The following is a 54,825-nucleotide window of genomic DNA, read 5'->3' on the forward strand; positions in this document are numbered from 1 at the left end:
GTGCTGGCCAGTATGCCTGTACCTGACGGCGAACGGATACACCAGCCGGGAAACGCTGGCCAAAAACCAGGTGCCGTTCGAGCGGATCGCGAGCGCGGCGGCACCGGCCCGGCCGGACGCGCCGGATGTCCCTGCGGTCCCGGACGCCCCGGGGGCTGCCCCTGGTACGCGGGCTGTCCCGGGCGCCCCGCCACCCCGCCCCGGTCCGCGGCCGCCACCCCGGCGGCCCCGGCCTGGCCGCGTGCGGTGCCGCGCCCGCGGCCGAACGGTCCGCCGGAGCCCTGGCCCGCCCCGCCGCGCGCTGCCAGTTCGCTGAGCCGCTCGTGCAGTGCGGCCGCGCCGGGCCGCTCGGCGGGCTCCTTGGCCAGGCAGGCCCGGATCAGCGGCGCCAGCTGCGGCGGCACCGCCGAGAGGTCGGGCTCCTCGTGGACGACGCGGTAGAGCATGACCTCGGAGGAGGCCCCGGAGCCGAACGGGCTGTCCCCGGTGAGCGCGTACGCGAGGGTCGCGCCGAAGGCGAAGACGTCGGTCGCGGGCGTGACGGCCGCCCCCCGGACCTGCTCGGGGGCGAGGAAGCCGGGCGAGCCGACGGCGGTGCCGACGTGGGTGAGCGTGCTGGCGCCGCGCGACCAGGCGATGCCGAAGTCGATGATGCGCGGCCCGCGCGGGGAGAGCAGGATGTTGGACGGCTTGAGGTCGCGGTGGACGACGCCGGCCTCGTGGACCTTGACCAGTCCGTCGGCGAGCGCGGCCCCGATCCGGGCGACCTCGGGCCAGCCGAGCGCCCCCTCGTCGCCGACCCGCTTGTACAGCGAGGGCCCGGGGACGTACGCGGTGGCCAGCCAGGGCCGGTCGGCCTCGATGTCGGAGCCCATGACGCGGGCGGTGCAGCCGCCGCGGATCCGGGAGGCGGCGGCGATCTCGCGGGCGAAGCGGGTGCGGAACTCGACGTCCTCGGCCAGCTCGGAGCGGATCAGCTTGAGCGCGACGCGCTGCCCCCGGCGGTCCGACCCCAGGTAGACCACGCCCATGCCGCCGGCTCCCAGCCGACGGTGCAGGCGGTACGGCCCGACGATGCGGGGGTCCTCACGCCGCAGCCGCATCATCGCCATTCTCGTTTCCCCGTCAGACTGTGGGTGAGGCCCCGTCGGATGGGGCGTCGTCAGTTCCTGTCGGGCACAGCTTACGGACTGCCCGCTGCGGTGTGCTGATACGCAACACCTCAAGCCACCGTCCGATTGTCGGATCTTGGACCGGCCATCGGGTGGTGGGCTGCCGAACCGTTTCTCGGGGTTCCCCCTCAGGGTTCCCCTGGGACCGTGGTGCGGGCGTCTCCCCCTGCGGTAGTAGGCCCCAGGTCTGATCATCATCCTCCTGGAGGCCAGGAGAACAGTACGACGGCATGACGCCCGCCAACCCCCTCCCGCCATACCGTTGTTCTCAGCGGTGGACGGGGAGCTCGTCCCCCGAGGTAAGCCGTCCACCGCGTCCACGTGCACCACCGTCCATCCACCGGCCGAGCTCACGAAACAGGAGTCAAGGGCATGGCACCGCAGCCCACGGGATCGACCTCCCGGCGACGTCGGCCGGCCTTCACCCAGCCCGGGGCCACCGAGCCCACCCGGCACCCCGCGGTGGCGGTGGCCATGGCACTGCCCTGCGCGGTGCTGCTGGCGGTCCTGTTCGGCGGGTGGGAGCAGATGGCCAACCAGGCGCAGGCGGTGGCCGAGTTGATCGGCCACTGACCGGCCGGGCACCGAGGGTGCCCACGGAGCGGGCACTGATCCCCTGGGGACGGGGAACCAGTGCCGCCGGGGAGGCCGCGCCCGCGATGACCGCGGACGGGCGAGAGCGGCGCGCAGAGCGCCCCGGCAGGCGGAGACGCCGCGTACGGACGTCGGTGAGGGCGACCGTACGCGGCTCTTCTGCGTTCCCTGCGGGCCGCCGGCCCCTCCCGAATCCCGGAGCATGCCGAAACGGCCGGGGCCGCGACTCGTGGTGAGTCGCGGCCCCGGCCGTCACTGTGCGCGATACTGGGATTGAACCAGTGACCCCTACCGTGTCAAGGTAGTGCTCTCCCGCTGAGCTAATCGCGCCTGGTCAGGCGGTTGTGCAGCAGGCCCCGGAGGACCCGACGTGCGCGATACTGGGATTGAACCAGTGACCCCTACCGTGTCAAGGTAGTGCTCTCCCGCTGAGCTAATCGCGCTGGTGCGGTGCTACCGCAGCGAACCCCAGGATCCGAGGATCCGGAAGGTCCGACGTGCGCGATACTGGGATTGAACCAGTGACCCCCACCGTGTCAAGGTGGTGCTCTCCCGCTGAGCTAATCGCGCCTGGGAAGGTGTCCGGCAGGGCCGGGCATGGTGCGCGATACTGGGATTGAACCAGTGACCCCTACCGTGTCAAGGTAGTGCTCTCCCGCTGAGCTAATCGCGCGGGGAGGCCACCCGGCAGAGCCGGGCGAGCCTCTTGGAGGTGGAGACGGGATTTGAACCCGTGTAGACGGCTTTGCAGGCCGTTGCCTCGCCTCTCGGCCACTCCACCAGGCAACACTCGAAGGACGATCTTACACTGTCCTTCTCCGAGCGGACGACGAGATTCGAACTCGCGACCCTCACCTTGGCAAGGTGATGCTCTACCAACTGAGCCACGTCCGCCTGTCTCCCCGGGATCTTCACCGGTTTTCCCGGCTGCGCTCCCTGGCGACGTGTTGAACTCTAGCGGATTCCCGGGCCAGCTAAAAATCCGTTCCCGCAGCATGCCTGGCCGGTCGGCGCCGGACACCCTCCGCGCGCCCCGGCGCCGACCGGCCCGGACGGCCCTGGCGCGGGCGGACCGGCACCCTGAGTGACACCCGCAGGTCACCCGGCGTACGCCCGCGCGACCCCCGGATCTGCTCACGCCCCCCGACCTACACTTCAGGCACCGCCACCCGAGCAGAGCCCCGCGCAGGAGAACCGTGTCCGGCCACCCCGACCCCCAGCACCCCCTCGCCCGCTTCGGCGGCCGCCTCGCCACCGGGCTGCGCGACGTCACCTCCGACCCCGCCGCCCTGGACTCCACCGGCTGGTGGGCCGTCGCCTACGACTTCGAGGGCCGGCTCACCTGCGCCCGCTTCGACGACGTCCGCCCGGCCCCCGCCCCGCCCTCCGGCGCCGGCTGGCTCGGCCCGGCCGCCGGGGACTGGCGCAGCTCGCTCGACCGCGCCGCCTACGTCGCGGGCGTGCGCCGCGTCCGCGAGCACATCGCGGCCGGCGAGGTCTACCAGGCCAACCTCTGCCGGGTGCTCCGCGCACCGTTGCCCGACCCCGCCCGCACCGACGTCGACGCCCTCACCGGACTGCTCGCCCACGGCAACCCGGCCCCCTACGCGGGAACGATCCGGCTGCCCGGCCACGGCGTGGAGATCGCCACCGCCTCCCCCGAGCTCTACCTGCGCCGCACCGGCCGCACCGTCTCCTCCGGCCCGATCAAGGGCACCGGGCGCACCGAGCACGACCTGCTCGACAAGGACCACGCCGAGAACGTGATGATCGTCGACCTGGTCCGCAACGACCTCGGCCGGGTCTGCGCCACCGGCACCGTCACCGTGCCCGACCTGTGCGCGGTCGAGAAGCACCCCGGCCTGGTCCACCTGGTCTCCACCGTCGAGGGCACCCTGCGCCCCGACGCCGGCTGGCCCGAACTGCTCGCCGCCACCTTCCCGCCCGGCTCCGTCACCGGCGCCCCCAAGTCCAGCGCCCTGCGGATCATCGAATCCCTGGAGACCGCCCCGCGCGGCCCCTACTGCGGCGCCGTCGGCTGGGTCGACGCCGACCGCGGCGAGGGCGAACTCGCGGTCGGCATCCGCACCTTCTGGATCGACCGGACCGACCCCCGGGCGCCCGAGCTGCGCTTCGGGACCGGAGCCGGGATCACCTGGGGCTCCGACCCCGACCGCGAATGGGCGGAAACCGAGCTGAAGGCCGCCCGCCTGGTCGCGATAGCGTCGGGCACCGACACCCCGCCCCACACCGACTGAACCCGCCCCGGATCGAACCCGACCCGACACGGACCGGACCCGCCGCCACCCGCAGCCGGCCGGCCCGCGCCCGTCCCGCGAGGAGCACCCCGCGATGCAGCACCCCACCACCAGCTGGGTCAACGGCACCCTCGTCGACTCCGCCGACCCGGCCCTGTCCGTCCTCGACCACGGACTCACCACCGGCGACGGCGTCTTCGAGACCATGAAGGCCGTCGACGGCCGGGCCTTCGCCGTCACCCGCCACCTGGAGCGCCTCACCCGCTCCGCCCGCGGCCTCGGCCTGCCCGACCCCGACCACGACCTGGTCCGCGAGGCCTGCGCCGCCGTCCTCGCCGCCAACCCGATGCCGCTCGGCCGCCTGCGCATCACCTGCACCGGCGGCACCGCGCCGCTCGGCTCCGAGCGCGGCGACGGCGGCCCCACCCTGGTCGCCTCCCTCGGCACCGCCACCCGCCGCCCCGACACCACCGCCGTCACGGTCGTCCCCTGGCGCCGCAACGAGCACAGCGCCGTCGCCGGCCTCAAGACCACCTCCTACGCCGAGAACGTCGTCGCCCTCGCCGCCGCCCACCGCGCCGGCGCCTCCGAGGCCCTGCTCGCCAACACCGCCGGCCGGCTCTGCGAGGGCACCGGCTCCAACGTCTTCGTCGTCCTCGGCGGCCGCCTGCTCACCCCGCCGCTCGCCTCCGGCTGCCTGGCCGGCATCACCCGGCAGCTCGTCGTCGAGTGGTGCGGCGCCGAGGAGGCCGACCTCCCGCTCGACGCCCTCCAGGAGGCCGAGGAGATCTTCCTGACCTCCTCCCTGCGCGACGTCCAGGCCGTCACCCGCGTCGACGACCGCGAACTGCCCGGCCCCGGCCCGGTCACCGCCAAGGCGATGGCCCTCTTCGCCCAGCGCAGCGGCGACGACCTCGACCCCTGAGCACCCCGCCCGCCGTCCCCGCCGGAGAACCCCTCCGGCGGAACGGCGGAGTCCCGGAGCGGCTCCGACCGGTAGAAGACCCGGGCAGCGGGGAAGGGACCCCGACATGACCACCACGCTGCGCCCCGAGAGCCCGGAGACCCCCACCCCCGCCGGCGGCCGCACCCGGCGCTGGCAGATCTGCGTCAACGGCCGCCCGGTCGGCGGCCTGCGCACCACCGCCGTCCCGCGTGGCGACCAACTCTGGGGCGAGATAGCGGAGTTGGAGGTTCGCAGCGGGCGCGGCCGGGGGCGCGGGACGATCGGTGCGCTGGCCGCCGAGGAGGTGCTGCGCGGCTGGGGCTGCACCCGGGTGGACGCCGACATCCCCGAGGGCGCGCAGGTCGCCCGCTCCCTCGCGGTCACCCTCGGCTACACCGAGCGGATGCGGAACATGGTCAAACGGCTGGAAACGGCCCCCGCCCTGCCGCCGGGCACCGCCGCGCGCCCGCTCGGCGCCGACGAGTTCCCCGCCTGGCTGGCCGAGGCCAAGGCCGGCTACCTGCACGACCTGCGCGCCTCCGGCCTCGGCGAGGACGAGGCCCGCGCCAAGTCCGACGCCGACCACGCGAGACTCCTGCCGCAGGGCGCGGACACCCCGGGGGTCGCGCTGCGCCGGCTGTACGGGGCGGGGGAGGAGCCGCTGGGCTCGCTCTGGCTGGCGCTGCGGCTGCGCGAGCTGCCCGAGGGCGCCCCGCTGGCGTGGGTCATGGTGGTCGAGGTGGCGGACGCCCACCGGGGCCGCGGCCACGGCCGGACGCTGATGCGCCTGGCCGAGCGCGAGTGCCTGTCGGCGGGCGTCCGTGACCTCGGGCTGAACGTCTTCAGCGGCAACGAGGTCGCGCTCCGCCTCTACGAGTCGCTCGGCTACCGGGTCACCAACCGGGTCTACGGCAAACCGCTGCTGTGAGCGGCGGGACGCGGGTGGCGGAGGGTGAGCAGTGACGCGTGGGGTCAGGAGGCCTTGCCGGCCTCCACGGCGGCGATGACGCGCTCCAGCAGGCCGTCCTGGCTCTGCCCGCCGTCCAGACGCTGCCCGGCGACCACGTACGTCGGCGTGCCGCTCACGCCGATCGCCCGGCCCTCGGCCTGGTCGGCGTCCACGGTCAGCATGTGCCGTCCGTCCACCAGCGCGGTGTCCACCTCCTCGGCGTCCACCCCGACCTCCCGGGCCACCTCCAGCAGGACCTCGGTGCCGCGCGCCTCCAGGTCCGCCACCCGCTCCAGCAGCGCCTCGACGAACGGCCAGCCGAGCCCCTGGGCGAAGGCCTCCTCGGCCGCCTCGGCGGCGGGGTAGGCGTACTTGTGCTTCTCCAGCGGGAAGTGCCGCAGCTCGACCGGCAGCGCGTCGCCGTAGCGGGCGCGCAGCGCGCGGACGTCGGCGAGGGCGGTGCGGCAGTCCGGGCACTGGAGCTCGCACCAGAACTCAAGACGGGGGAGGGAACCTTCGATCATGCCCCCAGTGTTCCACCAGTGGGGCCTGTGCCGTTCCGGCGGCCGGGTCCGCGCAGTCCACCAGACCGGAGCGATGGGAGGTCCGACGAGATGACCAGTCCGACGGCCGGAGTGACGGCGTTCGGGAGGCGGCCGTGCTGACGGCGGCGGCGGCCTTCGCCCTGACGGCGGCGGGCGTGGCCGTGGCGGGCCTGCGGGCCTACCGCCGGCGCTTCCTGTCCGCGACCCGCTGGTTCGCCGTCGCGCTGCTGCCCGCCGGTCTCTATCTGACCGGCCTGTTCCCGGTGGCCCGCACGATCGGCGACGAGATCGCCGACTGGGCGGTCAAGCTGGTCTTCGACCCCCGGGTGTGGACCGGCATCGTGCTGCTGGCGGTCTCCGTGGGGCTGCTCGTCACCACCCGCTGGGTGGGGCGGCGCGGCGCCGTGACCGAGGGCCGTGAGGCCGCGACGCCGGCCGCCGGGCCCGCCCCGGCCCGTCCGGCCGTGGCCCCCGCCACCGGCGCCCCGGCCGCCGCCGCGGCGCCCGGGCACGCGGAGAAGGCCGCCCGTGCGGAGAAGGCCGGGCGCGCCGAGAAGAAGGGCAAGGGCGGCGACGGCCTCGACGAGTTCGCCGACATCGAGGAGATCCTGCGCCGCCGCGGCATCTGAGCGCCGCGGCCCCGTGGCCGGTTCAGGCCGGGCTGACGGTGTCCGCCGAGCGCTGGCGGGCCCGGTAGGCGGCCACGTGCAGCCGGTTCCCGCAGGTCCGGCTGTCGCAGTAGCGGCGCGAGCGGTTGCGCGAGAGGTCCACGAAGACCCGTGCGCAGTCCGGCGCCTCGCAGCGGCGCAGCCGTTCGCGCTCGCCCGCGGTGAGGATGAACGCCAGCGCCATGCCGAGTTCGGCGGCCAGGTGGTCGCCGAGGGCGGCGTGCGGCGCGAAGTAGTGGATGTGCCAGCCGTGGTGGTCGTGGTTGGTCAGCCGGGGCGTGGTGCCGGCGGCCGCGACCAGGGCGTTGACCAGCTCGGCGGCCTCCTCGGTGGACTCCGTGCCGTAGACCTCGCGCAGCCGGGTGCGCAGCCGGTGCACCTGGCGCAGGTCGTCCTCGGTCAGCGAGTCGATCTCGCTGATCTCCTGCCGGACCACGAAGGCGTCGAGGGCGGCCACGTCGGGCATCAGCTCGGTGCCGCACACCTCGGGGGCCGTGTTGAGCAGCTCGACGAGGATGCTCAGCGCGCACTCGGTGTCATGGGTGATCAGCACGTGGAGGCTCCTCGTGCGGAGGGGGCCGTGGGCACCCCGCGACTACGGGTCATTCCCAGACCTTACCGGGGCGGTGCGACGAGCGGCGGCGGCTTGCGTCGAAGATGCGTACGGATTCCGTCAGTCTGTACGGGGTTTTCCGTGGGGTCCGTGCCCGGCGGGTGTCCGCCCGGCCAGGCGTCCGGGCAGCCGCCCGGCCGGGCGGGAGCGCCGGGGAGCGCCGGGGAGCGGTGGCGACGGGCCGGCGGGAGGGCGGGAAAACGGCCGCGCCCGGCAGCGAGGCCGGCCATCCACGGGATGACCGGCTCCGATGCCGGGCGCCTTCGGTGCCGCGGGCCCGCTCCGAGTGGGAGAGAACCGTTTCGTCACCGGCCCCGAGACCGCGTCGTGCGCGGCTGAGTCTGCTGCCGTGCCCCCGAGTAGGACGGCTGCGGTTGACGGCAGGGGCTACGACCCCGCCGACAGCGGGGTGTGACCGCCTCCGGTCGGGGTCAGCTTTCGGCGAGGATGTGGGACAGCTCCCGGTCGAGGTCGAAGTGACGGTGTTCGGTGCCGGGCGGCACGGCGGCGTCCGTCCGCTTGAGGAACGACTCAAGCGCCCGGGCCGGGGCCTCCAGCAGGGCTTCTCCTTCCGGAGAGCTCAGGGCGATGCAGACCACCCCTTGCCCGTGGCTGCGCGACGGCCACACCCGGACGTCGCCCGTACCGGTGGGTCGGTGCAGCCCCTCCGCAAGGAGATCTCGGGCGAACACCCACTCCACGGTCTCGTCGGCACCGGTGTGGAAGGTGGCGTGCACGGCATAGGGGTCGGCGGTGTCGTAGCGAAGGCCCGCGGGGACGGGCAGTGAGGACTCGCTGGACACGATGAGGCGCAGGTGCAGCTCGCAGCTGACCGTGGTGTTCATAAGCGCCATGGCCTTTCGCTCAGTGTGCGCTCGGGGAATCGCACGTCGGCGAACGGACCATCCCACCTCCACGACCGATGTAAACCCCTCTGTCCCGATTCGGGCGCGAGTCGTACCCCTTACGGCGCATTGCGGAATCGCCACAGAGTGCCCGGCCGGCGATTACCGGGCCCCTTCTCGGTTAGTTTCCTGGCATGACTGTGCGAAGCGACGAGGCACGCGGCGACGCGGGCGGGAACACCGGAACGGGGGACGCGATCGTGCCGGACGACACGGGGGCGACGGGGGCGGGCGGCGGGGGAGCGACGCCCGGCGGCGAGGGGGGTACGGAGGGTGACAAGCCGCTGGGCTCACGCGCCCCGCGGTTCATCCGCCGCTCCCGCCCGCTGCACCTGAGCTGGCAGGTGGCCGTCTTCCTGGTCGGCCTCGCCGTGGTGGTGCTCGGAGTGATCATGCTCCCGCTGCCCGGCCCCGGCTGGGTGGTCATCTTCCTCGGCATGGGCATCTGGGCGACCGAGTTCGTCTGGGCCCAGCTGGCGCTGCGCTGGACCCGCCGCAAGGTGGCCGAGGCCGCGCAGAAGGCCCTGGACCCGAAGGTCCGGCGCCGCAACCTCACGCTCACCGCGATCGGCCTGACGCTGATCGCCGCGCTCGGCGGCTGGTACCTGTGGAAGTACGGGCTGGTCATGCCCTGGAAGATCCACGAGGACTGAGCCGGTCCGTCCGTCTCCGCCCGCCGCCCGCCGGGGGTCCGGGCGGGGCCGCCGGGGCGGGGCGGCGTGTTCGGACCACCCCCCGGGATGCGGTAATGTTTTCCCTGCACCCGGGCGATTAGCTCAGCGGGAGAGCACTTCGTTCACACCGAAGGGGTCACTGGTTCGATCCCAGTATCGCCCACCGGAATGCATTGTGATATGTGAGGCCCAGTCGATTATCGGCTGGGCCTCACATGTATTTCCGCAATCCGGCGAACGGTGCCGGGAATGTGCTGAGGCGCAGTCACCTTCCGCGTGACGCAGGAGTTCTGCGGAGGCGTCGGACGCACTCCCCGAACGAGTTGTACGGCACCCCCCGAATGGTGCTACAGTTCTTCTCGTTGCCCGGGCGATTAGCTCAGCGGGAGAGCACTTCGTTCACACCGAAGGGGTCACTGGTTCGATCCCAGTATCGCCCACCGGACAGCATGCAGGCCCTGATCGGAAGACCGGTCGGGGCCTGCGGCGTTCCCGGCCCCGGGTGCTACGCCGCCACCTCGCACTCGTGCTCCGGCGACAGCCGCCGGCCGCACCCGCACCGGGCCGGCCGCAGCGGCCAGGACAGGTCCACCCGCTCGTCCGCCCCCGACCGGTCGAACCACGCCTGCAGCCCCCGGGCCTGCGCCGCGTGCCAGACCGCCTGCCGCAGGTGCAGCTCCGCCGCCGTCAGCCCGCCCAGCGCCCCCGGGTAGCGCGCGCCGATCGTCCGCACCACCTCCAGCGCCGCCGTCGCGTCCGCCGCCGCGTCGTGCGCACCGGTCAGCTCCACCCCGTAGTGCGCGCACAGGTCGGTCAGGGTCCGGCGGCCCCGGCGGTAGCGGTCCACGTACTTGTCCAACACCCGCGGATCCAGCACCAGCAGGGCCGCCGGAGCGATCGTCTCGGCCAGCGACACCCCCCGGTGCCGGCGCAACTCCCGGTCCAGCAGCGTCAGGTCGTACGGCGCGTTCATCACCACCACCGGCCGCCCGGCCCGCGCCTGCTCGGCCAGCGCGGCGGCCACCTCCGCCACCACCACCGGCGCCGGCCGCCCGTGCGCCCGCACCGTCTCGTCGCTGATCCCGTGCACCGCGCGGGCGCCGTCGGGTATCGGGACGCCGGGATCGGCGAGCCAGCCGGTGGCCACCGGGGCGGCGCCCGGGGCGGACTGGACGACCAGGGCGGCCGAGACGACGCGGTCGCTCTCGACGTCCACGCCGGTGGTCTCGGTGTCGAAGGAGGCGAGCGGGCCGGTGAACCAGTGCTGCTGCATGACTGCCCCTCGGAGAACGGCGCGATCCCGCTCCGGTGATACCCGCCCCTGACGCACCCTCAACCGTTTGGCGCGGCACCGGCCGGGCACCCTGCCCACAGGTGCCCTGTTCGAATCCGGACGGGCCCGGGGGGACGGGGGAGGACGGACGGTCATGGCGCTGACGCAGCCGCAGCCCGAGGAGACGGCGGCCGTCCTGCGGGGCGACCTGGCGGTGACCGCCTGCATGGAGACCCTGCAAGTCGGCTATCTGCACGCGGTCGCCGCCGCGGCCGGTTGCTCGCTCTCCCAGCCGTTCCCCGACAACGGCATCGACTGGCAGGTCAGCCACGGCTCGCGCAGCCACGAGGTCGACGACGAGGTCACCGTCAAGATCCAGCTGAAGGCCACCCAGCAGATCGCCCCCGACCCGCGCGGCGCGTTCTTCTCCTTCACCCTGGACAACGACCACCTGCGCAAGCTCGCCCGGCCCCGGGTCGCCGTGCCCCGGATCCTCGTCGTCATGCTGCTGCCCCGCCGCGTCGACCGCTGGCTCGCCGCCCGCCCCGACGCCCTCGAACTGCGGCACTGCTGCTACTGGGTCAACCTGGCCGGCCACCCCGTCACCGGGCAGCGCCGCACCAACGTCCGCGTCCCCACCGCGAAGGTCTTCGACGACCGCGCCCTGTGCGCCATCATGGCCCGGGTCGGAGCGGGCGGCAGCCCGTGACGGCCCGGCCCCGGCCGGGAGGAGCCGCCCCATGACACTGCCCCACGGGCCGATGCGCGCCAAGGCCGGCGGACCGCCGCAGACCGCGCCGCTGCCCGATCCGTCCGCCGTCGACCCCGCGGTGCTCGCCACCCTGCTCGCCCGGCACGGCTGGGTGCGGCGCGGCGGACCCACCGCCCGCTACGGCCGCTGGACACCGCCCGAGGGCACCGACCCCGGCGTCAGCCTGCTCGTCCCCGCCGGTGACGGCTTCGACGACGCGGTCGACCTGCTCACCGACGCCGTCACCGCGCTCTCCCGCTCCGCCAGCCCCTCCGCCCGCGCCATCCTGCTCGCCCTGGCCGTCCCCGGCGACGAGCTCCAGTGGCACCGCGACCTCGCCGCACCCCCCGCCGCCGTCCCCGGCGCGGCGCCCTGGGACGACACCGAACGGCTGCGGCGCGCCGCCCGCGCCATGCTCGCCGCCGGCGCCAAGGCCGGCCGCACCCGCGCCGCCTACTTCGGTGCCCGCCTGGACGCCTGGGCCGGCGACTTCCTCGACCGCGTCCTGGTCGTCGCCGCCGGCCCCGGCCTGACCGCCTACACCCCCGCCCCCGAGGGCCGGGCCGCCGTCACCACCCTGGTCCGCGCCCTGGAGGCGCTGCGCGACGCCGTCGACTACCGGCGGGTCAGCGGCGGCGGCGAGGCCTTCGAGAACGCCGTCCAGTCCGGCGTCAGCCGCGAGCTGGTCGAATCCGTCCAGGACCTGGTGCGCGGCGCCACCGCCGGCCGGTTCACCGTCGCCTGGTCCGCCGCCGCCGGCACCCCCGGCGGCTTCGGCGACCGCCGGATCGCCGTCGAGTTCTCGCCCGGCGACCTGCCCGCCCTCGACGAGGCCGCCGAACTCCTCGAACGCATCGAGCCCGCCGTCGCCGTCACCGTCGTCGGCCTCGTCGTCCGCCTCAAGCGCGCCGACCCCGCGGGGCCCGGCAGCGTACGCCTGCGGGTGCTCGGCGGCGCCGAGGTCGACGAGGTCAAGATCCGCCTCGCCGACCCCGCCTACCGGCTCGCCGCCGAGGCCCACCTGGCCGGCACCCCGGTGCGGATCAGCGGCCGCCTGGAGCGGCGCGGCGGCTTCCGGCGGCTGACCCGGCCCACCGGCCCGGAACCGTGCGGGTTGGAGGACGTCGAGCGGGAGCGGCTGCTCAAGACGCTGGGGGAGGGGCGGGGCGGGTAGGAAGGGTACGGAGGTGACGGTGGGGTCACCGCTCTCGGTACCATCGTCAGGCGCAGCGCTGTGCTGCGTCCTCTGAATCCAGCACGTCAGGAGAGACCGGTGACGGACGTCCGGGTAATCATCAACCGCGAACCCGATCGGGAAGAGCGCGTGGTGACCACGGGCACTACGGCCGCCGAGCTCTTCGCCGACGACCGCTCGATCATCGCCGCCCGCGTCGGCGGTCAGCTCAAGGACCTCGCCCACGCCCTCCAGGACGGCGACGAGGTCGAGCCGGTCGCGATCTCCAGCCCGGACGGCCTCGACATCCTGCGCCACTCCACCGCGCACGTCATGGCCCAGGCCGTGCAGCAGCTCTTCCCGGAGGCCAAGCTCGGCATCGGCCCGCCGGTCAAGGACGGCTTCTACTACGACTTCGACGTCGCGACGCCGTTCCACCCCGATGACCTCAAGGCCATCGAGAAGAAGATGCAGGAGATCATCAAGCGCGGGCAGAAGTTCGCCCGCCGGGTGGTCACCGACGAGGCCGCCCGCGAGGAGCTGGCCCACGAGCCGTACAAGCTGGAGCTGATCGGCCTCAAGGGCTCCGCCGCCACCGCCGGCGAGGGCGCCGACGTCGAGGTCGGCGCCGGTGAGCTCACCATCTACGACAACCTGGACGCCAAGAGCGGCGAGCTGTGCTGGGGCGACCTCTGCCGAGGCCCGCACCTGCCGTCGACCCGGATGATCCCGGCGTTCAAGATCATGCGCTCGGCCGCCGCCTACTGGCGCGGCAGCGAGAAGAACCCCATGCTCCAGCGCCTGTACGGGACCGCCTGGCCGAGCAAGGACGAGCTCAAGGCGCACCTGGAGTTCCTGGAGGAGGCCGCCAAGCGCGACCACCGCAAGCTCGGCAACGAGCTCGACCTCTTCTCCATCCCCGAGGAGATCGGCTCCGGCCTCGCCGTCTTCCACCCCAAGGGCGGCATCATCCGCCGCGCCATGGAGGACTACTCGCGCCGCCGGCACGAGGAGGAGGGCTACGAGTTCGTCTACACCCCGCACGCCACCAAGGGGAAGCTCTTCGAGAAGAGCGGCCACCTCGACTGGTACGCGGACGGCATGTACCCGCCCATGCAGCTCGACGAGGGCGTGGACTACTACCTCAAGCCGATGAACTGCCCGATGCACAACCTGATTTTCGACGCGCGTGGCCGCTCCTACCGTGAGCTGCCGCTGCGCCTGTTCGAGTTCGGCACGGTGTACCGGTACGAGAAGTCCGGCGTGGTGCACGGTCTGACCCGCGCCCGCGGCTTCACCCAGGACGACGCGCACATCTACTGCACCCGTGAGCAGATGGCGGAGGAGCTCGACTCCACCCTCACCTTCGTGCTCAACCTGCTGCGCGACTACGGTCTGACCGACTTCTACCTGGAGCTGTCCACCAAGGACCCGGAGAAGTTCGTCGGCACCGACGACGCGTGGGAGGAGGCCACCGCCGTTCTGGCGAGCGTGGCCGAGAAGCAGGGGCTGCCGCTGGTCCCGGACCCGGGCGGCGCGGCCTTCTACGGCCCGAAGATCTCGGTGCAGGCGCGCGACGCCATCGGCCGCACCTGGCAGATGTCGACCATCCAGCTCGACTTCAACCTGCCCGAGCGCTTCGACCTGGAGTACACGGCGGCGGACGGCTCGCGCCAGCGGCCGGTCATGATCCACCGGGCGCTGTTCGGCAGCATCGAGCGGTTCTTCGCGGTGCTCCTGGAGCACTACGCCGGCGCCATGCCGCCGTGGCTGGCCCCGGTCACCGTGACCGGCATCCCGATCACCGACGAGCACGTGCCGTACCTGCTGGAGGTCGCGGCCGAGCTGAAGAAGCGCGGGATCCGGGTCGAGGTGGACACCTCGGACGACCGGATGCAGAAGAAGATCCGCAACGCGCAGCGCAGCAAGGTGCCGTTCATGCTGATCGCCGGCAACGACGACGTCGAGGCGGGCGCGGTCTCCTTCCGCTACCGCAACGGCGAGCAGAAGAACGGCGTGCCGGTCGCCGACGCCGTCGCCGAGATCGTGGACGCGGTGGAGCGCCGGATCCAGGTCTGACGCCGTCGGGTGTGCGCGGGCGCGGGGCGGGCTCCTTCAGGAGTCCGCCCCGCGCGGCTTTGCAAGCACGGTTGGGCGAATATGCTGATCAGCATGACGACTGAGCCGGAACTGCAGCAGGGCGTCGGGGAGCCGGACGGCTTCCGCCGCCTCTGGACCCCCCATCGGATGGCCTACATCCAGGGCGAGAACAAGCCCACCGGCCCGGCTCCGGACGACGGCTGCCCGTTCTGCTCGATCCCGTCGCTGAGCGACGAGAACGGGCTGGTCGTCGCGCGCGGCAACACCGTGTACGCGGTGCTCAACCTGTACCCGTACAACGGCGGGCACCTCATGGTGGTCCCGTTCCGGCACGCGGCGGACTACACCGAGCTGGACGGGGCGGAGACGGCCGAGCTGGCGGTGTTCACCAAGAAGGCGATGACGGCGCTGCGCGCGGCCTCGGGTGCGCACGGCTTCAACATCGGCATGAACCAGGGCGCGGCCGCCGGGGCCGGCATCGCGGCCCACCTGCACCAGCACGTGGTGCCGCGCTGGGGCGGGGACACCAACTTCATGCCGGTGGTCGGCCACACCAAGGTGCTGCCGCAGCTGCTGGCGGACACCCGGAAGATGCTGGCCGACGCCTGGCCGCAGGACTGACCCGTACAGCGAGCAGGGCCCCCGGCGACCACCAGGTCGCCGGGGGCCCTGCGTCGTGTCCGGTCAGGCGTCGTACTGGTCGACCTTGAACGGGCGGCTGCCCTGGGCCTCGGCCTTGAGGCCGGCCGCGCGGCCCTTGAAGGCGCGCTCGGTGTCGAGGTCGTGCTCGGCGAGGAACTCCAGGGTGGCGGTGTGCACGGCACCGAGCACCGGGTGGGAGGCGTTGAGCGCGTTGTCCGCCATGGTGCGGGTGCCCCAGGGCGCTCCGGCCCAGGTGTGCCGGAAGCCGAAGGGCTCGGGCAGGCCGAGGCCGCCGCCGAGCCAGGAGAGCAGGCCGGGCATCCGGTGGAAGGGGGCGCGGACGGCCTGCCGGACGACCTCGTCGTTGTCGATCAGCCGGAGCTTGACCGTGCGCTCCTCCCAGAACCGGAAGGTCTTGGCGACGGACTTCTCCTTGTCCTTGGGCTTGTCGCCGAAGAAGCCGTCGATGGGGCCGAGGGCGTAGCCGGCGACGGTGATGTTGAGGGTGTTCGCGAGCAGCACCACGGTGACGGTGAAGGTCAGGACGAGCTTCCCGTCGTGGGTGATGAACTGGGTGGCGAGGTAGTGCCGGGGCCCGCCGGAGAAGGTCTGCTTGTCGGCGATGGCCTGGACGGCGAAGTCGCGCATGTGGTCGCCGTCCATGTCGGCGTTGCCGGGGCGGCTGATCTCGTCGGCGCTCTCGCCGACCTCCAGGACGACCCACTGCTTGACCTGGACGCCGGGCATGCCGCTGTTGGCGACCTCGCTGATGCCGAGCGACTTGAGGTGGCCGGAGATCTTGCGGACGAGGTCCCAGGGGTGGAACTGGCGGAAATCGATCTGGCCCTCGGCGGGGCGCAGGGTGTCGATGAGCTTCCACTCGCCCCAGCGGCGGCCGGCGCCGAGGATGCCCTTGGCCCCGGCGTAGTGCTGGACGTTGGTCTCCTGCTCGGAGTCCAGCCGGCCGAGCTTGGCGCGCAGGTCGGCGGCCTTCTTGTCGAGGTCGTCGCGGGGGACGGCCATCGGGACGGTGGCGGCGACGGCGTTGCCCTCGGCCAGCGAGAGCCAGCGGGCGCGCAGGTCGGCGGCGGTGCGCTCGACGATGCGCCGGGCCAGGAACCAGCCGATGACCGGCGCGAGCAGCACGATCCGCAGGTAGAGGCCGAGGATGCCGCCGGCCGGGGGCTTGATGGCGAGCAGCGCGGCGAGGCCGACGACGAGGGCGAGCACGACGGCGCCGTACGCGGTGGCGTTCTTGGGGTTGTCGCGCCGCAGCCAGGCGCGCAGCTGGAACGCGCCGAGCCACACCAGCGTGCCGGGCAGGCAGAGCAGCCCGGTGACGACGGAGACGGTGGACAGCTGCCGGTCGCGGGTGCGGCGGATCTCCTCGGCGGCCAGGCAGTGCTCGACGATCTGACGGGTGTCGAGGCCGAAGGAGGGGACCAGCGGCTTGCGGTCGCCACCGAGGGTGCGGGAGATGAGCGCCTTGCTCCAGGCCTCGCCGAAGTTGGGCGCGAAGAGGGCGAAGCGGCCCTTCTTGGCGGTGATCCCGGCGAGTTTGGCGGCGCCGTCCTCCAGCGTGATGTCGCGGTACGCCACCGAGGAGATCGCCTGGGTGCCGGCGGTCTGCGGGCCGGCGTCGGTCCGGGGTATCTGCGCACCCGGGGTCATGTCGAGTGTGGTCACGGTGGCGGTCCCCTCCTCCCCTTCGTCCTGCGGCAGGTTACCGTGCCGGGGCACCGGCGCGGGCATGATCGTCTGAAGTGCCGTCACGAACGGGCCACGGTGGGCCTGTGGGGCATGATGCCCACGTTCCGGCTGTTCGACGCGCCCCGGTGCGGCCGTCGGGGCGCGATGGTGCACGATGGCGGCATGACGAGCGGTGGGCTGACGGATCCGGTGCTGGTGTTCGACGGGGACTGCGGGTTCTGCACCACGTGTGCGACCTGGGCGGAGCGCTATCCGCGGCAGACGCTGGCGTCGGGGGGCTGGGAGGCGGTGCCGTTCCAGTTCGCGGACCTGGCGGAGCTGGACGCGGTGGCCGGGGGGCGCGGTGAGGTGACCCGGGAGCGCGCGGAGCGCGAGGTGCTGTGGGTGACGCCGGGCGGCCGGGTGTACGGCGGGGCGCAGGCGGTGGCGCGGCTGCTGATGCGTTCGGGCGGGGCGTGGGCGTACCTGGGCGGGGTGCTGGCGACGGCGCCGGTGCGGCCGGTGGCGGCGGTGGTGTACCGGTGGGTGGCGCACAACCGGCACCGGATGCCGGGCGGGACGCCGGCCTGCGCGCTGCCGCGGCGGTGAACGGCCGGCCCTCCGGAGGGTGGAGCGGCCGGGGAGGGCGTCAGTCCTGGCGGGTGAAGCGGTCGGCGAGGGCGGCGGGCATGGGTTCGTGGCGCAGGTGGGCGCGGCTGAACTCGGCGGTGCCGTGGGTGAGGGAGCGCAGGTCGAGGGGGTAGCGGGCGAGTTCGAGCTCGGGGACCTCGGCGCGCAGCAGGGTGAGGCCGGGGCCGCCGGTCTCGGTGCCGAGGACGCGCCCGCGGCGGGCGGAGAGGTCGCCGAGGACGGCGCCGAGGTAGTCGTCGGGCAGCAGGACGCCGACGGCGGCGACGGGTTCGAGCAGCCGGATGACGGCGTGTTCGGCGGCGTCGCGCAGGGCGAGGGCGGCGGCGGTCTGGAAGGCGGAGTCGGAGGAGTCGACGGAGTGCGCCTTGCCGTCGGTGAGGGTGACGCGGATGTCGACCAGCGGGTGGCCGGTGGCGACGCCCTTGGCGAGTTGGGCGCGGACGCCCTTCTCGACGGAGGGGATGAAGTGCTTGGGGACGGAGCCGCCGACGACGTGTTCCTGGAACTCGAAGCCGGAGCCGGCGGGGAGGGGTTCGACCTCAAGGTCGCAGATGGCGTACTGGCCGTGGCCGCCGGACTGCTTGACGAGGCGCCCGTGGCCGGCGGCGGCGGTGCCGAAGGTCTCGCGCAGGGCGACCCGGTGCTCGACGGTGTCGACGTGGACGCCGTGGCGGTTGCGGAGCCGGTCGAGGACGGCTTCGGCGTGGGCCTCGCCGGTGCACCAGAGGACGAGCTGGTGGGTGTCGGGGTTCTGTTCGAGGCGTAGGGCGGGGTCCTCGGCGGCGAGCCGGGACAGGGCCTGGGAGAGCTTGTCGTCGTCGGCCTTGCTGTGCGCCTCGACGGCGACGGGCAGCAGGGGTTCGGGCAGGGTCCAGGTGTCGAGTTCGGCGGTGTGGCCGGGCTCCTGGACGGTGTCGCCGGCGCGGGCGGTGGTGAGCTTGGCGGCGCAGACGAGGTCGCCGGCGACGGCGTGCGGAACGGGTCGCTGGAGCTTGCCGAAGGGGCTGGTGAGGCCGGTGACGCGTTCCTCGGCGTCCTGGTCGGCGGGGTGGCCGGGGCCGGTGAGGCGGATGCGGGTGTCGGGGCGCAGGGTGCCGGCGTAGAGGCGCAGCAGGCTGACGCGCCCGACGTAGGCGTCGCCGGTGACCCGGACGACCTGGGCGGCGAGGGGGGCGTCGGGGTCGCAGTCGGGGGCGGGGCGGGTGCGTTCGGCGGGGGTGGGGAAGGTGGTGGTGATGAGGTCGAGGAGTTCGGTGGCGCCGAGGCCGTGTTCGCTGGTGGGGACGGCGGGGTGCAGGGTGCAGGCGAGGACCTCGCGGCGCATGCCGGCTTCGAGGGAGTCGGTGTCGGGGGTCTCGCCGGTGAGGTACTGCTCCATGAGGGTGTCGTCCTGCCCGGAGATGGCTTCGACGAGGCTCTCGCGGGCGGGGGCGGTGTCGGGCAGGGGGTCGGCCTCGCCGTAGGTGTGGCCGGTGAGGAGGTCGACGCTGCCGTCGGGCCGGCCGTCGTGGTGGACGGGCAGGAAGAGCGGCCGCAGGGTGTCGGGGCCGAGGCCGAAGGCGTCGTGGCAGGCGGTGAGGATGTCGTCGAGGCTGCCGCGGGCGATGTCGAGCTTGGCGACGGCGATGGCGCGGGGGATGTTCTCGGCGGCGCACTCGCGCCACAGGGCACGGGTGGGGGCGGTGACCGGGTCGGTGGCGGAGACGACGAAGACGGCGGCGTCGGCGGCGTGCAGGGCGGCGCGCAGCTCGGCGGCGAAGTCGGGGTGGCCGGGCGGGTCGATCAGGTTGATCTTGGTGCCGCGCCATTCGAGCGGGAGCACGGAGAGCTGGACGGAGCGTTGCTGCTGGTGCTCGATGGGCTCGTGGTCGGAGACGGTGGTGCCGTCGGTGACCCGGCCGGGGCGGCCGACGGCGCCGGCGGCGTGGGCGAGGGACTCGGCGAGGGTGGTCTTGCCCACGCCGGCGCAGCCGATGAGGACGACGTTGCGCAGGTCGCCCGGTCCGGCGACGGCGGGGGCCTGGCCGGCTCTGGCGGTGCTGCGGTCGGGCATCGGGGTCTCCTCCCGTCGCGCCGAGGCTGTCGGTGAAAGTCTAGGGGCGGGGGCTGCGGGGGGCGCGCGAGCGGCATGCGGGGGTGGTGCGCGCGCGGGGGAGGTCGGCGGGCGTGGCTACGATGGGTGGGCCGGATGGGCTGATCCATCGGGTCGTCTGCCGCGCACTCCGGCCGCAGGCGGGTACCAGGCAGATCGGAGCGGTCGGGAAGGCCATGCTCAACAAATACGCGCGTGCCTTCTTCACACGTGTCCTGACCCCGTTCGCCGCGTTCCTCATCCGTCTGGGTGTGAGTCCGGACACCGTGACGCTGGTCGGTACGGCCGGTTCGGTGGCCGGTGCGCTGGTGTTCTTCCCGCGCGGGGAGTTCTTCTGGGGCACCATCACGATCACGCTGTTCATCTTCTCGGACCTGGTGGACGGGAACATGGCGCGGCAGCTGGGGCGGTCCACGAAGTGGGGAGCGTTCCTGGACTCGACGCTGGACCGGGTCGCGGACGCGGCGATCTTCGGCGGCATCGCCCTGTGGTACGCCGGCAAGGGCGACAACGACCTGCTGTGCGCGGTGGCGGTGTTCTGCCTGGCGAGCGGGCTGGTGGTGTCGTACACCAAGGCGCGGGCGGAGAGCCAGGGGCTGCCGTGCGACGTGTCGGGGCTGGTGGAGCGGGCCGAGCGGCTGGTGATCAGCCTGGTGGCGGCCGGTGTGGCGGGTCTGCACACGTTCGGGGTGCCGTACGTGGAGTGGCTGCTGCCGGTGGCGCTGTGGCTGGTGGCGGCCGGCAGCCTGGTGACGGTGTTCCAGCGGATGCTGCAGGTGCGCCGTGAGGCGTTCGAGGCGGACCGCATGGCGGCCGGGAGTTGAGAGGGGGCGGTCCCGCGGTGAAGGACCGAGTGGTGGACCGGCTGGTGTACACGGCGTACGCGGCGGGCTGGGGGGCGCTCAAGCACCTGCCCGAGCCGGCGGCGCGGGCGCTGTTCGACCGGCTGGCGGATTCGGCGTGGCGGCGGCGCGGCAAGCGGGTGCTCCAGCTGGAGGCGAACCTGCTGCGGGTGTGCCCGGAGGCGGACGAGGCCCGGCTGCGGGAGCTGTCCCGGGCGGGGATGCGCTCGTACATGCGGTACTGGCAGGAGTCGTTCCGGCTGCCCGTGTGGGGCCGCGGGCGGGTGCTGCGGGACGTGCAGGTGGACGGCTTCGAGCACGTGCAGGCGGCGATGGAGGCCGGGCGGGGTGCGGTGGTCGCACTGCCGCACATGGGCAACTGGGACCTGGCGGGCGCCTGGGTGGCGACCCGGGGGTACCCGTTCACGACGGTGGCGGAGCGGTTGGAGCCGGAGCGGCTGTTCGACCGGTTCGTGGCGTTCCGGGAGAGCCTGGGCATGGAGGTGCTGGCGCTGACCGGCGGCTCGGTGAGCGTCGTCGGCACGCTGGCGCGGCGGCTGCGGGCGGGCAGGCTGGTCTGCCTGGTGGGGGACCGGGACCTCTCGGAGGCGGGCATCGAGGTGTCGTTCTTCGGTGAGGCGACGCGGATGCCGGCCGGTCCGGCGGCGCTGTGCCAGCGGACCGGGGCGGCGCTGCTGCCGGTGTCCCTCTGGTACGAGGGGCGGACCATGCGCGGGCGGGTGCACCCGGAGGTCGTGGTGCCGGCGGAGGGCGACCGGGCGGAGAAGACCCGGGCGATGACGCAGGCGATGGCCGCGGTGTGGGAGGCGGCGATCCGGGAGCACCCGGAGGACTGGCACATGCTGCAGCGCTTCTGGCTGGCCGACCTCCCGGTCCGTGAGACGGTGGAGCCGGGGGCGGACCGGGCCGCGGCAACCGCCCGTCCGGCCGTCCGGGAGCCCGCCGTCCGGCCGGCGGCGGAGGCGGCCGGGGAGCCGGCGGCCGAGGCCTCGGGGGCCTGAGCGCCGACGGACCCCGGGACCTCCCGGGAGCGCCGTCGTACCCGCACCGCACCGCACCGCCCGCAGGATTTCGAGGAGACCCGTGAAGATCGGCATCGTCTGCCCCTACGACTGGGACGTCCCCGGCGGCGTGCAGTTCCACATCCGGGACCTCGCCGAGCACCTGATCGGCCTGGGCCACGAGGTGTCGGTGCTGGCGCCGGCCGAGGACGACGAGGCGCTGCCGCCGTACGTGGTGTCGGCCGGGCGGGCGGTGGCGGTGCCGTACAACGGCTCGGTGGCGCGGCTGAGCTTCGGGATCCTGTCGGCGGCCCGGGTGCGGCGGTGGCTGCACGAGGGGCGGTTCGACATCCTGCACGTGCACGAGCCGGCCTCGCCGAGCCTGTCGATGCTGGCGGCGTGGTCGGCGTCGGGCCCGATGGTGGGCACCTTCCACACCTCGAACCCGCGCTCGCGGGCGATGATCGCGGCCTCGCCGATCCTGCAGCCGGGGCTGGAGAAGATGCGGGCGCGGATCGCGGTGAGCGAGTACGCGCGGCGCACCCTGGTGGAGCACCTGGGCGGGGACGCGGTGGTGATCCCCAACGGCGTGGACGTGGGGTTCTTCGCGCAGGCCGAGCCGGACGAGCGGTGGACCGGCGGGGCGGCCGAGGGGCGGCCGGGGACGATCGGCTTCATCGGCCGGATCAACGAGCCGCGCAAGGGCCTGCCGACGCTGCTGGCGGCGCTGCCGCGGATCCTCGCGCAGCGGCCGGGGGTGCGGCTGCTGGTGGCGGGCAAGGGCGACGAGGAGGAGGCGGTCGCCGGGCTCGCGCCGGAGGTCCGCGCGCAGGTGGAGTTCCTCGGCATGGTGAGCGACCGGGACAAGGCCCGGTTGCTGCGCAGCGTGGACCTCTACGTGGCGCCGAACACCGGCGGCGAGAGCTTCGGGATCATCCTGGTCGAGGCGATGTCGGCGGGCGCGCCGGTGCTGGCGAGCGACCTGGACGCGTTCAAGCAGGTGCTGGACGGCGGGGACGCGGGCGAGCTGTTCCCGGTGGAGGACGCGGACGCGCTGGCGCGGGCGGCGCTGCGCCTGCTGGGCGACCCGGCGCGGCTGGAGGAGCTGCGCAAGGCGGCGTCGCGGCACGTGCGGCGGTTCGACTGGTCGACGGTGGGCGCGGACATCCTGGCCGTGTACGAGACGGTGACGGCCGGGGAGGCCGCGGTGGTGGAGGACGAGCGCAGCGGGCGGCGCGGCCGGTTCGGGCTGGCCCGGGACTGACCGGGGCGGGGCACCGAGGTTAGGGTTCGGACGGTTTCCCGTCCGCAGTTCCCGTTCCCGTCCCTGGAGGGCCCGATGCCGCAGATCTCCGTCGACTACTCCCCGAGCCTGGCCGGCTCCTTCGACCGCCGCGAGCTGGGCGCGGCGATCAACCGGCTGGCGGTGGAGACCGTCGCCGCCGCGCCCGAGGGCTGCAAGACGGTCTTCCGGGCGACCGACCCGGAGGTCGTGGTGGGCTTCGGGGAGCGCGCCGAGGCGCAGCTGTTCGTGCAGTTCCAGATCTTCCCGGGCCGCAGTCCGGAGGCGAAGGCGGCGCTCACCGAGGGGGTGCTGGCGCTGCTGGCGGAGCGGGTGAAGCCGGCGCCGGGGGAGCGGCTGCACCTGGCCGTGGACGTGCGCGACATCGACCGCGAGGCCTACCGGAACACCGCGATCGAGGGATGAACCGGGGGCACCCGGTAGCGTAGCGCCCCGTGACTACCTGGATCTGGGCCGGCGTGGCCGTGGTGCTGTTCGGCATGTACCTGAGCTGGACGGCCGGAAGGCTGGACCGGCTGCATGCCCGGATCGACGCCGCCCGTGCGGCGCTGGACGCGCAGCTGGTCCGCCGGGCGTCGGTGGCGATGGAGCTGGCGACGTCCTCGTTGCTGGACCCGGCGGCGTCGCTGCTGCTGCTGGACGCGGCGCACGCGGCGCGGCAGGCGGAGGACGAGCAGCGCGAGGTGGCGGAGAGCCAGCTGAGCCTCGCGCTGCGGGCGGTGTTCGCCGAGCCGGAGCAGGTGGCGGCGCTGGTGGCGGAGCCGGGCGGCGAGGACGCGGTGCGCGACCTGACGGCGGCGGTGCGGCGGGTGCCGATGGCGCGGCGGTTCCACAACGACGCGGTGCGGGCGGCGCGGGCGGTGCGCGAGCACCGGCTGGTGCGCTACTTCCGGCTGGCGGGCAAGGCGCCGTTCCCGATGGCCTTCGAGATGGACGACGCGCCGCCGCCGGCGCTCACCCCGCAGGGCGCTCCGGCGTAGCCCGACCGGTCGCGGCCCGGTCCCACCTGGGCCGATGGGGGTCCGGATACGGCCTCTTTGTCGTATCCCGCCGGACCGGCTGGACTTGGTGGCGCATGGAGGGGCGGTACCTTCCGCCTACCATAGGGCGATAGCACTGGTTCATTCTTCGAGTGAGGTCTCACGTGTCCACCACCCCCACCACCGCAGACCAGCCGCAGATCGGCACCGCCCGGGTGAAGCGCGGCATGGCCGAGCAGCTCAAGGGCGGTGTGATCATGGACGTGGTCAACGCCGAGCAGGCCAAGATCGCCGAGGACGCCGGCGCTGTGGCCGTCATGGCCCTGGAGCGGGTGCCGGCCGACATCCGCAAGGACGGCGGCGTGGCGCGCATGTCGGACCCGAACATGATCGAGGAGATCATCGGCGCGGTCTCGATCCCGGTCATGGCGAAGTCCCGGATCGGCCACTTCGTCGAGGCCCAGGTCCTGCAGTCGCTGGGTGTCGACTACATCGACGAGTCCGAGGTCCTGACCCCGGCCGACGAGGTCAACCACTCCGACAAGTGGGCGTTCACCACCCCCTTCGTCTGCGGTGCCACCAACCTGGGCGAGGCGCTGCGCCGCATCGCCGAGGGTGCGGCCATGATCCGTTCCAAGGGCGAGGCCGGCACCGGCAACGTCGTCGAGGCGGTCCGCCACCTGCGCCAGATCAAGAACGAGATCGGCCACCTGCGCGCCCTGGACCACAACGAGCTGTTCGCCGCCGCCAAGGAGCTGCGCGCCCCGTACGAGCTGGTCAAGGAGGTCGCCGAGCTCGGCAAGCTGCCGGTCGTGCTGTTCTCCGCCGGTGGCGTGGCCACCCCGGCCGACGCCGCGCTGATGCGCCAGCTGGGTGCCGAGGGCGTCTTCGTCGGCTCGGGCATCTTCAAGTCGGGCGACCCGGCCAAGCGTGCCGCCGCGATCGTCAAGGCCACCACCTTCTTCGACGACCCGAAGATCATCGCCGACGCCTCCCGCAACCTGGGCGAGGCCATGGTCGGCATCAACTGCGACACCCTGCCGGAGAGCGAGCGGTACGCCAACCGCGGCTGGTAATGCGCCCCGGACGGCCCGCCGCGCGGTGATCACCGGCGCGGCGGGCCGCCGCGCGTCGTCCGTTCGAGAGTCAAGAGGTACGAGAAGTGTCCACTCCAGTCATCGGCGTCCTCGCCCTGCAGGGTGACGTCCGCGAGCACCTGATCGCGCTGGCCGAGGCCGACGCGCTGGCCCGCCCGGTCCGCCGCGCGGAGGAGCTGGCCGAGGTCGACGCGCTGGTGATCCCCGGCGGGGAGTCCACCACGATGTCCAAGCTGGCGCTGCTGTTCGGCGTGATGGACCCGCTGCGCGAGCGGGTCGCCGCCGGCATGCCGGTGTACGGGACCTGCGCCGGCATGATCATGCTGGCGGACAAGATCCTGGACGGGCGCGAGGACCAGGAGACGGTCGGCGGCATCGACATGACGGTGCGCCGCAACGCCTTCGGCCGCCAGAACGAGTCCTTCGAGTCCGGGATCGCCTTCCGCGGCCTGGACGACGCCCCGGTGCACGGCGTGTTCATCCGCGCGCCCTGGGTGGAGTCGGTCGGCGCGGGCGTCGAGGTGCTGGCCGAGCTGCCGGCCGCCGACGGCCCGGAGAGCCGGATCGTGGCCGTCCGTCAGGGCAACCTGCTGGCCACCTCGTTCCACCCGGAGCTCACCGGTGACCACCGGGTGCACGGCCACTTCGTGCGCATGGTCGAGGAGCACCTCGCCGCCGCGTGACCGCGCGTGCATGACCGTGTGCGGTGGGGCGGCGGCCGCACCGGTAAGATCTCATCTGTTCATTTCCCTTTGGCGACGTAAAGGAGCTGGCGATGTCCGGCCACTCTAAGTGGGCTACCACCAAGCACAAGAAGGCCGTGATCGACGCCAAGCGCGGCAAGCTCTTCGCCAAGATGATCAAGAACATCGAGGTGGCGGCGCGCACCGGCGGCCCCGACCCGGCCGGCAACCCGACGCTCTACGACGCCATCCAGAAGGCGAAGAAGAGCTCGGTCCCGATCGACAACATCAACCGCGCCGTCAAGCGCGGTGGCGGTCTGGAGGCCGGCGGTGCCGACTACCAGACGATCATGTACGAGGGCTACGGCCCGAACGGTGTCGCGGTGCTCATCGAGTGCCTCACCGACAACCGCAACCGCGCGGCCTCGGACGTGCGCGTGGCGATGACCCGCAACGGCGGCTCGATGGCCGACCCGGGCTCGGTGTCCTACCTGTTCACCCGCAAGGGCGTCGTCATCGTCCCCAAGGCGGACGGCGTGGACGAGGACAAGCTCTTCGAGGTCGTCCTCGACCAGGAGCCCGAGGAGATCAACGACCTCGGCGACTCCTTCGAGATCGTCTCCGAGGCCTCCAAGATGGTCGCCGTGCGCACCGCCCTGGTGGACGCCGGCGTCGACTACGACTCGGCGGAGGCCAACTTCCTGCCGAGCATGCAGGTCGAGCTGGACGTCGACGGCGCCCGCAAGATCCTGAAGCTGATCGACGCCCTGGAGGACAGCGACGACGTGCAGAACGTCTTCGCCAACTTCGACATCAGCGACGAGGTCGGTGCGCAGCTCGACGCCGAGTGATCGTGCCCCCTCCCGGCCCGGCGGTCCCCAGGACCGCCGGGCCGGTGTCGTTCGGGGCGCTGTCGGTGGCGGGGGGTAGCCTTCCCCTGCAGGTCTCGCGCCGCAGGTCGAAGGGCGCGCCGGTGCCGGAAGCGATGAGCGCCGGCGCCGGGTCGGAGCGCCCGGAGACGAGTGGCGAGCAACAGAGGGGGAGCCTTGGTACGGGTGCTGGGTGTCGACCCCGGGCTGACCAGGTGCGGGGTCGGCGTGGTCGAGGGCGCGCCGGGCCGGCCGCTGCGGATGGCCGGGGTCGGTGTGGTCCGCACCCCCGCCGAGGCGGAGATCGGGCAGCGGCTGCTGCTGGTCGAGCAGGGCCTGGAGGCCTGGCTGGACGAGCACCGGCCCGACCTGGTGGCCGTCGAGCGGGTCTTCGCCCAGCACAACGTCCGCACCGTGATGGGGACGGCGCAGGCCAGCGCGGTGGCGATGCTCTGCGCGACCCGGCGCGGCATACCGGTCACCCTGCACACCCCGAGCGAGGTCAAGGCCGCCGTCACCGGCTCCGGCCGGGCCGACAAGGCCCAGGTCACCGCCATGGTGCAGCGGCTGCTGCGGCTGGACGCCCCGCCGAAGCCGGCCGACGCCGCCGACGCGCTGGCGCTGGCCATCTGCCACATCTGGCGCGGCGGCGCCGCCAACCGCCTGGAGGCCGCGATCCGGGCGGCCCGCACCACCACCTCCCCGCAGGGCCCGAAAGGAACCGTCCGATGATCGCCTTCGTGCAAGGACCCGTGGCCGCGCTGTCCGGCGGCATCGCGGTGGTCGAGGTCGGCGGGGTCGGCATGGCCGTGCAGTGCACGCCGAACACGCTGGCCGGCCTGCGACTGGGGGAGCCGGCCCGGCTGGCGACCTCGCTGGTGGTCCGCGAGGACTCGCTGACCCTGTTCGGCTTCGCGGACGACGACGAGCGGGCGGTCTTCGAGATCCTCCAGGCGGCGCCCGGCGTCGGCCCGAAGCTGGCGCAGGCGATCCTCGGCGTGCACAGCCCCGACGCGCTGCGCGTCGCGATCGCCAACGGCGACGAGAAGGCGCTGGTCGCGGTGCCCGGCATCGGGAAGGCCAAGGCCGCCAAGCTGCTGCTGGAGTACAAGGACAAGCTCGGCGCCCCGCACGGCGGGGTCCCCGCGCAGAAGCCGGTCGCCACCGGTCCGGCGCCGTGGAGCGAGCAGCTGCACTCCGCGCTGGTCGGCCTCGGCTACGCGCCCCGCGAGGCGGACGACGCGGTCACGGCGGTCACGCCGGAGGCCGAGGCGCAGCCGGTGCCGGACGTGGGAGCGCTGCTGCGCCTGGCGCTGCGCGGGCTCAACCGTTCTCGCTGAAGCCATCTGACGACCTGTCCTCTTGTCGACACCGATCTGGGAGCCGCCCGCGATGAGCCCCTACGACTCCGAGCCCGCCGACCGGCTGGTGACCGCCGCCGCCGACGGCGAGGACCAGGCCGTCGAGGCGGCGCTGCGCCCGCGGCTGCTGGACGAGTTCATCGGCCAGGAGCGGGTGCGCGAGCAGTTGTCGCTGGTGCTCCAGGCGGCCCGCCAGCGCGGGGCGGCCCCGGACCACGTGCTGCTCAGCGGCCCGCCCGGGCTCGGCAAGACCACGCTCTCGATGATCATCGCGGCCGAGCTGGGCGCCCCGATCCGGATCACCTCCGGCCCGGCGATCCAGCACGCGGGCGACCTCGCGGCGATACTCTCCTCGCTCAGCGAGGGCGAGGTGCTGTTCCTCGACGAGATCCACCGGATGTCGCGGCCCGCCGAGGAGATGCTCTACATGGCGATGGAGGACTTCCGGGTCGACGTGATCGTCGGCAAGGGGCCCGGGGCGACCGCCATCCCGCTGGAGCTGCCGCCGTTCACCCTGGTGGGTGCGACCACCCGGGCGGGTCTGCTGCCTCCGCCGCTGCGCGACCGGTTCGGCTTCACCGGGCACATGGAGTTCTACGCGCCGGCCGAGCTGCAACGGGTGGTGCACCGTTCGGCCGCGCTGCTGGACGTGGAGATCGACCCGGCCGGCGCCGCCGAGATCGCCGGCCGCTCCCGGGGCACGCCGCGGATCGCCAACCGGCTGCTGCGCCGGGTGCGCGACTACGCGCAGGTGCGCCACGACGGCGTGGTCACCCCGGAGATCGCCGGCCAGGCGCTGGACGTCTACGAGGTGGACGCCCGTGGTCTGGACCGGTTGGACCGGGCGGTGCTGGACGCGCTGCTGCGGCTGTTCGGCGGCGGCCCGGTCGGGCTGTCGACGCTGGCCGTCGCGGTGGGGGAGGAGGCCGAGACGGTCGAGGAGGTCGCCGAGCCGTTCCTGGTGCGGGAGGGGCTGCTGGCCCGCACCCCGCGCGGGCGGATCGCCACCGCCGCGGCCTGGCAGCACCTGGGTCTGACCCCGCCGGCGCAGCCCGGGCGCGGCGGTGCGGTGCCGGCCCAGCCCGAGCTCTTCGCCCCGGACGGGGGTCGCGCCGGGGACCAGGGGTGAACGACGCGCCGTCGCGCTGAGCCGAACGGGTGAGGGCGGAGCGTGTGCGGATCATGCGCGCCCGCCGTCGGGGCGCCTGCGGAAGCCGGGGAAGAAGTCCGGGGAAACTGTGCAGGCGGAGGGTCGCCACTTTCGGCGGCAGGATGCGATGCTTGGCGTTGTCCGATCAGTTCGGGGTCGCCTAGACTCCGCCGGACCGCCCCTCTCACCCGACGGGACGACCAATACCACACAGGCCGCCGGCCGGCGGCCCGTAAAGGACCCTGGCTGCAGTGAACCTCATCATCCTCCTCCTCCCGATCCTCGCCATCGTGCTCATGTTCCGGGCGCAGAAGAAGCGCCAGGCGCAGATGACCCAGATGCAGACGGCTCTTGAGCCGGGGGCGGGCGTGCGGACCATCGGCGGCCTGTACGCGCAGGTGAAGGCGGTCAACGAGGAGACCGTCGAGCTGGAGATCGCGCCGGGCGTGGTCACCCACTTCACCAAGAGCGCGATCGCGGCGGTCCTGGATCCCGCCGAGTACGACGCGATCATCAACGGCCGTCCGGGCGAGGACGAGGGGGTCGGCGCCTCGGACGAGGACGCCGAGGTCGAGGCCGCGCCGGCCGACGCGAAGCCGCTGTCGTTCAGCAAGGACGACGACGCCGACAAGGGCGACGCGAAGGCCGAGGCCGAGGGCGGGGCTCCCGCGAGCAAGTAGTACGGTCGGGCACCCGCCCGGCCGCGCGGCGTTGTGCCGCGAGCCCACAGGACTCAGGGCCGCAGTTCCGCCACTTCCCGCCCGGCCGCGTGCCGGGCGGGGGTCGGTGGGGGGAAGTGGCATGGACAGGGAGAAACGAGCAAGGTGGCAACACCCAAGTCGCGCCCGCGCGACGGTTACCCAGGGCGGGCGCTGGCCCTCATCCTGGTCGTCACCGTCGGACTGGTCGCCCTCATGTTCGGGACGGGCAACACCAAGCCCCGCCTCGGGATCGACCTCGCCGGCGGCACCAGCATCACGCTGAGCGCGAAGTCGACCGACCCCAAGGCGATCAACAAGTCCAACATGGACATCGCCACCGGGATCATCGAGCAGCGGGTCAACGGGATGGGCGTCTCCGAAGCGGAGGTCCAGACCCAGGGCGACCGCAACATCATCGTGAACATCCCCAAGGGCGGTGACAAGCAGAGCGCGGCCGACCAGGTCGGCACCACCGCGAAGCTGTACTTCCGCCCGGTCCTCGCCCTCGCCCCCAGCGGCATCCAGGCCCCGGCCCCGACCGCGACCCCGTCGGCGGGCGCGAGCGGCACCCCGGCCGCCGCCACCCCGAGCGCGAGCGGCACCCCGGCCGCCGCCGGCACGCCGAGCGCCGCCGCCGCGACCGGCACCCCGAGCGCGAGCGCCACCAAGCAGGGCCGTCCGGCCGGTGAGGCCCTCGCGGCCGACAACCCGACCACGCCCGCCGCCACCGGCGCCGCCGCGACTCCCCCCGCCGCCACCGGCGCCCCGACCCCCGCCGCCACCGACCCGGCGGCCACGCCGGACCTGTCCTCGGCGATGACCTCGGGCACCGTTCCGCCGGAGCTGGCCGCCCAGTTCGGCGCGCTGGACTGCACCAAGCCGGACCAGCGGAACAAGAACTACCAGAGCGGCGAGGGCGCGCCGACCGTCGCCTGCACCCAGAAGGACGAGAACGGGCTCTACTACAAGCTCGCCCTCGGCCCGGTCGCGGTCTTCGGCTCGGACGTCTCCAAGGCGCAGGCCACCATCGACACCCAGCAGGGCGGCGGCTGGCAGGTCCAGCTGCAGTTCAACGGCAAGGGCACCGACGCCTTCACCGCCGTCACCGGCCAGCTGGCCAGCCAGCCCGAGCCGGGCAACCAGTTCGCCATCGTGCTGGACGGCCAGGTCGTCTCCCACCCGTACGTGCGCAGCGCCATCCCCGGCGGCTCGGCCGTGATCTCCGGCAGCTTCACCCAGACCGAGGCGCAGAACCTCGCCAACGTGCTGAGCTTCGGCGCCCTGCCGCTGGAGTTCCAGACCAGCGACGTCACCACCGTCTCCCCGCAGCTCGGCGGCGACCAGCTGAAGGCCGGTCTGATCGCCGGTCTGATCGGCATGATCCTGGTGGTCGCCTACTCGCTGGTCTACTACCGGGGCCTGGGCCTGATCTCGATCGCCGGTCTGCTCGTCTCGGCGGCGCTGACCTACTCGATCATGAGCCTGCTCGGCGCCGGGATCGGCTTCGCGCTGAACCTGCCGGCGGTCTGCGGTGCCATCGTCGCGATCGGTATCACCGCCGACTCCTTCATCGTCTACTTCGAGCGCATCCGCGACGAGGTCCGCGAGGGCGCCCCGCTGCGCCCGGCGGTCCAGCGGGCCTGGCCGCGCGCCCGGCGCACCATCCTGGTGTCGGACTTCGTGTCCTTCCTCTGTGCCGCCGTGCTCTACCTGGTCTCGGTCGGCAAGGTCCAGGGCTTCGCGTTCACGCTGGGCCTGACCACGGCGCTCGACGTCGTCGTCATCTTCCTGTTCACCAAGCCGCTGATCACGCTGCTGGCCCGCCGGAAGTTCTTCTACGAAGGCCACCCGTGGTCCGGTCTGGACCCGAAGCGGCTGGGCGCCCGCCCGCCGCTGCGCAGCACCCGCCGTCGCACCCCGTCGTCCTCCGCCGCCGTGAAGGGGGCCTGACACCGTGTCGCGCTTCTCCAATCTGGGCCACAAGCTCTACCAGGGCGAGGTCAGCTTCGACTTCGTCGGCCGCCGCAAGCTCTGGTACAGCATCTCCGCGGTGATCGTCCTGATCGCCGGGATCGGCCTGGCGATGGGCCTGCACCTGGGTATCGAGTTCAAGGGCGGCTCGGTCTACACCGTGGCCAAGCCGGGGCTCTCGGTGTCGCAGGCGCAGGACGCGGTCGACAAGATCGTCTCCTCGCACCCGCTGGTGCAGTCGACCGACAACGGCAAGATCCGGATCCAGATCTCCTCGGAGGACAAGACCACCTCCTCGGAGTTCACCGGCAAGCTGTCGCAGGAGATCGGCGTCCCGGTCGCGGAGATCGACACCCAGGTGATCGGTCCCAGCTGGGGTGAGCAGATCTCCAACAAGGCGCTCACCGGCCTGATCATCTTCATGATCCTGGTGACGATCTACCTGGCGATCGCCTTCGAGTGGCGGATGGCGGTGGCCGCCCTGGTCGCCCTCATCCACGACCTCCTGATCACCATCGGCGTCTACGCCCTGGTGGGCTTCGAGGTCACCCCCGGTACGGTGATCGGCTTCCTGACCATCCTCGGTTACTCCCTCTACGACACGGTCGTCGTCTTCGACACCGTGAAGGAGAACACCAAGGACCTCACCAAGCAGAACAAGCTCACCTACAGCGATGCGGCCAACGCGGGCCTCAACCAGACCCTGGTCCGCTCGCTCAACACCACCGTGGTCGCCCTGCTCCCGGTGGCGGCGCTGCTGTTCATCGGTGGCGGTCTGCTCGGGGCCGGCACCCTGAACGACATCTCGCTGGCGCTGTTCATCGGTCTCGCCGCCGGTGCCTACTCCTCGATCTGCGTCGCCACCCCGCTGCTCGCGCAGCTGAAGGAGGAGGCGCCGGAGATGAAGGCCCTGGCCAAGCGGGTGGCCCAGCGCCGTGCCGCCGATGCCAAGGCCGCCGCGGCCAAGGAGGCCGGGGAGGCCGCCGGGGCCGGGGACGCCGAGGAGATCGCCGACGAGGACCTTCCGGCGGGTATGGTCGGTCAGCGCGGCCGGGCGGCCGGCACCACGCGTGCCAAGGGCCGTCCGTCCACCAAGCGCTGATCCCCGCCGACCCTAAGGACCCTTCGTGACCACCGCCGACACCGCACTGGCCGAGCTGCTCACCAGCCGGATCCGGGACGTCCAGGACTACCCGAAGCCGGGCGTGCTGTTCAAGGACATCGCGCCGCTGCTCGCCGACGCCGAGGCCTTCGCCGCGCTCACCCGGGCGCTGGCGCAGCGGGCCGCGGAGCTCGGGGCCACCAAGGTGGTCGGCCTGGAGGCGCGCGGCTTCGTGCTGGCCGCCCCGGCGGCCTTCGCGGCCGGGGTCGGTTTCGTGCCGATCCGCAAGCAGGGCAAGCTGCCCGGCGAGGTGTTCCGCCGCTCGTACGAGCTGGAGTACGGCTCGGCGACGCTGGAGGTGCAGTGCGACGCCTTCGCGCCCGGTGAGCGGGTGCTGGTGGTGGACGACGTGCTGGCCACCGGCGGGACCATCGGTGCCTCGCTGGACCTGGTCCGGGAGGCCGGCGCGGAGCTGGCCGGCGTGGTCGTGCTGATGGAGCTGGGCTTCCTCGACGGCCGCGAGCGGCTGACCCCGCACCTGGGCGGAGCCCCGCTGGAGACGCTGGTCACGGTCTGAGCCCCGCGGGGCCCATCGGACGACGGGCGGCGGCCGGAATGTTCCGGCCGCCGCCCGCTGTTGTGTCGGGCGTGTGTCCGCAGCGTGTGCGGGCCCGGCCGACCGAACGTCCTGGCGCAAGGCTCGGTACCATGAAGATTCATCCCCTCCCGGTTGCGCGAGGCGCGGCCCGAGCCGCCCGGCGCCCGCGGGGGGCAGGCCGAGTGCCCTGAGGAGTGTCCTTGCCCGACGAGGTTGTGCCCACGGCGGCTGCGGCCGCCCCCGAGAACCGGCCCACGCCCTCGGGGGCCACCCCGGCACGTCCGGCGCCGACCCCGTCCCGCCCGTCCGCCCCCGGCGGCCGCAGCCCCTCGGGCGGCGGCGGCATGCGGGCCCGCCTGGCCCGCCTCGGCGGTCAGCGCTCCAGCGTCCTGAACCCCGTCCTGGAGCCGCTCTTCCGCTCCATCCGGGCCAACGACCCCAAGGCCGACCCGGCGCTGCTGCGCGACATCGAGAAGGCGTACGCGGTCGCCGAGAAGTGGCACCGCGGGCAGAAGCGCAAGAGCGGCGACCCGTACATCACCCACCCGCTGGCCGTCGCGACCATCCTGGCCGAGCTGGGCATGGACGCCCCGACGCTGATGGCCGGGCTGCTGCACGACACCGTCGAGGACACCGACTACGGCCTGGAGACCCTGCGCAAGGACTTCGGCGACTCGGTGGCCCTGCTGGTGGACGGCGTCACCAAGCTGGACCGGGTCAAGTTCGGCGAGGCCGCGCAGGCCGAGACGGTCCGCAAGATGGTCGTCGCGATGGCCAAGGACCCCCGGGTCCTGGTGATCAAGCTGGCCGACCGCCTGCACAACATGCGCACCATGCGCTACCTCAAGCGGGAGAAGCAGGAGAAGAAGGCCCGCGAGACGCTGGAGATCTACGCCCCGCTGGCGCACCGGCTGGGCATGAACACCATCAAGTGGGAGCTGGAGGACCTCGCCTTCGCGATCCTCTACCCCAAGATGTACGACGAGATCGTCCGGCTGGTCGCCGAGCGCGCCCCCAAGCGGGACGAGTACCTGGCGACCGTCATCGACCAGGTCCAGGGCGACCTGCGCGGCGCCCGGATCACCGCCTCCGTCACCGGGCGGCCGAAGCACTACTACTCGGTCTACCAGAAGATGATCGTCCGGGGCCGGGACTTCGCCGAGATCTACGACCTGGTGGGCATCCGGGTCCTGGTCGACACCGTCCGCGACTGCTACGCGGCGCTGGGCACCATCCACGCGCGGTGGAACCCGGTGCCGGGGCGGTTCAAGGACTACATCGCCATGCCCAAGTTCAACATGTACCAGTCGCTGCACACCACGGTGATCGGTCCCGGGGGCAAGCCGGTCGAGCTGCAGATCCGCACCTTCGACATGCACCGCCGCGCCGAGTACGGCATCGCCGCGCACTGGAAGTACAAGCAGCGCGCGGTGGCCGGCGCCTCCAAGGTGCGCACCGACACCCCGGCCCAGACCCGCAAGGACGACAAGGCCGGCGCCGTCAACGAGATGGCCTGGCTGCGCCAGCTGCTGGACTGGCAGAAGGAGACCGCCGACCCCAGCGAGTTCCTGGAGTCGCTCCGCTTCGACCTGGCCAGCAACGAGGTCTTCGTCTTCACGCCCAAGGGCGACGTCATAGCCCTGCCGGCCGGGGCCACCCCGGTCGACTTCGCCTTCGCGGTGCACACCGAGGTCGGCTACCGCACCATCGGGGCCCGGGTGAACGGGCGGCTGGTGCCGCTGGAGTCGACCCTGGAGAACGGCGACACCGTCGAGGTGTTCACCTCCAAGGCGGAGAACGCCGGGCCGTCCCGTGACTGGCTGGGCTTCGTCAAGTCCCCGCGCGCCCGCAACAAGATCCGCGCCTGGTTCTCCAAGGAGCGCCGCGAGGAGGCGATCGAGCAGGGCAAGGAGGCCATCGCCCGCGCGATGCGCAAGCAGGGCCTGCCGATCCAGCGGATCCTCACCGGCGACTCGCTGGTCACCCTCGCCCACGAGATGCGCTACCCCGACATCTCCTCGCTGTACGCGGCGATCGGCGAGGGCCACGTCACCGCGCAGAACATCGTCCAGAAGCTGGTGCAGGCCCTCGGCGGCGAGGAGGGTGCCACCGAGGACCTCGCCGAGACGGCCACCCCGACCCACGACAACCGGCGTGCGGTGCGCCGCCGGGCCAAGGGCGACCCGGGCGTGATCGTCAAGGGCGTCGAGGACGTCTGGGTGAAGCTGTCGCGCTGCTGCACCCCCGTGCCGGGCGACGCCATCGTCGGCTTCGTCACCCGCGGCAACGGGGTCTCGGTGCACCGCGCCGACTGCGTCAACGTCGAGGCGCTCAGCCAGCAGCCCGAGCGGATGATCGAGGTGGAGTGGGCGGCCACCCAGTCCTCGGTCTTCCTGGTGGCCATCCAGGTCGAGGCGCTGGACCGCTCCCGGCTGCTCTCGGACGTCACCCGGGTGCTGTCCGACCAGCATGTCAACATCCTGTCGGCGGCGGTGCAGACCTCCCGCGACCGGGTGGCGATGAGCCGCTTCACCTTCGAGATGGGCGACCCCAAGCACCTGGGCCACGTCCTCAAGGCGGTCCGCGGCGTCGAGGGCGTCTACGACGTCTACCGCGTCACCTCGGCCCGCAAGTAGCCAGCCGGACACGGCGAGGGCCCCCGGGGATCGCTCCCCGGGGGCCCTCGCCGTACGGCGCTGCGCGTCGGCGGCGCAGGATCAGCCGCTGAACTCCTCCTGGCTGCGGTGCGCCTGCTCCAGCAGCTCCTGGACGCCGGCCAGCTCGGACTCCAGCTTCGCCGCCCTGGAGGCGTTGCCGGCCGCACGGGCCTTGTCGAGGTCGGTCCGGAGCTTGTCCGCCTTGGCCTGGAAGAGGCCGACCATGCCGGCGGCACGGGCCTTGGCCTCCGGGTTGGAGCGCTTCCACTCGGCGTCCTCGGCCTCGCGGACGGCCCGCTCGATCGCGTTCAGCCGGCCGTCCAGCTTCGGGCGGATGTCGCGCGGGACGTGGCCGATGGCCTCCCAGCGCTCGTTGACCTCGCGCAGGGCCGCCTTCGCCGCCTTGAGGTCGGTGATCGGCAGGATCGCCTCGGCCTCGGACGCGAGCGCCTCCTTGAGCTTCTGGTTGGCGACCTGCTCGGCGTCACGCTCGCTGAACACCGCGGAGCGCGCCTGGAAGAAGACGTCCTGGGCGCCGCGGAACCGCGCCCACAGCTCGTCCTCGATGTCGCGCTGGGCCCGGCCGGCGGCCTTCCAGCGGGCCATCAGGTCGCGGTAGCGGGCCGCGGTGTCGCCCCACTCGGTCGACGAGGAGAGCGCCTCGGCCTCGGAGACCAGCTGCTCCTTGGTGAGCCGGGCCTGCTCGCGCTCGGCGTCCAGCGCCGCGAAGTGCGACTTGCGGTGCTTGGAGAAGACCGAGCGGGCGTGCGAGAAGCGGTGCCACAGCTCGTCGTCGCTCTTGCGGTCCAGGCGGGGCAGGCCCTTCCAGGTGTCCACCAGGGCGCGCAGCCGGTCGCCGGCCTCCCGCCACTGGGTGGACTCGGCGAGCTGCTCGGCCTCGGCGACCAGCGCCTCCTTCGCGGTGCGGGTCTCGTCCTGGGCCTTGGCCCGGGCCGCCTTGCGCTCCTCACGACGGCTCTCGATCTCGCCGGAGAGCACGTCCAGCCGCTGGGCCAGCGCCGCCAGGTCGCCCACCGCGTGCGCCTCGGTGACCTGCTCGCGCAGGTGCTCCAGGGCGGCCTGGGCGTCCTTGGCGGCCAGGTCGGTGGTGCGCACCCGCTTCTCCAGCAGGCCGATCTCCACCTCGATGCCCTGGTACTTGCGCTCGAAGTAGGCGAGCGCCTCCTCGGGCGAGCCGGCCTGCCAGGAACCCACGACGCGTTCGCCGTCGGCCGTCCTGACGTAGACCGTGCCCTGCTCGTCGACACGGCCCCACGGGTCGCTGCTCATAGCGCGTCCTCCACATGACGTCGCGCCCGCGCCGGGGCGGTACGCGTCCGTCGTCCACAGTTGATGTGCGGCGGACCGATGAGTCCGCCGTCCCCGTCCGCCGTGTTCTGCTGCCGAGGGTGACGGCAGGCGGGTCCGGGCACCCTACACAACGCCAACATAGGCGACCGGGACCGGTGCTGTCCGCATCCGGGCCGGGCGATTTCGGTCCGGGGCCGTCCCGGTCACGCCGCGGGGGCGCTCGGGGACGGCCCCGGGGCGGGTCAACCCTTGACGGCGGTCACCGAGTTGAGGGTGACGTCGGCCATCGGGTGGCCGTCCCCGCCGCCCTCCAGGGTGCCCGCGGCGGCGATCTTCTGGAGCACGTCCAGGCCGCCGGTGATCGTGCCGAACGGGGTGTAGTTCGGGGACAGCTGGGTGTCCTTGTAGACCAGGAAGAACTGGCTGCCGTTGGTGCCCGGGCCGGCGTTGGCCATCGCCACGGTGCCGGCCGGGTAGGTGGCGCCGGTGAGGTTCTCGTCGGCGAACTTGTAGCCGGGGCCGCCGGTGCCGCCCGGGGCGGTGGCGCTGGCCGTCGGGTCGCCGCACTGCAGCACGAAGATGCCGTCGGTGGTGAGCCGGTGGCACTTGGTGTGGTCGAAGTACTGCTCGCCGGCCAGGAAGGTGAAGGAGTTCACGGTGTGCGGCGCCTTGGCGGCGTCCAGCGAGAGCGTCACCTTGCCGCAGTTGGTGTCCAGCGTCACCGCGTAGGTGGCCTTGGCGTCGACGGTCATGGCCGGCTCGGCCTGCCACTGCTTGCCGTTCGGCGCGCCCGCCGCCGGCTCCCCGCAGCCCTCGACCGGCTTGCGGGTCGGCACGGTGGGCTCGGTCGGGGTCGGCGCGGCCTGCGCGGCGGGGCTGTCCTTCTTCTTGTCGTCCGAGTCGAAGGCGCCGGTCGCGAAGAGGGTGCCGCCACCGGCCAGCACGACCACGGCGAGTGAGGCACCGAGGATCGTGTTGCGACGCTTGCGCGCGGCCGTCTGGGCGGCCCGGCGCTCCATCTGCCGCTCGTACTTCTCCCGGGCGAGCTGCCGCCGCCGCTGTTCGCTGCTGACCACCGGCTGTGTCTCCTACGGATGTGCTGATCGCGGATGTGGGGGCTTCGTCTGTGTGCGACGCCGATGCGGATCATCGCACCCATCGGCGGCCAAGTGTAGGGACCGCGACCGTAAGAACGGGGTGAACCGTTCAGCTCGAAGTGAACCTGTCACGCCTATCTGGTTCGCAACCGGACCCGGACCGCCGGTAGGCTGCCCCTACATCACAGTTCGTAGCCGCAGCCGAAGCCGCCACGGCGAGGAACGCCGAAGAGCCGAGACCGACACCAGAAGGACGCGCGTGTTCATCGCCGGATTCCCCGCAGGAGCCTGGGGCACCAACTGCTACCTGGTCGCGCCGGGTCCGGGCGAGGAGTGCGTCATCGTCGATCCGGGCCACCGGGCCGCCGCCGGCGTCGACGAACTGGTCCGCGAGCACCGCCTCAAGCCGGTCGCCGTCCTGCTCACCCACGGCCACATCGACCACGTCGCCTCCGTGGTCCCGATCAGCGGTGCCCGGGGCGTGCCGGCCTGGATCCACCCCGAGGACCGCTGGATGATGAGCGACCCGGAGAAGGCGCTCGGCCGCTCGCTGGGCACCCGGCTGATGGGCGAGCTGACCGTCGGCGAGCCGGACGACGTGCGCGAGCTCACCGACGGCAGCGTGCTGGAGCTGGCCGGCCTGTCCCTCACCGTCGACCACGCCCCCGGCCATACCAGGGGGTCGGTGACGTTCCGGACGCCCGGCGCCGAGGACCTTCCCCCGGTGCTCTTCTCGGGCGACCTGCTCTTCGCCGGCTCCATAGGGCGAACCGACCTCCCGGGCGGGGACGGCGAGGCGATCATGCGCTCGCTGGCCCGGGTGTGCCTGCCCCTCGACGACGCCACCGTGGTCCTCTCCGGCCACGGCGGACAGACCACCATCGGCCACGAGCGCGCCACCAACCCCTACCTCCGACAGGCAGCGGGGGCGGCCGGCGCCCCGGCTTTCCCGCGACGAGGAATGTGACGGAAGAGAAGTTGAGCACCTTCACCGCCCCCAAGGGCACCTACGACCTGCTGCCGCCCAGCTCCGCGACCTTCCTGGCGATCCGCGAGGCGATCGCCGCGCCCGCCCGCCGGGCCGGCTACGGCTACGTCGAGACCCCGGTCTTCGAGGACGTCAAGCTGTTCTCCCGCGGCGTCGGCGAGTCGACCGACATCGTCACCAAGGAGATGTACACCCTCACCACCAAGGGCGGCGACGAGCTCGCGCTGCGCCCCGAGGGCACCGCCTCCGTGCTGCGCGCCGCGCTCCAGGCCAACCTGCACAAGCAGGGCAACCTGCCGGTCAAGCTCTGGTACTCCGGCTCGTACTACCGCTACGAGCGCGCCCAGAAGGGCCGCTACCGCCAGTTCTCGCAGGTCGGCGCGGAGGCGATCGGCGCCGAGGACCCGGCGCTGGACGCCGAGCTGATCATCCTCGCCGACGACGCCTTCCGCGCGCTCGGCCTGAGCGACTACCGCCTGCTGCTCAACAGCCTCGGCGACAAGCAGTGCCGCCCGGTCTACCGCGCCGCCCTGATCGAGTTCCTGGCCGGCCTGGACCTCGACGAGGACACCCGCCGCCGCGCCGGGATCAACCCGCTGCGGGTGCTCGACGACAAGCGCGAGTCGGTGCAGGCCCAGCTCGGCGACGCCCCGATGCTGCGCGACTACCTCTGCGAGGACTGCAAGGCCTACGACGAGAAGGTCCGCGAGCTGCTGACCGCCAACGGCGTCGACTTCGTCGACGACCCCAAGCTGGTCCGCGGCCTCGACTACTACACCCGCACCACCTTCGAGTTCGTGCACAACGGCCTCGGCGCCCAGTCCGCCATCGGCGGCGGCGGCCGCTACGACGGCCTGTCCGAGATGATCGGCGGCCCCGCGCTGCCCTCGGTCGGCTGGGCGCTCGGCGTGGACCGCACCTTCCTGGCCCTGGAGGCCGAGGGCGTCGCCCTCGACCTGCCGGCCGCCACCTCCGTCTACGCCGTCGCGCTCGGCGAGGAGGCCAAGAACGTCCTGTTCGCCAAGGTGATCGAGCTGCGCCGGGCCGGCGTCGCCACCGACCTCGCCTTCGGCGTCAAGAGCATCAAGAACGCCATGAAGTCCGCCGACCGTTCCGGCGCCCGCTTCGCCCTCGTCGCCGGTGACCGCGACCTCGCCGAGGGCGTCGTCCAGCTCAAGGACCTCACCACCGGCGAGCAGAACCCCGTCGCCCTCGACGCACTCGTCACCACCCTGAAGGAGAAGCAGCTGTGATCCGCACGCACGACGCGGGCACGCTCCGCCCGGAGCACGCAGGCACCACCGTCACCCTGGCCGGCTGGGTCGCCCGCCGCCGCGACCACGGCGGCGTGGCCTTCATCGACCTGCGCGACGCCTCCGGCACCGTGCAGATCGTGGTCCGCGACCTCGACTCGGTGCACGGCCTGCGCGCCGAGTACTGCGTCAAGGTGGTCGGCGACGTCCGGGTGCGCCCCGAGGGCAACGAGAACCCCGACATCCCGACCGGCGCCGTCGAGGTCGTCGTCAGCGGGATCGAGGTCCTCTCCGAGGCCGCGCCGCTGCCGTTCCCGGTCGCCGAGTACGAGCCCGGCACGGTCAACGAGGAGGTGCGCCTGCGCTACCGCTACCTCGACCTGCGCCGCGAGGGCCCGGCCAAGGGCCTGCGCCTGCGCTCCAAGGTCAACAACATCATCCGCCGGGTGATGGAGGAGAACGACTACCTCGACATCGAGACGCCGTACCTCACCCGCTCCACCCCCGAGGGCGCCCGCGACTTCCTCGTCCCGGTCCGCCTGCAGCCCGGCCACTGGTACGCCCTGCCGCAGTCGCCCCAGCTGTTCAAGCAGCTGCTGATGGTCGCCGGCATGGAGCGCTACTACCAGATCGCCCGCTGCTTCCGCGACGAGGACTTCCGCGCCGACCGCCAGCCGGAGTTCACCCAGCTGGACATCGAGGCCTCCTTCGTCGACCAGGAGGACGTCCTGGCCCTCGGCGAGAAGATCATCGGCGCCATCTGGCGCGAGGTCCACGGCTACGAGATCCCCGACCCGCTGCCGCGGATGACCTACGCCGACGCCATGGGCCGCTACGGCTCCGACAAGCCGGACGTCCGCTTCGGCCAGGAGCTCACCGACCTCACCGAGTACTTCAAGGGCACCGACTTCCGGGTCTTCCAGGCCCCGTACGTCGGCGCCGTGGTCATGCCCGGCGGCGCCTCGCAGCCGCGCAAGCAGCTCGACGCCTGGCAGGACTGGGCCAAGGCGCGCGGCGCCCGCGGCCTCGCCTACGTGCTCATCGACGCCGAGACCGGCGAGCTGCGCGGTCCCGTCGCCAAGAACCTCTCCGAGGAGCACCTGGCCGGCCTGGCCGCCGCCGCCGGCGCCAAGAACGGCGACGCGATCTTCTTCGCGGCCGGCAAGGAGCGCGCCTCCCAGGAGCTGCTCGGCGCCGCCCGCCTGGAGATCGGCCGCCGCTGCGAGCTGATCGACGAGTCCCGGTGGGCCTTCCTGTGGGTCGTCGACTTCCCGATGTTCGAGCCGATCGAGGACGACAAGGGCGTCTTCCAGGGCTGGCACGCCGTGCACCACCCCTTCACCGCCCCCACCGCGGAGTCGCTGGCCACCTTCGACACCGACCCGGGCGCCGCCCTGTCCAACGCCTACGACCTGGTGCTCAACGGCTCGGAGCTGGGTGGCGGTTCGATCCGTATCCACCAGCGGGACGTGCAGAAGCGGGCGTTCGACGCGATCGGCCTCTCCGAGGAGGAGGCCGCCTCGCAGTTCGGCTTCCTGCTGGACGCCTTCAACTACGGCCCGCCGCCGCACGGCGGTGTCGCCTTCGGCCTGGACCGGATCGTCACCCTGCTCGGCGGGTACGACACCATCCGGGACGTCATCGCCTTCCCGAAGACGTCCACCGGCGGCGACCCGCTGACCGGAGCCCCCACCCCGATCACCCCGGCGCAGCGGCGCGAGGCCGGCGTCGACGCCCAGCCGAAGGTTCGCGAGGACGGCAAGTCCGAGGGCCAGCCGAAGGCCTGACACCCCGTCGGCCGACATCGGCTAACCTTTCACGGCCCCGGGCGGCATTTCCGCTGTCCGGGGCCGGTCCACAACGGTGTGCGACAGAGAGAGGTCCCGCTGTGAAGGTCAGTACCAGGATCGAGTGTCCCGAGGACGCCCCGGCCACCAGACGTGTCCACATGGCCGCCTTCCCCGGCCCCGACGAAGCCGACCTGGTCGACGCGCTGCGCCGCGACCCGGCCTGGCTGCCGGACCTGTCGGTGGTCGCGGTCGACGACTCCGGGCTGGTGGTCGGCCACGCGCTGCTCACCCGGCTGCGGGTCGGCGAGGGCAGGGGGCTGGCGCTCGCGCCAGTCGCCGTCGCGCCCGAGTGGCAGCGCAAGGGGGTCGGCGAACTGGTGGTCAGGGCCGCGCTGACGGCCGCCGGGGACGCCGGGGAGAAGCTCGTCGTCGTGCTCGGCGATCCCGACTACTACGGCCGCTTCGGCTTCATCCCGGCCCAACGGCACGAGGTGAGCGGTCCGTTCGAGGTGCCCGAGGGCTACTTCCAGACGCTCGCGCTGCCCGCCTACGACGGCTCCCCACGGGGCCTGTGCCACTACCCGGAACCCTTCGAGGCCGTCTAGCCCCGTCCGACCGACGGGTCCGTCAGATCGACGGAGCCGTCCGGGCCGACCGAGCCGGCTCTCCTCCCAGACCTATCGTGGCGCGACAGCTGCGCACGAACGCGGTCATGGCGGGCGTCGGCTCCCGGTCCTTCGGCCAGTAGAGCCCGACCTGGCTCGGGCTCAACCCTCGCACCGGCCGGTACGCGACATCCTCGCGCGGTGCCAGCCGGCTCATGGTCTCCGGGGCGAAACCGACGCCCTGGCCGCACACCACCGCGGCCAGCCACTCGTCGGTGTTGTGCGCCACCGCGCCGATCCGCACAGGTCGCCCGCCCCGCTCCCGGACCGCCAGCCAGTAGTCGCGCCAGTGCCCGGCCTCGTGCGGGATCGCCACGAAGGGCTCGTCGAGCAGCTCCTCGAAGTCGATCACCGCACGGGCGGCCAGCCGGTGTCCCGCCGGCAGCGCCGCGCAGCGCGCCTCCTCGCCCAGCACGGCCACGTTGTACCGCTCGGAGATCGACGGCGGGGCGTGCCAGAGCGTCAGGTCGATCTCGCCGCCGGCCAGGCCCGAGGTCGGGTCGAACCAGTTGTTCTGCCGCAGCTCCACCTGCCAGCCCGGCATCCGGCGGACGAAGTCCGCGACCGTGCGCCGGCTCATCAGGTTGATGATGCCGCCCTCGAACCCCACCCGCAGCGTCGAGCCCTGGTCCGCCGCGGCCGCCCGGGTGGCGCGCAGCGCCTCCTCCCAGCCCGTCAGCAGCACCCCCGCGTGCGCCGCGAGGGCCCAGCCGGCCCGGGTGGGCGCCATGCCGCGTCGCGAGCGTTCGAACAGCTCCACCCCGAGCAGGCTCTCCAGCTGGCGGATCTGCTTGGTCAGCGTCGGCTGGGAGACGAACAGCCGGGCTGCCGCCGCGGTCAGCTGGCCCTCCTCGCAGACCGCGGCGAAGCTGCGCAGCAGGCGGGTGTCGACATCCATGCCCCAAGGTTATGGAACCGGAAATTGGACCCGTCCGGCAGGTCTGGGTCATGGTTGATCGTTCGGTCTTCGGACCGGTCGACGGGGGAGCCGGGCAGCGGCGGTTCAGGGGGCCGCCGCTGCCCGGCCGGAACCCCCCGGACCTGCGGGAACCCGTTCCAGGACGTACGGTGAAGGGTCATCAGCACCCCACCGAACGGAGGCACCCAGGTGGCAGCGAAGGCCCAGCGCGAGCAGAGCGTCCCGGACCGGCGGACCGCCCCGGGCGAACGTCTGGCGAAGAAGCCCTACGAACAGGAACTGCTGCGGCTCCAGAACGAGTTGGTGAAGCTCCAGGAATGGGTGCGCGCCGAGGGGGCCCGGCTGGTGGTGGTCTTCGAGGGGCGCGACGCGGCCGGCAAGGGCGGCGCGATCAAGCGGGTGACGGAGTACCTGAACCCGCGCATCGCCCGGGTCGCCGCCCTGCCCGCGCCCACCGAGCGGCAGCGCACCCAGTGGTACTTCCAGCGCTACGTCGAGCACCTGCCGGCCGCCGGGGAGATCGTGCTGTTCGACCGCAGCTGGTACAACCGGGCCGGGGTCGAGAAGGTGATGGGCTTCTGCACCGACGAGGAGTACTGGCAGTTCCTGCACCAGTGCCCGACGTTCGAGCGGATGCTCACCGAGTCCGGCCTGCTGCTGCGCAAGTACTGGTTCTCGGTCAGCGACACCGAGCAGGAGCGGCGCTTCCGGGACCGGCTGGAGGACCCGATGAAGCGGTGGAAGCTCTCGCCGATGGACGTCGAGTCGATCACCCACTGGGAGGACTACTCGCGGGCCAAGGACGAGATGTTCCTGCACACCGACACCCCCGAGTCGCCCTGGCACGTGGTGGAGAGCGACGACAAGCGGCGGGCCCGGATCAACATGATCGCCCACCTGCTCTCCACGCTGCCGTACCGCGAGGTGCGGCCGCCGGAGATCGAACTGCCGGAGCGCCCGGCCTCCAGCGGCTACCAGCGGCCCCCGCGCGAGCGGCAGAAGTTCGTCCCGGACCACGCGGCGGGCCTCGGTTCCTAGGGCTCGCCTTCACACCCCCGCCTGCCGGCCGGGCGGACGACGGGGGTGTGAAGACGACCCCTATGACGCGTCCGGTGGGCCCGCGGGACGCGCCCCGGGCTGTCGGCGGGCTCGCATAGGCTTCCGGTGTGGACGAACCGGACCTCTTCACCGCCGCCGCCGAGGAACGCCAGAGCAAGGAGCCCGGCCGGGCGCCGCTCGCCGTGCGGATGCGCCCGCGCACCCTCGACGAGGTGGCCGGCCAGCGGCAGCTGCTCAAGGAGGGTTCCCCGCTGCGCCGGCTGGTCGCGGGGTCGCGCGGCCCGGCGGCGACCAGTTCGGTGATCCTCTGGGGCCCGCCCGGCACGGGGAAGACCACCCTGGCCCACGTCATCAGCCAGGCGGTGGAGGGCCGGTTCGTCGAGCTGTCCGCGATCACCGCCGGGGTCAAGGAGGTCCGCGCGGTCATCGACGGCGCCCGCCGCGCGGTCGGCATGACCGGGCGCGAGACGGTGCTCTTCCTCGACGAGATCCACCGGTTCTCCAAGGCCCAGCAGGACTCCCTGCTGCCGGCCGTGGAGAACCGGTGGGTCACCCTGATCGCGGCGACCACCGAGAACCCGTACTTCTCGGTGATCTCCCCGCTGCTCTCCCGCTCGCTGCTGCTCACCCTGGAGTCGCTGACCGACGACGACGTCCGGGCGCTGCTGCGCCGCGCGGTCGCCGACGAGCGCGGCCTGGAGGGCGCGGTCGAGCTGAGCGCCGAGGCGGAGGACCACCTGGTGCGGCTGGCCGGCGGGGACGCCCGCAAGGCGCTCACCACGCTGGAGGCGGCGGCCGGTGCGGCGCTGGAGAAGGGCGAGGCGAGCATCACGCTGGCCACCACCGAGACCGCCGTCAACCACGCGGCCGTCCGCTACGACCGGGACGGCGACCAGCACTACGACGTGGCCAGCGCGCTGATCAAGTCGATCCGGGGCAGCGACGTGGACGCCACGCTGCACTACCTGGCCCGGATGATCGAGGCGGGGGAGGACCCGCGGTTCATCGCCCGCCGGCTGATGATCTCGGCGAGCGAGGACGTCGGCCTGGCCGATCCGACGGCGCTGCAGACGGCGGTGTCGGCGGCCCAGGCGGTGGCGCTGATCGGCTTCCCCGAGGCGCGGATCATCCTCTCCCAGGCGGCCATCGCGCTCGCCCTGGCGCCCAAGTCGAACGCCGCGTACCTGGCGATCGACGCGGCGCTGGCGGACGTCCGGCAGGGGCTGGCCGGGCCGGTGCCGGCGCACCTGCGGGACGCGCACTACGGCGGCGCGGGCAAGCTGGGGCACGGCCAGGGGTACCGGTACCCGCACGACCTGCCGGAGGGCATCGCGACCCAGCAGTACGCGCCGGACGCGGTGCACGGCAAGGCGTACTACCGGCCGACCCGCCACGGCGGGGAGGCCCGCTACGCGGACGTGGTGGAGTGGACCAGGGCGCGGCTGCGGGGGGAGCCGAGGAACGCCGCCAAGGGGGCGCCGAAGGGGGCGTCCGGGGCCGGTCCCGCGGCGGGGGCCGAGGGCGAGCCGGAGGGCAAGGGGCAGCCCGGGTCGGGGGCCGGGTGATCTGCCGGTATACTCGGTCGGAGTGCCATGTCCCGGGACGGCGGCGGGGGAGACCCCGGCCGACCGGCCGCACCAGCGGGACACCGGCCGTCGGCCTCCTCCGGGAGGTCCGCACCAGGAGCGTCGCGCACCGTCATCGGTGTCGCGGGTGAACCGGTTCCGGTTCGGCCCGTGTGACCAGCACATCTCGTGCCCGGCTCCGGAGAGCGGCTGATCGCACTGCCCTCGGGCGGTGGGGTTTTCTCCGGGTCGCGACATGCGACCTCCGTCAACACCTGGTGAAGCCGTATTCGTGAGCAAGGAAGGTTTGGTTCATGGCGAACCAGAAGCGCCCCAAGGTCAAGATCGCGCGTGCGCTCGGCGTGCCGCTGACCCCGAAGTCCGTCAAGTACTTCGAGGCCCGCCCGTACCCGCCCGGCCAGCACGGCCGTGGCCGCAAGCAGAACTCGGACTACAAGGTCCGTCTGGTCGAGAAGCAGCGTCTGCGCGCTCAGTACGACCTGAGCGAGAAGCAGATGGCCCGTGCGTTCGACCGCGCGAAGAAGGCCGAGGGCAAGACCGGCGAGGCGCTCGTCGCCGAGCTGGAGACCCGCCTCGACGCCCTGGTGCTGCGTTCGGGCATCGCCCGCACCATCTACCAGGCCCGTCAGATGGTCGTCCACGGCCACATCGAGGTCAACGGCGGCAAGGTCAACAAGCCGTCGTACCAGATGAAGCCGGGCTACGTGGTCACCGTCCGCGAGCGCAGCAAGGAGAAGGTCCCGTTCCAGGTCGCCCGTGAGGGTGGCAACGCGGGCGAGGGCCAGACCCCGAAGTACCTTGAGGTCAACCTGAAGGCCCTGGCCTTCCGCCTGGACCGCGCGCCGCAGCGCAAGGAGGTCCCGGTGATCTGCGACGAGCAGCTCGTCGTCGAGTACTACTCGCGCTGACCCGCGAGCGGTATCACCTGCGGTACCCAGCGAGCCCCCGTCGCCCTCGTGGCGACGGGGGCTCGCCCCTGTTCCGGGTGGGTCAGTAGGACTCGCCGGTCATCGCGGAGGCCAGCCGCAGGTGGGGGCGGGCCTCCTCGGCGCGGCCCTGGCGCTCCAGGGTGCGGCCGAGCATCAGGCGGGCGTAGTCCTCGGCGGGGTCGGCGTCCAGGACCCGGCGCAGCTCGGCCTCGGCCTTGCGCAGCTGGGCGGAGTGGAAGTAGCTGCGGGCCAGCAGCAGCCGGACCGACAGGTTGGCCGGCTCCTCGGCGAGCACGCCTTCGAGCATGCGGGCGGCGTCGGTGTACGCCTTGGACTCGAAGTAGAAGTTCGCCATGCGGTACTCGTCGGCGATGTTGGCCACGGGATGCTCCCTCCGTACGGTGGTTCCGCCCGCTCCAGCAATGCACAAGATTCAACTATTCCCGGCCCCCGGGCACCGGCCCCCGGCCCCCGGACGCCGACTCCCGGACGCCGGGACGGCCCGGCGCGCTCCTCACCGCCCGACGGGGGAGGGCCGGGGCGCCGGCGGCGGCAGCGGTCCGGGGCCCGGCCGCGGGCCCGGGTCGTCCGGGTACCCGCCGCCGCCCAGCGCCCGCTGCACGGCGGCGTCCAGGTCCAGCCGGGCGCCGGTGGCGAAGGAGTCGGTGAACTCCTGCTCGGTCAGCCCGGCGACGGCGCGCTCCTCACAGGCCCGGTGCGGGCCGTTGAAGGTGCGCGAGCCGAAGAACGGCCTGCCCACCGCCCGCCAGATCCGGTGCGCCGCGCCCTGCAGCACCCGGGCCTCGTGCAGGTCCCCGTTCTCCCCGGGCCCGGCCGGCTCGGTCTCCAGCAGCGCCAGCAGGTCGATCGCCAGCACGATGCCCAGCAGGTCGTGGAAGAGGTGGTTGAGCCGCACGCTCTCCCGGGCCAGCGTCCGCGCCGGGCGGATCTCGCCCCTCAGCCAGTGCGCGTACGCCAGCGCGTAGAGCGCGTACGCGTACGCCCACTGCTCGCCGTGCTCCTCGCACAGCTCGCGGACCTGGCCGAGCCAGAGCTCGCCGCTCTCCAGGTCGCCCTGGAAGAGGTGGGCGAGGCCCAGCTCGAACATCGCCATCAGCACGTTGCTGTTGAGCTCGCCGATGGTGCGGTAGTGCCAGAGCGACTCCTCGAACAGCTCGACGGCGCGGGCGGGCTCGTCGCCGATCAGCGCGGCGCAGCCCTGCCGGTGCACGGCGTAGGCGAGCGCGCGGTCGTCGCCGGTGGCCAGCGCCTGGCGGCGGCACTCCTCCAGGGCGGGGCGGGCGGCCGCCAGGTCGCCCTGCAGAGTGGCCGTGTAGCCGGTCACCCAGAGGGCCCTGGCGCGGGCCTCGGTGGGTTCCGGGGCGAGCGCCAGCGCCCGGTCCAGCCAGTGCCGCCCCTCGCCGAGGTGGCCGCAGCCGACCCAGTAGAACCAGAGGGTGCCGGCCATCAGCAGGGCGGTCTGCTCCTCGCCGGGCTCGGTCAGGCAGAACTCCAGGGCGGCCCGCAGGTCGGCGTGCACCAGCGCGGTGCGCTCGGCGGTCTCCGCCTGCCGGGGCCCGAACCACTCGACCTCGCCCCAGGTGGCCACGCCCAGGAACCAGTCCCGGTGCCGGCGCAGCAGCCGGTGCTCCTCGCCGGCGGCCCGCAGCCACTGCAGCCCGTACGCGCGGACGGTGTCCAGCAGCCGGAACCGCACGCCGTGGGGGCCCGCCAGGCGCAGCACGACGGACTTGGCGACCAGCTCGGTGAGGTGGTCGAGCAGGTCGTCGGGGTCGACGCCCTCGCCGGTGCAGACGTACTCGGCGGCGTCCAGGTCGAAGCCGCCCGCGAAGACCGCGAGGCGGGCCCAGAGTAAACGTTCCTGCACCGTGCAGAGCTCATGGCTCCAGCCGATCGTGGTGCGCAGCGTGCGGTGCCGGGGGAGGGCCGCCGGATCGCCGCCGGTCAGCAGCCGGAAGCGGTCGTCCAGCCGGGCCTCGATCTGCTCCACCGACAGCGCCCGCAGCCGTCCGGCGGCCAGCTCCACGGCCAGCGGGATGCCGTCCAGCCGGCGGCACAGGCGTGCGACCGTCGCGGCGTTGGCGGCGGTCACCTCGAAGGACGGCAGCACCGCCCGGGCCCGGTCCGCGAACAGCCGCACCGCGTCCGGCAGGGCGGCGGCCCCCGCCGGGGCGGGCGGCTCCGCCGGGCCGGGCGGGCCGACCGGCAGCGGGGCCAGGGTCAGCAGGTGCTCGCCCGCCGTGCGCAGCGCCACCCGGCTGGTGGCCAGCACCCGCAGCCCCGGCACGGCCCGCAGCAGCGCCCCGGCCAGCTCGGCGCAGTCCGCCGCCAGGTGCTCGCAGCCGTCCAGCACCAGCAGCAGCCGGCGCCCGGCCAGCCGCTCGGCCAGCACCTCCAGCGGGGCCCGCGCGGTGCCGTCGGTCAGCCGCAGCGCCTCCAGCACCGCGTGCCCGAGCAGCCGCCCGCCGCGCACCGGGGCCAGCTCGACCAGCCAGGCGCCGTCCGGGAACGCGCCGGCCGCCCGGGCCGCCGCCCGCAGCGCCAGCCGGCTCTTCCCGACCCCGCCGGGGCCGGTGACCGTCACCAGCCGGTGCCCGGCCAGCAGCCGGGCCAGCGCCGTCAGTTCGTGCTGCCGACCGACGAAGCTGGTGACCTCCGCCGGGAGGCGCCCCGGTGCCGGCCGGCCCGGCCGTGGCCCCGATTCCCCGTCCAAACCCGCTCCCCGCGTCGAGGCCCCGGCCTGGCCGGCCCGGGCGTCCGTCCGTCTGCGCCGCCTGGGTGGCGGCCCGCCCGGCAGAACGAGGTGACCGGCGGGTGGGTTACGCGCGCGGATCGCACACCCGGTCGGATCGCCGCGCACCGCGCGGGAAACCCGGTCCGGAAAGTCCGTGCGGTCGCGATAGGGTTCCGTAGGGCATGAGTGCCCGGAGAACTGCAAGGCGAGGGAGCGCGCAAGGTGTCCGTGGGAGAGCTGGCCGGCCTGCTCGTCGCCGTGTTCTGGGCGGTCCTGGTCACCCTGCTCGCCGTCGTACTGGTCCGGCTGTCGCGGGTGCTCAAGGAGGCCACCGTCCTGGTCTCCGCCGTCACCGAGCAGGCCGTGCCGCTGCTGACCGACGCCGGCACCGCCGTGCGCAGCGCCAACGAGCAGCTGGAGCGGGTGGACGAGATCACTGCCAACGTGCAGGACGCGGCGGCCAACGCCAACGCGCTCTCCTCCACCGTCGCGGCCACCCTCGGCGGCCCGCTGGTCAAGGTCGCGGCGTTCAGCTACGGCGTGCGCAAGGCGGTCGCCAAGCAGCAGGGCGGGGTGTCGCTGCCGGCCCAGCCGGGCGAGCGCGAGGAACTGGCCCGGCTGATCCGGGCCGAGGTGCGCGCCGCGACCGCGCCCAGGAACGGCCTGCTCTCCCGGGTCCGGCGCGTGGTGAGGGGCTGACGGCATGGTGCGACGCATCTTCTGGATGGCGGTCGGCGCCGGCGCCACCGTCTGGGCCATGAACAAGGCCAACGAGGCCGTGCACCGGCTCACCCCGGACAGCCTCTCCGGCACCGCCGCCCGCAACGCCCTGCACCTGGGCGACCTGGCCAAGCAGTTCGCCCAGGACGTGCGCTCCGGCATGAGCGAGCGCGAGGAGCAGCTGCGCGAGGACCTCGGACTCGACGGCACCGCCGTCGTCGAGCCGCGCCGCCGGGGGGTGCTGCGCGGCGAGCCCCAGTACCGAGCTATCTCGGCGGCGCCCGGGAGCCCGGCCGCCGCCCTGCCTCCGTCCAGCAGTGCCCGCGCATCGTCCTCCGACGGTGCCCGCACCACCCCCCAAGCCATCGAGAAGACGCCCCGGCGCGCGCTTGCGCCGCGGGGCGGTACCAACCGGAAGGACCACTAATGGAGTCGGCAGAGATCCGCCGCCGCTGGCTGCGCTTCTTCGAGGAGCGCGGCCACACCGTCGTTCCGTCGGCGTCCCTGGTCGCCGACGACCCCACCCTGCTGCTGGTCAACGCGGGCATGGTCCCGTTCAAGCCGTACTTCCTGGGCGAGGTCAAGCCGCAGTTCTCGCGTGCCACCAGCGTGCAGAAGTGCGTGCGCACCCTGGACATCGAGGAGGTCGGGAAGACCACCCGGCACGGCTCCTTCTTCCAGATGTGCGGCAACTTCTCCTTCGGTGACTACTTCAAGGAAGGAGCCATCACGTTCGCCTGGGACCTGCTCACCACCCCCGTCGCGGACGGTGGCTACGGCCTGGAGAAGGAGAAGCTCTGGATCACCGTCTACCAGGACGACGACGAGGCCGAGCAGATCTGGCGCGAGGTCATCGGCGTGCCCGCCGAGCGGATCCAGCGCCTCGGCATGAAGGACAACTTCTGGTCGATGGGCGTCCCCGGCCCGTGCGGCCCGTGTTCGGAGATCAACTACGACCGCGGCCCCGCGTACGGCGAGGAGGGCGGCCCGGCCGTCAACGGCGAGCGCTACCTGGAGATCTGGAACCTGGTCTTCATGCAGTACGAGCGCGGCCACGGCGACGGCAAGGACGGGTTCGAGATCCTCGGCGACCTGCCGAGCAAGAACATCGACACCGGCCTCGGCCTGGAGCGCCTGGCCGCCATCCTTCAGGACGTCGACAACCTCTTCGAGATCGACACCAGCCGGATGATCCTGGACCGGGCCGCCGGGCTGACCGGCCACCGCTACGGCGCCGACCACAAGGCGGACGTCTCGCTGCGCGTGGTCACCGACCACATCCGCACCGCGCTGATGCTGGTCGGCGACGGCGTCACCCCCGGCAACGAGGGCCGCGGCTACGTGCTGCGCCGCATCCTGCGCCGCGCCATCCGCAACATGCGGCTGCTGGGCGCCACCGAGCCGGTGGCCAAGGAGCTCATCGACACCGCCATCAAGGCGATGGCCCCGCAGTACCCGGAGCTGGAGAGCGACCGCAAGCGCATTGAGACGGTCGTCGTCGGCGAGGAGGCGGCCTTCCTGCAGACCCTGAAGGCCGGCACCAACCTGCTGGACGCCGCGGTCACCGAGACCAAGCAGTCCGGCGGCGTGGTGCTCTCCGGCGACCAGGCGTTCAAGCTGCACGACACCTACGGCTTCCCGATCGACCTGACCCTGGAGATGGCCGAGGAGCAGGGCCTTCAGGTCGACGAGGCCGGCTTCCGCCGTCTGATGCAGGAGCAGCGGGACCGCGCCAAGGCGGACGCCAAGGCCAAGAAGATGGGCCACGCCGACGTCGCCGCGTACCGCGAGGTCGCCGACACCTCCGGCGCCAGCGTCTTCACCGGCTACACCCTGACCGAGGGCGAGGCCACCGTGGTCGGCCTGCTGGTGAACGGCGCCCCGGCGCCGGCCGCCGGCGAGGGCGACGAGGTCGAGATCATCCTCGACCGCACCCCGTTCTACGCCGAGGGCGGCGGCCAGCTCGCCGACCACGGCCGGATCCGGCTGGAGTCCGGCGCGGTCGTCGAGATCCGCGACGTCCAGCAGCCCGTGCCGGGCGTGATCGTGCACTCCGGCGGCGTGCTGTTCGGCGAGGTCGTGCTCGGTTCCTCCGCGTACGCCACCATCGACGTCGAGCGCCGCCGGGCGATCGCCCGCGCCCACTCGGCCACCCATCTGACCCACCAGGCGCTGCGCGACGCGCTCGGCCCGACGGCCGCCCAGGCCGGCTCGGAGAACGCCCCGGGCCGCTTCCGCTTCGACTTCGGCTCGCCCGCCGCCGTGCCCGGCAGCGTGCTGACCGACGTCGAGCAGAAGATCAACGACGTGCTGACCCGCGAGCTGGAGGTCACCGCCGAGGTCATGACGATGGACCAGGCCCGCAAGGCCGGCGCCATCGCGATGTTCGGCGAGAAGTACGGCGACGAGGTCCGGGTCGTCACCATCGGCGACTTCTCCAAGGAGCTGTGCGGCGGCACGCACGTCGGCAACACCGCCCAGCTGGGCCTGGTGAAGCTGCTCGGCGAGTCCTCGATCGGCTCCGGCGTGCGCCGGGTGGAGGCCCTGGTCGGCGCCGACGCCTACCGGTTCCTGGCCCGTGAGCACACCGTGGTCGCCCAGCTGACCGAGCTGGTCAAGGGCCGCCCGGAGGAGCTGCCGGAGAAGATCTCCGGCATGCTCGCCAAGCTCAAGGACGCCGAGAAGGAGATCGAGCGCTTCCGCGCCGAGAAGGTGCTCGCGGCCGCCGCGGGCCTGGCCGACTCGGCCGAGGACGTGCACGGCATCGCCGTGGTCACCGCCCGGGTCGCCGACGGCACCGGCGCCGACGAGCTGCGCAAGCTGGTCCTCGACGTGCGCGGCCGCCTCGGCTCGCGCCCGGCCGTGGTCGCCGCCTTCACCGTGGCGAACGACCGCCCGCTGACCGTGATCGCCACCAACGAGGACGCCCGCGGCCGCGGCATCAAGGCCGGCGAGCTGGTCCGCACCGCGGCCAAGACCCTCGGCGGCGGCGGTGGGGGCAAGGACGACGTCGCCCAGGGCGGCGGCACCAACCCGGCCGCGATCGACGAGGCCGTCGCCGCGGTGCGGGGCCTGGTCGCGGAGCGTGCCTCCTGATGGGGTCCGCGGTCTGATGGAGTTCGAGGAGAAGCCCTTCCGGCGCGGGCGGCGGATCGCCGTCGACGTCGGGGACGCCCGGATCGGGGTCGCGTCCTGCGACCCCGACGGGGTGCTCGCCACCCCGGTGGAGACCGTCCCGGCCGGAGTGAAGTCGCAGGCCAGGATCGCCGCGATCGTCGAGGAGTACGGCGCGATCGAGGTGATCGTCGGACTGCCGCGCTCGCTGAGCGGCAAGGAGGGGCCGGCGGCCGAGAAGGTCCGCGGCTACGCGTCCCGGCTGGCCAACCGGCTCTGGCCGGTGCCGGTCCGCCTCGTCGACGAGCGGATGTCCACCGTCACCGCGACCCACGGGCTGCGCGCCTCGGGGGTCAAGGCCAAGAAGGGCCGCTCGGTGGTCGACCAGGCCGCCGCGGTGGTGATCCTGCAGACCGCCCTTGAGTCCGAACGGGTGAGCGGACGCCCTCCCGGCGAGAGCGTCGAGGCGGCGGGCTGACCGGCCTGTTCTAACGTCCCGAAGAGGGGTCCGTGCGGACGCGTCCGCACGGACCCCGCGGGCGGTGGCGGGGGGGCGCGGGGCCCCCCGGCCCGGGCGGGGGGGCCGCCCGGACCGACCAGGGCCCCC

At 73.1% G+C, this 54,825-nt stretch carries 50 protein-coding genes and 8 tRNA genes; 40 read left to right on the forward strand and 18 right to left on the reverse strand.

What is annotated here, in order from left to right; all coding sequences use genetic code 11:
- Nucleotides 1-1,112: serine/threonine-protein kinase (locus ACFVVL_RS30535; protein ID WP_387680915.1), on the reverse strand; the 1,112-nt coding region annotated here is incomplete at its 3' end.
- 432 nt (nucleotides 1,113-1,544) lie between these two features.
- On the opposite strand from ACFVVL_RS30535, the gene ACFVVL_RS30540 reads away from it, so the two are divergent.
- Nucleotides 1,545-1,745, forward strand: coding sequence for a hypothetical protein (locus ACFVVL_RS30540; protein ID WP_380298078.1), 201 nt, complete (start codon nucleotides 1,545-1,547; stop codon nucleotides 1,743-1,745).
- Between the two features lie 279 nt (nucleotides 1,746-2,024).
- Here the strand turns inward: ACFVVL_RS30540 and ACFVVL_RS30545 are convergent.
- The 6 genes from ACFVVL_RS30545 to ACFVVL_RS30570 all read right to left on the reverse strand — a co-directional run bounded on the left by ACFVVL_RS30545 (nucleotide 2,025) and on the right by ACFVVL_RS30570 (nucleotide 2,660).
- Nucleotides 2,025-2,096: transfer RNA gene (locus ACFVVL_RS30545), tRNA-Val, on the reverse strand.
- Nucleotides 2,097-2,137: 41 nt separating this feature from the next.
- Nucleotides 2,138-2,209: transfer RNA gene (locus ACFVVL_RS30550), tRNA-Val, on the reverse strand.
- 55 nt (nucleotides 2,210-2,264) lie between these two features.
- Nucleotides 2,265-2,336: transfer RNA gene (locus tag ACFVVL_RS30555), tRNA-Val, on the reverse strand.
- A gap of 28 nt (nucleotides 2,337-2,364) precedes the next feature.
- Nucleotides 2,365-2,439, reverse strand: a tRNA-Val gene (locus ACFVVL_RS30560).
- 34 nt (nucleotides 2,440-2,473) lie between these two features.
- Nucleotides 2,474-2,547, reverse strand: a tRNA-Cys gene (locus ACFVVL_RS30565).
- A 40-nt stretch (nucleotides 2,548-2,587) separates the two neighbouring features.
- Nucleotides 2,588-2,660, reverse strand: a tRNA-Gly gene (locus tag ACFVVL_RS30570).
- 302 nt (nucleotides 2,661-2,962) lie between these two features.
- On the opposite strand from ACFVVL_RS30570, the gene ACFVVL_RS30575 reads away from it, so the two are divergent.
- The 3 genes from ACFVVL_RS30575 (at nucleotide 2,963) to ACFVVL_RS30585 (ending at nucleotide 5,898) form a co-directional block, all read left to right on the forward strand.
- Nucleotides 2,963-4,024, forward strand: coding sequence for a chorismate-binding protein (locus tag ACFVVL_RS30575; RefSeq protein WP_387680918.1), 1,062 nt, complete (start codon nucleotides 2,963-2,965; stop codon nucleotides 4,022-4,024).
- Between the two features lie 94 nt (nucleotides 4,025-4,118).
- Nucleotides 4,119-4,949, forward strand: a complete 831-nt coding sequence (locus ACFVVL_RS30580; RefSeq protein WP_387680921.1) for an aminotransferase class IV — start codon at nucleotides 4,119-4,121, stop codon at nucleotides 4,947-4,949.
- 106 nt (nucleotides 4,950-5,055) lie between these two features.
- Nucleotides 5,056-5,898, forward strand: coding sequence for a GNAT family N-acetyltransferase (locus ACFVVL_RS30585; protein ID WP_387680924.1), 843 nt, complete (start codon nucleotides 5,056-5,058; stop codon nucleotides 5,896-5,898).
- A 44-nt stretch (nucleotides 5,899-5,942) separates the two neighbouring features.
- Here the strand turns inward: ACFVVL_RS30585 and ACFVVL_RS30590 are convergent, their stop codons facing one another.
- Nucleotides 5,943-6,443, reverse strand: a complete 501-nt coding sequence (locus ACFVVL_RS30590) for a DsbA family protein (protein ID WP_380298072.1) — start codon at nucleotides 6,441-6,443, stop codon at nucleotides 5,943-5,945.
- A gap of 134 nt (nucleotides 6,444-6,577) precedes the next feature.
- Here ACFVVL_RS30590 and ACFVVL_RS30595 point away from each other — a divergent pair, with 134 nt between their 5' ends.
- A complete protein-coding gene (locus ACFVVL_RS30595; RefSeq protein ID WP_387680929.1) occupies nucleotides 6,578-7,093 on the forward strand; it encodes a hypothetical protein in 516 nt (171 codons plus the stop codon).
- A gap of 22 nt (nucleotides 7,094-7,115) precedes the next feature.
- On the opposite strand, the gene ACFVVL_RS30600 is transcribed toward ACFVVL_RS30595, so the two are convergent.
- Both ACFVVL_RS30600 and ACFVVL_RS30605 read right to left on the reverse strand, forming a co-directional pair.
- Complete coding sequence (locus ACFVVL_RS30600) at nucleotides 7,116-7,685, reverse strand: CGNR zinc finger domain-containing protein (RefSeq protein ID WP_387680932.1); 570 nt, start codon at nucleotides 7,683-7,685, stop codon at nucleotides 7,116-7,118.
- 491 nt (nucleotides 7,686-8,176) lie between these two features.
- Nucleotides 8,177-8,590, reverse strand: coding sequence for an SsgA family sporulation/cell division regulator (locus ACFVVL_RS30605; RefSeq protein WP_030056266.1), 414 nt, complete (start codon nucleotides 8,588-8,590; stop codon nucleotides 8,177-8,179).
- A 194-nt stretch (nucleotides 8,591-8,784) separates the two neighbouring features.
- Between ACFVVL_RS30605 and ACFVVL_RS30610 the strand changes: the two genes are divergently transcribed.
- The 3 genes from ACFVVL_RS30610 to ACFVVL_RS30620 all read left to right on the forward strand — a co-directional run bounded on the left by ACFVVL_RS30610 (nucleotide 8,785) and on the right by ACFVVL_RS30620 (nucleotide 9,764).
- Complete coding sequence (locus tag ACFVVL_RS30610; RefSeq protein ID WP_380297760.1) at nucleotides 8,785-9,303, forward strand: TIGR02611 family protein; 519 nt, start codon at nucleotides 8,785-8,787, stop codon at nucleotides 9,301-9,303.
- Nucleotides 9,304-9,415: 112 nt separating this feature from the next.
- Nucleotides 9,416-9,487, forward strand: a tRNA-Val gene (locus ACFVVL_RS30615).
- A gap of 205 nt (nucleotides 9,488-9,692) precedes the next feature.
- Nucleotides 9,693-9,764 (forward strand) — tRNA-Val (locus tag ACFVVL_RS30620).
- Nucleotides 9,765-9,829: 65 nt separating this feature from the next.
- On the opposite strand, the gene ACFVVL_RS30625 is transcribed toward ACFVVL_RS30620, so the two are convergent.
- On the reverse strand, nucleotides 9,830-10,597 hold the full coding sequence (locus tag ACFVVL_RS30625) for an exonuclease domain-containing protein (RefSeq protein ID WP_380297759.1): 768 nt from the start codon (nucleotides 10,595-10,597) through the stop codon (nucleotides 9,830-9,832).
- Between the two features lie 154 nt (nucleotides 10,598-10,751).
- Between ACFVVL_RS30625 and ACFVVL_RS30630 the strand changes: the two genes are divergently transcribed.
- The 4 genes from ACFVVL_RS30630 (at nucleotide 10,752) to ACFVVL_RS30645 (ending at nucleotide 15,243) form a co-directional block, all read left to right on the forward strand.
- Nucleotides 10,752-11,306, forward strand: a complete 555-nt coding sequence (locus ACFVVL_RS30630; RefSeq protein WP_380297757.1) for a DUF4365 domain-containing protein — start codon at nucleotides 10,752-10,754, stop codon at nucleotides 11,304-11,306.
- 31 nt (nucleotides 11,307-11,337) lie between these two features.
- Nucleotides 11,338-12,522 (forward strand): hypothetical protein, encoded by a 1,185-nt coding sequence (locus tag ACFVVL_RS30635; protein ID WP_387680937.1) that lies wholly within the window; start codon nucleotides 11,338-11,340, stop codon nucleotides 12,520-12,522.
- Between the two features lie 99 nt (nucleotides 12,523-12,621).
- Nucleotides 12,622-14,601, forward strand: a complete 1,980-nt coding sequence (thrS, locus tag ACFVVL_RS30640; protein ID WP_380297754.1) for a threonine--tRNA ligase — start codon at nucleotides 12,622-12,624, stop codon at nucleotides 14,599-14,601.
- Between the two features lie 81 nt (nucleotides 14,602-14,682).
- Complete coding sequence (locus ACFVVL_RS30645; protein ID WP_380297751.1) at nucleotides 14,683-15,243, forward strand: HIT family protein; 561 nt, start codon at nucleotides 14,683-14,685, stop codon at nucleotides 15,241-15,243.
- Nucleotides 15,244-15,306: 63 nt separating this feature from the next.
- Here the strand turns inward: ACFVVL_RS30645 and ACFVVL_RS30650 are convergent, their stop codons facing one another.
- Nucleotides 15,307-16,950 carry a hypothetical protein gene (locus ACFVVL_RS30650; protein ID WP_387680941.1) on the reverse strand — a complete coding sequence of 548 codons (1,644 nt, stop codon included), beginning with the start codon at nucleotides 16,948-16,950 and terminating at the stop codon, nucleotides 15,307-15,309.
- Nucleotides 16,951-17,136: 186 nt separating this feature from the next.
- On the opposite strand from ACFVVL_RS30650, the gene ACFVVL_RS30655 reads away from it, so the two are divergent.
- Entirely contained in the window at nucleotides 17,137-17,562 is a 426-nt protein-coding gene (locus ACFVVL_RS30655) for a thiol-disulfide oxidoreductase DCC family protein (protein ID WP_387680944.1), read from the forward strand.
- A gap of 40 nt (nucleotides 17,563-17,602) precedes the next feature.
- Here the strand turns inward: ACFVVL_RS30655 and ACFVVL_RS30660 are convergent, their stop codons facing one another.
- Nucleotides 17,603-19,657 (reverse strand): elongation factor G-like protein EF-G2, encoded by a 2,055-nt coding sequence (locus tag ACFVVL_RS30660; protein ID WP_387680947.1) that lies wholly within the window; start codon nucleotides 19,655-19,657, stop codon nucleotides 17,603-17,605.
- Nucleotides 19,658-19,872: 215 nt separating this feature from the next.
- Between ACFVVL_RS30660 and pgsA the strand changes: the two genes are divergently transcribed.
- The 16 genes from pgsA to ACFVVL_RS30740 all read left to right on the forward strand — a co-directional run bounded on the left by pgsA (nucleotide 19,873) and on the right by ACFVVL_RS30740 (nucleotide 36,011).
- The gene (gene pgsA / locus ACFVVL_RS30665) at nucleotides 19,873-20,520 is read left to right on the forward strand and encodes a phosphatidylinositol phosphate synthase (protein WP_380294187.1); all 648 of its coding nucleotides are present in this window, start codon (nucleotides 19,873-19,875) and stop codon (nucleotides 20,518-20,520) included.
- Nucleotides 20,517-21,560, forward strand: a complete 1,044-nt coding sequence (locus ACFVVL_RS30670; protein ID WP_380294206.1) for a phosphatidylinositol mannoside acyltransferase — start codon at nucleotides 20,517-20,519, stop codon at nucleotides 21,558-21,560. The genes pgsA and ACFVVL_RS30670 overlap by 4 nt, the downstream gene beginning before the upstream one ends.
- Before the next feature lie 82 nt (nucleotides 21,561-21,642).
- A complete protein-coding gene (locus ACFVVL_RS30675) occupies nucleotides 21,643-22,824 on the forward strand; it encodes a glycosyltransferase family 4 protein (RefSeq protein WP_387680951.1) in 1,182 nt (393 codons plus the stop codon).
- A gap of 75 nt (nucleotides 22,825-22,899) precedes the next feature.
- Entirely contained in the window at nucleotides 22,900-23,268 is a 369-nt protein-coding gene (locus tag ACFVVL_RS30680; protein WP_380294189.1) for a 5-carboxymethyl-2-hydroxymuconate Delta-isomerase, read from the forward strand.
- Nucleotides 23,269-23,342: 74 nt separating this feature from the next.
- Entirely contained in the window at nucleotides 23,343-23,843 is a 501-nt protein-coding gene (locus tag ACFVVL_RS30685) for a hypothetical protein (protein ID WP_380294207.1), read from the forward strand.
- Nucleotides 23,844-24,007: 164 nt separating this feature from the next.
- On the forward strand, nucleotides 24,008-24,919 hold the full coding sequence (gene pdxS / locus ACFVVL_RS30690; RefSeq protein WP_350545123.1) for a pyridoxal 5'-phosphate synthase lyase subunit PdxS: 912 nt from the start codon (nucleotides 24,008-24,010) through the stop codon (nucleotides 24,917-24,919).
- Nucleotides 24,920-25,005: 86 nt separating this feature from the next.
- Nucleotides 25,006-25,623 (forward strand): pyridoxal 5'-phosphate synthase glutaminase subunit PdxT, encoded by a 618-nt coding sequence (gene pdxT / locus ACFVVL_RS30695; RefSeq protein WP_380294190.1) that lies wholly within the window; start codon nucleotides 25,006-25,008, stop codon nucleotides 25,621-25,623.
- 92 nt (nucleotides 25,624-25,715) lie between these two features.
- Complete coding sequence (locus ACFVVL_RS30700) at nucleotides 25,716-26,474, forward strand: YebC/PmpR family DNA-binding transcriptional regulator (RefSeq protein WP_049651428.1); 759 nt, start codon at nucleotides 25,716-25,718, stop codon at nucleotides 26,472-26,474.
- 195 nt (nucleotides 26,475-26,669) lie between these two features.
- Complete coding sequence (gene ruvC, locus ACFVVL_RS30705; protein WP_380294191.1) at nucleotides 26,670-27,224, forward strand: crossover junction endodeoxyribonuclease RuvC; 555 nt, start codon at nucleotides 26,670-26,672, stop codon at nucleotides 27,222-27,224.
- Nucleotides 27,221-27,832: a Holliday junction branch migration protein RuvA gene (ruvA, locus tag ACFVVL_RS30710; protein WP_380294192.1), complete on the forward strand. Its 612-nt coding sequence runs from the start codon at nucleotides 27,221-27,223 to the stop codon at nucleotides 27,830-27,832. Before ruvC ends, ruvA begins: the two co-directional genes overlap by 4 nt.
- A gap of 52 nt (nucleotides 27,833-27,884) precedes the next feature.
- A complete protein-coding gene (gene ruvB / locus ACFVVL_RS30715; protein ID WP_380294193.1) occupies nucleotides 27,885-28,982 on the forward strand; it encodes a Holliday junction branch migration DNA helicase RuvB in 1,098 nt (365 codons plus the stop codon).
- Between the two features lie 272 nt (nucleotides 28,983-29,254).
- A complete protein-coding gene (gene yajC, locus ACFVVL_RS30720) occupies nucleotides 29,255-29,683 on the forward strand; it encodes a preprotein translocase subunit YajC (RefSeq protein WP_387680958.1) in 429 nt (142 codons plus the stop codon).
- Between the two features lie 144 nt (nucleotides 29,684-29,827).
- Complete coding sequence (secD, locus tag ACFVVL_RS30725) at nucleotides 29,828-31,654, forward strand: protein translocase subunit SecD (RefSeq protein WP_387680961.1); 1,827 nt, start codon at nucleotides 29,828-29,830, stop codon at nucleotides 31,652-31,654.
- Between the two features lie 4 nt (nucleotides 31,655-31,658).
- Nucleotides 31,659-32,777, forward strand: a complete 1,119-nt coding sequence (gene secF / locus ACFVVL_RS30730; RefSeq protein ID WP_380294196.1) for a protein translocase subunit SecF — start codon at nucleotides 31,659-31,661, stop codon at nucleotides 32,775-32,777.
- Nucleotides 32,778-32,802: 25 nt separating this feature from the next.
- The gene (locus ACFVVL_RS30735) at nucleotides 32,803-33,354 is read left to right on the forward strand and encodes an adenine phosphoribosyltransferase (RefSeq protein WP_387680964.1); all 552 of its coding nucleotides are present in this window, start codon (nucleotides 32,803-32,805) and stop codon (nucleotides 33,352-33,354) included.
- Nucleotides 33,355-33,575: 221 nt separating this feature from the next.
- On the forward strand, nucleotides 33,576-36,011 hold the full coding sequence (locus ACFVVL_RS30740; protein ID WP_387680967.1) for a RelA/SpoT family protein: 2,436 nt from the start codon (nucleotides 33,576-33,578) through the stop codon (nucleotides 36,009-36,011).
- An 81-nt stretch (nucleotides 36,012-36,092) separates the two neighbouring features.
- Here the strand turns inward: ACFVVL_RS30740 and ACFVVL_RS30745 are convergent, their stop codons facing one another.
- Nucleotides 36,093-37,322 carry a DUF349 domain-containing protein gene (locus ACFVVL_RS30745; protein ID WP_387680969.1) on the reverse strand — a complete coding sequence of 410 codons (1,230 nt, stop codon included), beginning with the start codon at nucleotides 37,320-37,322 and terminating at the stop codon, nucleotides 36,093-36,095.
- A 263-nt stretch (nucleotides 37,323-37,585) separates the two neighbouring features.
- Nucleotides 37,586-38,419: a peptidylprolyl isomerase gene (locus ACFVVL_RS30750; protein ID WP_380294199.1), complete on the reverse strand. Its 834-nt coding sequence runs from the start codon at nucleotides 38,417-38,419 to the stop codon at nucleotides 37,586-37,588.
- Nucleotides 38,420-38,699: 280 nt separating this feature from the next.
- Here ACFVVL_RS30750 and ACFVVL_RS30755 point away from each other — a divergent pair, with 280 nt between their 5' ends.
- The 4 genes from ACFVVL_RS30755 to ACFVVL_RS30770 all read left to right on the forward strand — a co-directional run bounded on the left by ACFVVL_RS30755 (nucleotide 38,700) and on the right by ACFVVL_RS30770 (nucleotide 43,076).
- Nucleotides 38,700-39,407: an MBL fold metallo-hydrolase gene (locus ACFVVL_RS30755; protein WP_380294200.1), complete on the forward strand. Its 708-nt coding sequence runs from the start codon at nucleotides 38,700-38,702 to the stop codon at nucleotides 39,405-39,407.
- Between the two features lie 11 nt (nucleotides 39,408-39,418).
- Nucleotides 39,419-40,681 carry a histidine--tRNA ligase gene (hisS, locus tag ACFVVL_RS30760; protein WP_380294201.1) on the forward strand — a complete coding sequence of 421 codons (1,263 nt, stop codon included), beginning with the start codon at nucleotides 39,419-39,421 and terminating at the stop codon, nucleotides 40,679-40,681.
- The gene (aspS, locus tag ACFVVL_RS30765; protein ID WP_380294202.1) at nucleotides 40,678-42,468 is read left to right on the forward strand and encodes an aspartate--tRNA ligase; all 1,791 of its coding nucleotides are present in this window, start codon (nucleotides 40,678-40,680) and stop codon (nucleotides 42,466-42,468) included. The genes hisS and aspS overlap by 4 nt, the downstream gene beginning before the upstream one ends.
- 101 nt (nucleotides 42,469-42,569) lie before the next feature.
- Nucleotides 42,570-43,076, forward strand: a complete 507-nt coding sequence (locus ACFVVL_RS30770; RefSeq protein WP_380294203.1) for a GNAT family N-acetyltransferase — start codon at nucleotides 42,570-42,572, stop codon at nucleotides 43,074-43,076.
- Between the two features lie 22 nt (nucleotides 43,077-43,098).
- Here the strand turns inward: ACFVVL_RS30770 and ACFVVL_RS30775 are convergent, their stop codons facing one another.
- Nucleotides 43,099-44,034, reverse strand: coding sequence for a LysR family transcriptional regulator (locus ACFVVL_RS30775; RefSeq protein ID WP_387680975.1), 936 nt, complete (start codon nucleotides 44,032-44,034; stop codon nucleotides 43,099-43,101).
- A 273-nt stretch (nucleotides 44,035-44,307) separates the two neighbouring features.
- Between ACFVVL_RS30775 and ppk2 the strand changes: the two genes are divergently transcribed.
- The 3 genes from ppk2 (at nucleotide 44,308) to rpsD (ending at nucleotide 47,608) form a co-directional block, all read left to right on the forward strand.
- Nucleotides 44,308-45,093, forward strand: coding sequence for a polyphosphate kinase 2 (gene ppk2, locus ACFVVL_RS30780; RefSeq protein ID WP_380294209.1), 786 nt, complete (start codon nucleotides 44,308-44,310; stop codon nucleotides 45,091-45,093).
- A 128-nt stretch (nucleotides 45,094-45,221) separates the two neighbouring features.
- A complete protein-coding gene (locus ACFVVL_RS30785) occupies nucleotides 45,222-46,679 on the forward strand; it encodes a replication-associated recombination protein A (protein WP_380422044.1) in 1,458 nt (485 codons plus the stop codon).
- Between the two features lie 314 nt (nucleotides 46,680-46,993).
- A complete protein-coding gene (rpsD, locus tag ACFVVL_RS30790) occupies nucleotides 46,994-47,608 on the forward strand; it encodes a 30S ribosomal protein S4 (protein ID WP_350545081.1) in 615 nt (204 codons plus the stop codon).
- Between the two features lie 82 nt (nucleotides 47,609-47,690).
- Here rpsD and ACFVVL_RS30795 read toward each other — a convergent pair whose 3' ends face one another.
- Both ACFVVL_RS30795 and ACFVVL_RS30800 read right to left on the reverse strand, forming a co-directional pair.
- Nucleotides 47,691-47,984, reverse strand: a complete 294-nt coding sequence (locus ACFVVL_RS30795; protein ID WP_380296334.1) for a tetratricopeptide repeat protein — start codon at nucleotides 47,982-47,984, stop codon at nucleotides 47,691-47,693.
- 159 nt (nucleotides 47,985-48,143) lie between these two features.
- Nucleotides 48,144-50,363, reverse strand: coding sequence for an ATP-binding protein (locus ACFVVL_RS30800; RefSeq protein WP_387680979.1), 2,220 nt, complete (start codon nucleotides 50,361-50,363; stop codon nucleotides 48,144-48,146).
- A gap of 243 nt (nucleotides 50,364-50,606) precedes the next feature.
- Between ACFVVL_RS30800 and ACFVVL_RS30805 the strand changes: the two genes are divergently transcribed.
- The 4 genes from ACFVVL_RS30805 to ruvX are packed head-to-tail and all read left to right on the forward strand — an operon-like array spanning nucleotide 50,607 to nucleotide 54,696.
- The gene (locus ACFVVL_RS30805; protein WP_380296321.1) at nucleotides 50,607-51,083 is read left to right on the forward strand and encodes a DUF948 domain-containing protein; all 477 of its coding nucleotides are present in this window, start codon (nucleotides 50,607-50,609) and stop codon (nucleotides 51,081-51,083) included.
- 4 nt (nucleotides 51,084-51,087) lie between these two features.
- Entirely contained in the window at nucleotides 51,088-51,531 is a 444-nt protein-coding gene (locus tag ACFVVL_RS30810) for a DUF6167 family protein (RefSeq protein WP_380296323.1), read from the forward strand.
- The gene (gene alaS, locus ACFVVL_RS30815; protein WP_380296324.1) at nucleotides 51,531-54,200 is read left to right on the forward strand and encodes an alanine--tRNA ligase; all 2,670 of its coding nucleotides are present in this window, start codon (nucleotides 51,531-51,533) and stop codon (nucleotides 54,198-54,200) included. The genes ACFVVL_RS30810 and alaS overlap by 1 nt, the downstream gene beginning before the upstream one ends.
- Nucleotides 54,201-54,216: 16 nt before the next feature.
- A complete protein-coding gene (gene ruvX, locus ACFVVL_RS30820; RefSeq protein ID WP_380296325.1) occupies nucleotides 54,217-54,696 on the forward strand; it encodes a Holliday junction resolvase RuvX in 480 nt (159 codons plus the stop codon).
- Nucleotides 54,697-54,825 lie beyond the last annotated feature (129 nt).

Source organism: Kitasatospora sp. NPDC058115, assembly GCF_042884635.1.
In the GTDB taxonomy this organism is placed as follows: domain Bacteria; phylum Actinomycetota; class Actinomycetes; order Streptomycetales; family Streptomycetaceae; genus Kitasatospora.

Coding starts and splice junctions, on each gene's coding strand:
- ACFVVL_RS30660 (WP_387680947.1), bottom strand. CDS start 19,657: ATGCCCGACCGCAGCACCGCCAGAGCCGGCCAGGCCCCCGCCGTCGCC.
- ruvB (WP_380294193.1), top strand. CDS start 27,885: ATGAGCCCCTACGACTCCGAGCCCGCCGACCGGCTGGTGACCGCCGCC.
- ACFVVL_RS30540 (WP_380298078.1), top strand. CDS start 1,545: ATGGCACCGCAGCCCACGGGATCGACCTCCCGGCGACGTCGGCCGGCC.
- ACFVVL_RS30610 (WP_380297760.1), top strand. CDS start 8,785: ATGACTGTGCGAAGCGACGAGGCACGCGGCGACGCGGGCGGGAACACC.
- ACFVVL_RS30645 (WP_380297751.1), top strand. CDS start 14,683: ATGCTGATCAGCATGACGACTGAGCCGGAACTGCAGCAGGGCGTCGGG.
- ACFVVL_RS30585 (WP_387680924.1), top strand. CDS start 5,056: ATGACCACCACGCTGCGCCCCGAGAGCCCGGAGACCCCCACCCCCGCC.
- ACFVVL_RS30625 (WP_380297759.1), bottom strand. CDS start 10,597: ATGCAGCAGCACTGGTTCACCGGCCCGCTCGCCTCCTTCGACACCGAG.
- ruvX (WP_380296325.1), top strand. CDS start 54,217: ATGGAGTTCGAGGAGAAGCCCTTCCGGCGCGGGCGGCGGATCGCCGTC.
- ruvA (WP_380294192.1), top strand. CDS start 27,221: ATGATCGCCTTCGTGCAAGGACCCGTGGCCGCGCTGTCCGGCGGCATC.
- ACFVVL_RS30685 (WP_380294207.1), top strand. CDS start 23,343: ATGTACCTGAGCTGGACGGCCGGAAGGCTGGACCGGCTGCATGCCCGG.
- ACFVVL_RS30655 (WP_387680944.1), top strand. CDS start 17,137: ATGACGAGCGGTGGGCTGACGGATCCGGTGCTGGTGTTCGACGGGGAC.
- ACFVVL_RS30605 (WP_030056266.1), bottom strand. CDS start 8,590: ATGAACACCACGGTCAGCTGCGAGCTGCACCTGCGCCTCATCGTGTCC.
- ACFVVL_RS30745 (WP_387680969.1), bottom strand. CDS start 37,322: ATGAGCAGCGACCCGTGGGGCCGTGTCGACGAGCAGGGCACGGTCTAC.
- ACFVVL_RS30775 (WP_387680975.1), bottom strand. CDS start 44,034: ATGGATGTCGACACCCGCCTGCTGCGCAGCTTCGCCGCGGTCTGCGAG.
- ACFVVL_RS30590 (WP_380298072.1), bottom strand. CDS start 6,443: ATGATCGAAGGTTCCCTCCCCCGTCTTGAGTTCTGGTGCGAGCTCCAG.
- rpsD (WP_350545081.1), top strand. CDS start 46,994: ATGGCGAACCAGAAGCGCCCCAAGGTCAAGATCGCGCGTGCGCTCGGC.
- ACFVVL_RS30810 (WP_380296323.1), top strand. CDS start 51,088: ATGGTGCGACGCATCTTCTGGATGGCGGTCGGCGCCGGCGCCACCGTC.
- ACFVVL_RS30700 (WP_049651428.1), top strand. CDS start 25,716: ATGTCCGGCCACTCTAAGTGGGCTACCACCAAGCACAAGAAGGCCGTG.
- ACFVVL_RS30635 (WP_387680937.1), top strand. CDS start 11,338: ATGACACTGCCCCACGGGCCGATGCGCGCCAAGGCCGGCGGACCGCCG.
- ACFVVL_RS30795 (WP_380296334.1), bottom strand. CDS start 47,984: ATGGCGAACTTCTACTTCGAGTCCAAGGCGTACACCGACGCCGCCCGC.
- ACFVVL_RS30580 (WP_387680921.1), top strand. CDS start 4,119: ATGCAGCACCCCACCACCAGCTGGGTCAACGGCACCCTCGTCGACTCC.
- ACFVVL_RS30680 (WP_380294189.1), top strand. CDS start 22,900: ATGCCGCAGATCTCCGTCGACTACTCCCCGAGCCTGGCCGGCTCCTTC.
- pgsA (WP_380294187.1), top strand. CDS start 19,873: ATGCTCAACAAATACGCGCGTGCCTTCTTCACACGTGTCCTGACCCCG.
- ACFVVL_RS30630 (WP_380297757.1), top strand. CDS start 10,752: ATGGCGCTGACGCAGCCGCAGCCCGAGGAGACGGCGGCCGTCCTGCGG.
- alaS (WP_380296324.1), top strand. CDS start 51,531: ATGGAGTCGGCAGAGATCCGCCGCCGCTGGCTGCGCTTCTTCGAGGAG.